This window comes from Kitasatospora sp. YST-16 (assembly GCF_026802215.1).
Classification (GTDB): domain Bacteria; phylum Actinomycetota; class Actinomycetes; order Streptomycetales; family Streptomycetaceae; genus Kitasatospora; species Kitasatospora cineracea.
Genome location: NZ_CP113837.1, coordinates 6,316,500 through 6,372,670, shown reverse-complemented (window position 1 = coordinate 6,372,670; position 56,171 = coordinate 6,316,500). Strand labels below are relative to the sequence as shown.

48 protein-coding genes and 1 pseudogene (2 of these 49 cut by a window edge) are annotated in these 56,171 nt (G+C 75.3%); 17 read left to right on the top strand and 32 right to left on the bottom strand.

Annotated elements, in window-relative coordinates; genetic code table 11:
- The 3 genes from OU787_RS28745 to OU787_RS28735 form a co-directional block, all read left to right on the top strand.
- Positions 1–2,072 carry the 3' portion of a bifunctional glycosyltransferase/CDP-glycerol:glycerophosphate glycerophosphotransferase gene (locus tag OU787_RS28745; protein ID WP_268661102.1) on the top strand. The gene continues 109 nt to the left of window position 1, outside the view, so 2,072 of the gene's 2,181 nt are visible here — the last part of the coding sequence; its start codon lies beyond the left edge, outside the window; the stop codon is at positions 2,070–2,072.
- A gap of 243 nt (positions 2,073–2,315) precedes the next feature.
- Positions 2,316–2,987, top strand: coding sequence for a lysophospholipid acyltransferase family protein (locus OU787_RS28740; RefSeq protein ID WP_030462684.1), 672 nt, complete (start codon positions 2,316–2,318; stop codon positions 2,985–2,987).
- Between the two features lie 122 nt (positions 2,988–3,109).
- A complete protein-coding gene (locus OU787_RS28735) occupies positions 3,110–3,772 on the top strand; it encodes an NADPH-dependent F420 reductase (protein ID WP_268661101.1) in 663 nt (220 codons plus the stop codon).
- Positions 3,773–3,815: 43 nt separating this feature from the next.
- On the opposite strand, the gene OU787_RS28730 is transcribed toward OU787_RS28735, so the two are convergent.
- The gene (locus tag OU787_RS28730; RefSeq protein ID WP_268661100.1) at positions 3,816–4,862 is read right to left on the bottom strand and encodes a nuclear transport factor 2 family protein; all 1,047 of its coding nucleotides are present in this window, start codon (positions 4,860–4,862) and stop codon (positions 3,816–3,818) included.
- Positions 4,863–5,005: 143 nt separating this feature from the next.
- Here OU787_RS28730 and sigJ point away from each other — a divergent pair, with 143 nt between their 5' ends.
- Complete coding sequence (gene sigJ / locus OU787_RS28725) at positions 5,006–5,899, top strand: RNA polymerase sigma factor SigJ (RefSeq protein ID WP_107066645.1); 894 nt, start codon at positions 5,006–5,008, stop codon at positions 5,897–5,899.
- Positions 5,900–5,909: 10 nt separating this feature from the next.
- Here the strand turns inward: sigJ and OU787_RS28720 are convergent, their stop codons facing one another.
- The 6 genes from OU787_RS28720 to OU787_RS28695 all read right to left on the bottom strand — a co-directional run bounded on the left by OU787_RS28720 (position 5,910) and on the right by OU787_RS28695 (position 14,019).
- A complete protein-coding gene (locus tag OU787_RS28720) occupies positions 5,910–7,730 on the bottom strand; it encodes an ABC transporter ATP-binding protein (protein ID WP_268661099.1) in 1,821 nt (606 codons plus the stop codon).
- A 238-nt stretch (positions 7,731–7,968) separates the two neighbouring features.
- The gene (locus OU787_RS28715; RefSeq protein ID WP_268661098.1) at positions 7,969–9,564 is read right to left on the bottom strand and encodes a glycerol-3-phosphate dehydrogenase/oxidase; all 1,596 of its coding nucleotides are present in this window, start codon (positions 9,562–9,564) and stop codon (positions 7,969–7,971) included.
- A gap of 158 nt (positions 9,565–9,722) precedes the next feature.
- Positions 9,723–11,240: a glycerol kinase GlpK gene (gene glpK / locus OU787_RS28710; protein ID WP_268661097.1), complete on the bottom strand. Its 1,518-nt coding sequence runs from the start codon at positions 11,238–11,240 to the stop codon at positions 9,723–9,725.
- A 61-nt stretch (positions 11,241–11,301) separates the two neighbouring features.
- Entirely contained in the window at positions 11,302–12,021 is a 720-nt protein-coding gene (locus OU787_RS28705; RefSeq protein WP_030462156.1) for an MIP/aquaporin family protein, read from the bottom strand.
- 314 nt (positions 12,022–12,335) lie between these two features.
- Positions 12,336–13,100 (bottom strand): IclR family transcriptional regulator, encoded by a 765-nt coding sequence (locus OU787_RS28700; RefSeq protein ID WP_030462157.1) that lies wholly within the window; start codon positions 13,098–13,100, stop codon positions 12,336–12,338.
- Between the two features lie 145 nt (positions 13,101–13,245).
- Positions 13,246–14,019 carry an SDR family NAD(P)-dependent oxidoreductase gene (locus tag OU787_RS28695; protein ID WP_030462158.1) on the bottom strand — a complete coding sequence of 258 codons (774 nt, stop codon included), beginning with the start codon at positions 14,017–14,019 and terminating at the stop codon, positions 13,246–13,248.
- A gap of 498 nt (positions 14,020–14,517) precedes the next feature.
- Between OU787_RS28695 and OU787_RS28690 the strand changes: the two genes are divergently transcribed.
- Positions 14,518–16,578, top strand: coding sequence for a discoidin domain-containing protein (locus OU787_RS28690; RefSeq protein ID WP_268661096.1), 2,061 nt, complete (start codon positions 14,518–14,520; stop codon positions 16,576–16,578).
- 58 nt (positions 16,579–16,636) lie between these two features.
- Here the strand turns inward: OU787_RS28690 and OU787_RS28685 are convergent, their stop codons facing one another.
- The 7 genes from OU787_RS28685 to OU787_RS28655 all read right to left on the bottom strand — a co-directional run bounded on the left by OU787_RS28685 (position 16,637) and on the right by OU787_RS28655 (position 25,643).
- Positions 16,637–17,770 carry an FAD-dependent monooxygenase gene (locus OU787_RS28685; protein ID WP_268661095.1) on the bottom strand — a complete coding sequence of 378 codons (1,134 nt, stop codon included), beginning with the start codon at positions 17,768–17,770 and terminating at the stop codon, positions 16,637–16,639.
- 71 nt (positions 17,771–17,841) lie between these two features.
- A complete protein-coding gene (locus tag OU787_RS28680; protein ID WP_030462161.1) occupies positions 17,842–18,405 on the bottom strand; it encodes a GTP-binding protein in 564 nt (187 codons plus the stop codon).
- A gap of 1 nt (position 18,406) precedes the next feature.
- Entirely contained in the window at positions 18,407–18,763 is a 357-nt protein-coding gene (locus tag OU787_RS28675) for a DUF742 domain-containing protein (RefSeq protein ID WP_035956428.1), read from the bottom strand.
- 59 nt (positions 18,764–18,822) lie between these two features.
- On the bottom strand, positions 18,823–21,864 hold the full coding sequence (locus OU787_RS28670; RefSeq protein WP_268661094.1) for a nitrate- and nitrite sensing domain-containing protein: 3,042 nt from the start codon (positions 21,862–21,864) through the stop codon (positions 18,823–18,825).
- 334 nt (positions 21,865–22,198) lie between these two features.
- Positions 22,199–23,089: an SDR family oxidoreductase gene (locus OU787_RS28665; RefSeq protein WP_030462165.1), complete on the bottom strand. Its 891-nt coding sequence runs from the start codon at positions 23,087–23,089 to the stop codon at positions 22,199–22,201.
- Positions 23,086–24,096 (bottom strand): alpha/beta fold hydrolase, encoded by a 1,011-nt coding sequence (locus OU787_RS28660; RefSeq protein WP_268661093.1) that lies wholly within the window; start codon positions 24,094–24,096, stop codon positions 23,086–23,088. Before OU787_RS28660 ends, OU787_RS28665 begins: the two co-directional genes overlap by 4 nt.
- Complete coding sequence (locus tag OU787_RS28655) at positions 24,093–25,643, bottom strand: flavin-containing monooxygenase (RefSeq protein WP_035956421.1); 1,551 nt, start codon at positions 25,641–25,643, stop codon at positions 24,093–24,095. Before OU787_RS28655 ends, OU787_RS28660 begins: the two co-directional genes overlap by 4 nt.
- Positions 25,644–25,957: 314 nt before the next feature.
- Between OU787_RS28655 and OU787_RS28650 the strand changes: the two genes are divergently transcribed.
- Together OU787_RS28650 and OU787_RS28645 are read left to right on the top strand one after the other, a co-directional pair.
- Positions 25,958–26,719, top strand: coding sequence for a MerR family transcriptional regulator (locus tag OU787_RS28650; protein ID WP_051817321.1), 762 nt, complete (start codon positions 25,958–25,960; stop codon positions 26,717–26,719).
- A gap of 103 nt (positions 26,720–26,822) precedes the next feature.
- Positions 26,823–27,623 (top strand): inositol monophosphatase family protein, encoded by an 801-nt coding sequence (locus OU787_RS28645; RefSeq protein ID WP_268661943.1) that lies wholly within the window; start codon positions 26,823–26,825, stop codon positions 27,621–27,623.
- Positions 27,624–27,656: 33 nt separating this feature from the next.
- On the opposite strand, the gene OU787_RS28640 is transcribed toward OU787_RS28645, so the two are convergent.
- The 3 genes from OU787_RS28640 to OU787_RS28630 are packed head-to-tail and all read right to left on the bottom strand — an operon-like array spanning position 27,657 to position 31,328.
- Complete coding sequence (locus OU787_RS28640; protein ID WP_268661092.1) at positions 27,657–28,379, bottom strand: hypothetical protein; 723 nt, start codon at positions 28,377–28,379, stop codon at positions 27,657–27,659.
- Positions 28,380–28,410: 31 nt separating this feature from the next.
- Entirely contained in the window at positions 28,411–29,901 is a 1,491-nt protein-coding gene (locus OU787_RS28635; protein WP_268661942.1) for a pyridoxal phosphate-dependent decarboxylase family protein, read from the bottom strand.
- A 50-nt stretch (positions 29,902–29,951) separates the two neighbouring features.
- Positions 29,952–31,328, bottom strand: coding sequence for a diaminobutyrate--2-oxoglutarate transaminase family protein (locus tag OU787_RS28630; protein WP_268661091.1), 1,377 nt, complete (start codon positions 31,326–31,328; stop codon positions 29,952–29,954).
- A 259-nt stretch (positions 31,329–31,587) separates the two neighbouring features.
- Between OU787_RS28630 and OU787_RS28625 the strand changes: the two genes are divergently transcribed.
- Positions 31,588–32,214 (top strand): class I SAM-dependent methyltransferase, encoded by a 627-nt coding sequence (locus OU787_RS28625; protein WP_030462173.1) that lies wholly within the window; start codon positions 31,588–31,590, stop codon positions 32,212–32,214.
- Positions 32,215–32,266: 52 nt separating this feature from the next.
- Here OU787_RS28625 and OU787_RS28620 read toward each other — a convergent pair whose 3' ends face one another.
- Both OU787_RS28620 and OU787_RS28615 read right to left on the bottom strand, forming a co-directional pair.
- On the bottom strand, positions 32,267–32,971 hold the full coding sequence (locus tag OU787_RS28620; protein ID WP_030462174.1) for a response regulator: 705 nt from the start codon (positions 32,969–32,971) through the stop codon (positions 32,267–32,269).
- Positions 32,968–34,638: a sensor histidine kinase gene (locus tag OU787_RS28615; protein ID WP_268661090.1), complete on the bottom strand. Its 1,671-nt coding sequence runs from the start codon at positions 34,636–34,638 to the stop codon at positions 32,968–32,970. Before OU787_RS28615 ends, OU787_RS28620 begins: the two co-directional genes overlap by 4 nt.
- Before the next feature lie 235 nt (positions 34,639–34,873).
- Between OU787_RS28615 and OU787_RS28610 the strand changes: the two genes are divergently transcribed.
- Entirely contained in the window at positions 34,874–36,265 is a 1,392-nt protein-coding gene (locus tag OU787_RS28610; protein ID WP_268661089.1) for a cation:dicarboxylate symporter family transporter, read from the top strand.
- Between the two features lie 34 nt (positions 36,266–36,299).
- Here OU787_RS28610 and OU787_RS28605 read toward each other — a convergent pair whose 3' ends face one another.
- The 4 genes from OU787_RS28605 to OU787_RS28590 all read right to left on the bottom strand — a co-directional run bounded on the left by OU787_RS28605 (position 36,300) and on the right by OU787_RS28590 (position 39,708).
- Positions 36,300–36,725 (bottom strand): hypothetical protein, encoded by a 426-nt coding sequence (locus OU787_RS28605; protein ID WP_268661088.1) that lies wholly within the window; start codon positions 36,723–36,725, stop codon positions 36,300–36,302.
- 100 nt (positions 36,726–36,825) lie between these two features.
- Positions 36,826–37,794 carry a hypothetical protein gene (locus OU787_RS28600; RefSeq protein WP_268661087.1) on the bottom strand — a complete coding sequence of 323 codons (969 nt, stop codon included), beginning with the start codon at positions 37,792–37,794 and terminating at the stop codon, positions 36,826–36,828.
- Between the two features lie 58 nt (positions 37,795–37,852).
- Entirely contained in the window at positions 37,853–38,557 is a 705-nt protein-coding gene (locus tag OU787_RS28595) for a response regulator (protein ID WP_268661086.1), read from the bottom strand.
- A complete protein-coding gene (locus tag OU787_RS28590) occupies positions 38,554–39,708 on the bottom strand; it encodes a sensor histidine kinase (protein ID WP_268661085.1) in 1,155 nt (384 codons plus the stop codon). The genes OU787_RS28595 and OU787_RS28590 overlap by 4 nt, the downstream gene beginning before the upstream one ends.
- Positions 39,709–39,911: 203 nt before the next feature.
- On the opposite strand from OU787_RS28590, the pseudogene OU787_RS34920 reads away from it, so the two are divergent.
- Positions 39,912–40,520: pseudogene (locus OU787_RS34920) on the top strand (DUF2306 domain-containing protein); the annotation flags it as partial.
- 308 nt (positions 40,521–40,828) lie between these two features.
- Here the strand turns inward: OU787_RS34920 and OU787_RS28585 are convergent.
- Both OU787_RS28585 and OU787_RS28580 read right to left on the bottom strand, forming a co-directional pair.
- Positions 40,829–41,686, bottom strand: a complete 858-nt coding sequence (locus OU787_RS28585) for an alpha/beta fold hydrolase (protein ID WP_268661084.1) — start codon at positions 41,684–41,686, stop codon at positions 40,829–40,831.
- Positions 41,687–41,896: 210 nt separating this feature from the next.
- Positions 41,897–43,063, bottom strand: a complete 1,167-nt coding sequence (locus tag OU787_RS28580; RefSeq protein ID WP_268661083.1) for an MFS transporter — start codon at positions 43,061–43,063, stop codon at positions 41,897–41,899.
- A gap of 215 nt (positions 43,064–43,278) precedes the next feature.
- Between OU787_RS28580 and OU787_RS28575 the strand changes: the two genes are divergently transcribed.
- On the top strand, positions 43,279–43,668 hold the full coding sequence (locus OU787_RS28575) for a hypothetical protein (protein WP_268661082.1): 390 nt from the start codon (positions 43,279–43,281) through the stop codon (positions 43,666–43,668).
- Between the two features lie 28 nt (positions 43,669–43,696).
- Here the strand turns inward: OU787_RS28575 and OU787_RS28570 are convergent, their stop codons facing one another.
- The 6 genes from OU787_RS28570 to OU787_RS28545 are packed head-to-tail and all read right to left on the bottom strand — an operon-like array spanning position 43,697 to position 48,521.
- Positions 43,697–44,290: a GTP-binding protein gene (locus OU787_RS28570; RefSeq protein ID WP_030462184.1), complete on the bottom strand. Its 594-nt coding sequence runs from the start codon at positions 44,288–44,290 to the stop codon at positions 43,697–43,699.
- A complete protein-coding gene (locus OU787_RS28565; protein ID WP_227480715.1) occupies positions 44,271–44,696 on the bottom strand; it encodes a DUF742 domain-containing protein in 426 nt (141 codons plus the stop codon). Before OU787_RS28565 ends, OU787_RS28570 begins: the two co-directional genes overlap by 20 nt.
- A 59-nt stretch (positions 44,697–44,755) precedes the next feature.
- The gene (locus OU787_RS28560; RefSeq protein ID WP_030462186.1) at positions 44,756–45,157 is read right to left on the bottom strand and encodes a roadblock/LC7 domain-containing protein; all 402 of its coding nucleotides are present in this window, start codon (positions 45,155–45,157) and stop codon (positions 44,756–44,758) included.
- Positions 45,154–45,303 (bottom strand): hypothetical protein, encoded by a 150-nt coding sequence (locus OU787_RS28555; RefSeq protein ID WP_268661081.1) that lies wholly within the window; start codon positions 45,301–45,303, stop codon positions 45,154–45,156. Before OU787_RS28555 ends, OU787_RS28560 begins: the two co-directional genes overlap by 4 nt.
- Positions 45,300–47,687 (bottom strand): sensor histidine kinase, encoded by a 2,388-nt coding sequence (locus tag OU787_RS28550; RefSeq protein WP_268661080.1) that lies wholly within the window; start codon positions 47,685–47,687, stop codon positions 45,300–45,302. The genes OU787_RS28555 and OU787_RS28550 overlap by 4 nt, the downstream gene beginning before the upstream one ends.
- A gap of 51 nt (positions 47,688–47,738) precedes the next feature.
- On the bottom strand, positions 47,739–48,521 hold the full coding sequence (locus OU787_RS28545) for an MHYT domain-containing protein (protein WP_030463169.1): 783 nt from the start codon (positions 48,519–48,521) through the stop codon (positions 47,739–47,741).
- Positions 48,522–49,069: 548 nt separating this feature from the next.
- Here OU787_RS28545 and OU787_RS28540 point away from each other — a divergent pair.
- A complete protein-coding gene (locus tag OU787_RS28540) occupies positions 49,070–49,642 on the top strand; it encodes an LppU/SCO3897 family protein (RefSeq protein WP_268661079.1) in 573 nt (190 codons plus the stop codon).
- 11 nt (positions 49,643–49,653) lie between these two features.
- Here the strand turns inward: OU787_RS28540 and OU787_RS28535 are convergent, their stop codons facing one another.
- The gene (locus tag OU787_RS28535) at positions 49,654–51,036 is read right to left on the bottom strand and encodes a cytochrome P450 (protein ID WP_268661078.1); all 1,383 of its coding nucleotides are present in this window, start codon (positions 51,034–51,036) and stop codon (positions 49,654–49,656) included.
- A gap of 291 nt (positions 51,037–51,327) precedes the next feature.
- On the opposite strand from OU787_RS28535, the gene modA reads away from it, so the two are divergent.
- The 5 genes from modA to OU787_RS28510 all read left to right on the top strand — a co-directional run.
- Positions 51,328–52,122: a molybdate ABC transporter substrate-binding protein gene (gene modA / locus OU787_RS28530; RefSeq protein ID WP_030463166.1), complete on the top strand. Its 795-nt coding sequence runs from the start codon at positions 51,328–51,330 to the stop codon at positions 52,120–52,122.
- Positions 52,119–52,967 (top strand): ABC transporter permease, encoded by an 849-nt coding sequence (locus OU787_RS28525; protein WP_268661077.1) that lies wholly within the window; start codon positions 52,119–52,121, stop codon positions 52,965–52,967. Before modA ends, OU787_RS28525 begins: the two co-directional genes overlap by 4 nt.
- Complete coding sequence (locus tag OU787_RS28520; RefSeq protein ID WP_030463164.1) at positions 52,964–54,049, top strand: ABC transporter ATP-binding protein; 1,086 nt, start codon at positions 52,964–52,966, stop codon at positions 54,047–54,049. Before OU787_RS28525 ends, OU787_RS28520 begins: the two co-directional genes overlap by 4 nt.
- A gap of 188 nt (positions 54,050–54,237) precedes the next feature.
- Positions 54,238–55,929 carry a hypothetical protein gene (locus OU787_RS28515; protein ID WP_268661076.1) on the top strand — a complete coding sequence of 564 codons (1,692 nt, stop codon included), beginning with the start codon at positions 54,238–54,240 and terminating at the stop codon, positions 55,927–55,929.
- A protein-coding gene (locus OU787_RS28510; protein WP_268661075.1) for a TerD family protein crosses the window boundary here: on the top strand, positions 55,839–56,171 show its 5' end (the start). The gene runs 855 nt beyond the window's last position; only the first 333 of its 1,188 coding nucleotides appear in the window; the start codon lies at positions 55,839–55,841; its stop codon lies off the right edge, out of view. The genes OU787_RS28515 and OU787_RS28510 overlap by 91 nt, the downstream gene beginning before the upstream one ends.

Genomic DNA, 56,171 nt, shown 5'->3' with positions numbered 1-56,171 from the left:
TGATCGCGGTGGACGACCGCTCCCCCGACAACTGCGGCGCCCTGCTGGACGCGCACGCCGCCGCCGACCCGCGAATGCGGGTGCTGCACCTGGCCGAGAACCGGGGTCTCGGCGGCGCCCGCGCGGCCGGCCTGGCCGAGGCCACCGGCACCTACGTCTGGTTCGTCGACAGCGACGACTGGCTGCCCGAGGGCAGCATCGACGCGGTGCTCGGCGAACTGCGCGCCGAGACGGCCCGCGAGGTGCCCGCCGACGTGCTGCTCACCGACTTCACCCACGTCTACCCCGACGGCGGCCGGGAGCCGAACCCCTGGCGCCGGGTGCTGGCCGGCTCCCCGCTGGTGTCCGGCTGCACCGCCGCCGAGCACCCCGCGCTGTTCAACGCGGTGCTCGCGGTGTGGAACAAGGTGATGCGCCGCCAGTACCTGCTCGGCCTGGACGTGGAGTTCGGCCGCGGCTACTACGAGGACATCTCGGTCACCTACCCGCTGCTGCTCGCCGCCGACCGGCTGCTCTACCTCGACCGCCCCTGCTACAACTACCGGCGCGGGCGCCCCGGCGCGATCACCGCCACCTCCTCCGCCAAGCACGCCGACGCCTTCGCCCAGTACGACGCGATCTTCGCCTTCCTGGACCGCGACGACCGGGCGAACGCCCTGCGCACCCTGGTCTTCGACCGCACCGTCAAGCAGGCCCTGACCGTCTACGACACCCCCGGCCTGGTCCCGGCCGAGCTGCGCGCGGAGTTCTTCGCCCGGATCACCGGCCACTTCGCCAAGCACCGCCCGGCCGGCTACCGCTACCCGCCCGGCGTGCGCGGCGTCCAGTACCGGCTGGCCGCCCGCGGCTCCCGGCGGGCCTACGCCGAGCTGCGCCGCGGCGGCCGGCTGCCGAACGCGGTCAAGCGCGGGACGAGGGCGGTGGCGCCCGGGGTGAAGAAGGCGGTCCGCAGCGGCGCCCGGTTCACCGCGTACAACGCCTTCAAGCGGCTGCCGGTCGACGAGAACCTGGCCGTGTACGCGGCGTACTGGCACCGCGGGTACGCCTGCAACCCGGCGGCGATCTACGCCAAGGCCCGGGAGCTGGCCCCGCAGGTGCACGGCGTGTGGGTGGTGGAGAACGCCGAGCGGGCCGCCACGCTGCCCGCCGGGGTGCCGTACGTGATCGTCAACACGCCCGCGTACCTGAAGGCGATGGCCACCGCCAAGTACTTCGTCAACAACGTCAACTTCCCGCACACCATGACCAAGCGGACCGGCACCGTGCACGTGCAGACCCAGCACGGCACCCCGCTGAAGGCGATGGGCATGGACCTGGTGGACCGGCCGCTGGCCGCGGACGGGATGGACTTCGAGCGGCTGCGCGAGGTGGTCGGGCGCTGGGACTACCTGGTCTCGCCGAACCCGCACACCAGCAAGCACTTCGCCCGGGCCTTCCCCGGCACCTACCAGGTCCTGGACACCGGCTACCCGCGCAACGACCGGCTGGCGCTGGCCACCCCCGAGCAGTGCGTCGACGCCCGCCGCGCGGTGGGCGTCGCCGACGGGCAGCGCACCGTGCTGTACGCGCCGACCCACCGCGAGTCCCGCGGCGGCTACCTGCCGCTGCTCGACCTGCCCGCGCTGGCCGAACGGCTCGGCCCCGGCTGGACGGTGCTGGTGCGCACCCACTACTTCCACGAGGGCGGCGCGGGCGACCTGACCGCCGCCCCCGGCTCGGCGACCCTGCTGGACGTCTCCGACCACCCCGTCGTCGAGGACCTCTACCTGGCCGCGGACGTCCTGGTCACCGACTACTCCTCGATGATGTTCGACTACGCGGTGCTGGACCGCCCGATCGCGGTGTACGCCCCCGACTGGGAGGAGTACCAGGAGGTCCGCGGCGTGTACTTCGACCTGATGGAGGAGCCGCCCGGCGCGGTCGCCACCGAGCAGGACGCGCTCACCGAGGCGCTGCTGGCCGGCGACCCGGAGCCGGAGGCCCGGCGGCGCTTCCGCGAGCGGTTCTGCCCGTGGGACGACGGCCGGGCCGCCGAGCGGGTGGTCAGCCGGATCTTCCCGGTCCGGGCCTGAGCCCGGACCACCCCCGCCGTCCCACTCCTTGGGACGGCGGGGGTCCACGGGCCGGGCGTGACAAGGATCGCAGCACCGCGGCGGTCGCCGGTGTGGACGGACCGCGGGGTGCATGTCGTAGTCTGCGGTCCGTTACCCAGTGGTTTGGTTCTCGTCCGAGCCGCGTGCCTCGCCCCGCGGCGAGACCCCGGCCGGGGGCGTCCCCCGGCCTGCTCCGTTTGTCCGGCCAGGGAGGGCCACACCGTGATCGACCTCGTCACCAAGCTCGTGCTCAAGCCGCTCGCCAAGGCCCTGTACCGGCCGACGATCGAGGGCCTGGAGAACGTGCCGCGCAAGGGCGGGGTGGTCCTGGCCAGCAACCACCTGTCGTTCGTGGACAGCGTGGTGATCCCGCTGGCCGCGCCGCGCCAGGTGTTCTTCCTCGCCAAGGCCGAGTACTTCACCGGCACCGGCGTCAAGGGCGCGGTCTCCCGGTTCTTCTTCACCCACGTGATCAACGCCGTCCCGGTGGAGCGCGGCAGCGTCCGGGCCGCCACCGCCTCGCTGGACGAGGGCCTGGAGATCCTCAACTCCGGCCGGGCGTTCGGCATCTACCCGGAGGGCACCCGCTCGCTGGACGGCCGGCTGTACCGCGGCAAGACCGGCGTGGCCTGGCTGGCGCTGACCGCCGGCGTCCCGGTGGTGCCGGTGGCACTGGAGGGCCCGCAGCACATCCTGCCGGTCGGCAAGCGGATCCCCCGGCTGCGGAAGATCACCGTGAAGTTCGGCGAGCCGCTGCACTTCGACGAGCTGCACGGCCAGGCCCGCTCGGCCAAGGCCCGCCGTCAGGTCACCGACGAGGTGATGGCCGCCATCCAGGCGCTCTCCGGCCAGGAGCCGGCCGAGCAGTACAACGAGTCCCCCAAGGCGGCCTGACGACCCGTCAGGAATGTTCGCCCGCGCCGGGAACAACGGCGCGGCCGCGCCGGTTCGGCTTCCTCGTGGGCGTCCCCTCCCGGCGCCCGCGACACGGACCCGACAGGCACGGAGCGCATCCCATGAAGATCGGCATCATCGGCGCGGGCAACATCGGCGGCAACCTGGCCCGGCGCCTCACCTCCCTCGGCCACCAGGTCGCGGTGGCCAACTCGCGCGGCCCCGAGACGCTGGCCGACCTGGCCGCCGAGACCGGCGCGACGCCCGTCCCGGTCGGCGAGGCCGCCGCGGGCGCGGAGCTGGTCGTGGTGACCATCCCGCTGAAGAACGTCCCCGCCCTCCCGGAGGACCTGCTCGCGGGCGCGGCCGAGGGCTTCGTCCTGCTCGACACCAACAACTACTACCCGCGCGAGCGGGACGGCCGGATCGACGCCATCGAGGACGGCGGGCTGACCGAGAGCCGCTGGGTCGAGCAGCAGCTCGGCCACCCCGTGGTCAAGGCGTTCAACGGCACCTACGCCCAGGACATCCTGGACGCGCCCCGCCCGGCCGGCGACCCCGAGCGGATCGCCCTGCCGGTGGCGGGCGACGACCCGGCCGCCAAGCAGCGGGTGCGCGAGCTGATCGACGCCCTGGGCTTCGACACCGTCGACTCCGGCGGCATCGACGACTCCTGGCGCCAGCAGCCCGAGACCCCGGTCTACGGCCTGCGGGCCGGCGTCGCGGGCGTCACCGAGGCGCTCGCCGCCGCCTCCCCGGAGCGCCCGGCGAACTTCCGCGGCTGACCACCGGCCGCCGGCCCGGGATGCCCGGGCCGGCGGCCGCCGCTCAGTGGCCGACCGCCTCGCGCAGCAGCAGGACGGTGCCGCGGGCCAGCCGCGGCGGGGCGTTCAGCACCAGCAGCTGGTTGACGGCGCTGGGCTGCCCGTGCGCGGCCTCGGTGCGGGCGCTCTCCAGCGGGAGGGCGTGCTGCTCGATCCGGCGCAGCGCGGCGGGCAGGTCGGGGACGAGCTTCTGGGCGCCGACCACCCAGATCGCGTGGGCCGCGCCGCCGCCGTTGGCGGGCAGTTGGCTGCCGGAGCCGGAGGCGAGCACCAGGGCGCCGGTCTCGACCACGGCGGCGACGCTGCCGAGCACGACGTCGGGGGTGGCGAGCAGGCGGCGCAGCTCGTCGGCCTCCCGGTCCCGGTCCATGGCGAGCAGCCGGGGCTTGACCGCGCCGGGGCGGGCGTTGACGTCCTCCTCGATGCCGGAGCGCCGGAGCGTCTCGCTGGCGGTGGTGAGCACGCTCGCACCGGCCGGGAGGAGTTCCCCGATCCGCTCGCGGGCGGCCGCGGCGCCGTCCAGGAGTTCGACGGTGAAGCCGTGCCCGGACAGCGCGGCCGCGGCCCGCTGGAGCCGGTCCTCGGCGGCGGGGGCGGCCGGGTCGGGGCGGGCGCTGCCGGGGGCGGTCCCGCCGAGCGGGGTGGTGTCCAAGTACCGGATCTCGTAGACCCGTTCGGTGAACCGCCAGCCTTCCGGGGTGCGCCGGTAGCGGTCGTGGTAGATGGCGTAGTTGAGGCCCTGCAGGCCGTCGCGCAGCCGGACCACCTCGTGCATGTGGGCCCGGCCGGTGGCGGTGTCGCCGTCGATCCGGACCGCGCCGGGGTGGGTGTTCTGCACGAAGAACTCCCACTGCTCCTGGAGCTTCTCGCCGCCGGTGCGGATCTGCTCGGGACCGGTCAGCTCGACCGGGACGTCGGGCATCCGCAGCACCCCGTCGGGGGTGAACAGGGCGGCCAGCCGGGCCCGGTCGCGCATCATCGCCGCGTCGGTGAACTCGGCCTGCAGGGCCAGGATCTCGACCCGGTCCGCGACCTGCTGGAAGGTGTCCATCGCTCTCTCCGTCCGTTCGTTTCCTTCTGCCGGTACGACGAAACGGCGGCCCGGAGTGTGAGGTGCGGGCCGGATGTCACGTTCCGGGGCGCTGTCCGGTCCTCCTGGGGGAAGCGGACGGCCCGAGCAGGAGGAGCGGAGACGTGGAGGACACCGTGGAGGACCGGCGGGACGGGGCGCTGCGCGCGGTGGCGGCCGAGCGGCGGCGGCTGACCGACCTGGCGTACCGGCTGCTGGGCTCGCTGGCCGACGCCGAGGACGTGGTGCAGGAGGCGTACGCCCGCTGGTACGCGCTGCCGCCGCAGCGCCGGGCGGAGGTGGTGGCGCCCGGCGGGTGGCTGACCACGGTGGCCGGGCGGATCTGCCTGGACCTGCTGGGTTCGGCCCGGGTCCGCCGGGAGCGGTACGTGGGCGCGTGGCTGCCGGAGCCGCTGCCGGGGGACGGCGCGGCCGGGGACCCGGCGGAGCTGGTCACGCTGGACGAGTCGGTGCGGATGGCGTTCCTGGTGGTGCTGGAGTCGATGACCCCGGCGGAGCGGGTCGCCTTCGTGCTGCACGACGTGTTCCGGTACCCGTTCCCGGAGGTGGCGGCGGTGGTCGGCCGGTCGGCGGCGGCCTGCCGGCAGTTGGCGGCCTCGGGGCGGCGCCGGGTCCGGGCGGCCGGGCCGCCGGTCGAGCCGGCCGGGGAGCGGGCGCTGCTGGTGCGGGAGTTCAAGCGGGCCTGGGAGGCGGGGGACGTCCGTTCGCTGGTGCGGCTGCTGGACCCGGACGCCACCGTGGTGGCGGACGGCGGCGGGCTGGTGCAGGCCCGGCTGGAGCCGCTGTCGGGCGGCGGGGCGATCGCCCTGGCGGTGGCGGCGTTCGCCCGGGCGCAGCCGCGGATCGAACTGCGGGAGGGCCTGGTGAACGGGGAGGCCGGGCTGGTGGCCCGGCTGGACGGGGCGGTGGTGGCGGTGTTCGCGTTCCGCACCGCCGGGGGCCGGATCACCCACGTGTGGGGGGTGCGCAACCCGGAGAAGCTGCGGCCCTGGGTCTGATCCCTCCCGCTCAGGCCGCGGCGGCCGGCACCGCGGCGGGCACCGGGGGCGCCTCGCGGCGGAGCAGTGCGGCGTAGCGGCCGTCGCGGGCCACCAGCTCGTCGTGGGTGCCGAGTTCGGCGATCTCGCCGCGGTCGAGGACGGCGATCCGGTCGGCGTCGCGGACGGTGGAGAGCCGGTGCGCGATGGTGAGGGTGGTGCGGCCGGCGGCGAGGGTGTCCAGGGCCTGCTGGACGGCGTGCTCGGTCTGGTTGTCGAGGGCGCTGGTGGCCTCGTCGAGGATCAGGATCGGCGGGTTGCGCAGCACGGTGCGGGCGATCGCCAGGCGCTGCTTCTCGCCGCCGGAGAAGCGGTAGCCGCGTTCGCCGACCATGGTGTCGTAGCCGTCGGGGAGGGCGGCGATCATGTCGTGGATCTGGGCGGCCCGGGCGGCGGCGACGAGTTCGGCGTCGGTGGCGTCGGGCTTGGCGAAACGCAGGTTGTCGGCGACCGAGGCGTGGAACAGGTAGGTCTCCTGGGAGACCATGCCGACCGCGCGGGCCAGCGTCTCGAAGGACAGTTCGCGCACGTCCACGCCGTCGATCAGGATCCGGCCGCCGGTGGTGTCGTACAGCCGCGGCACCAGGTAGGAGAGGGTGGACTTGCCGGAGCCGGTCTCGCCGACCACGGCGAGCGAGCCGCCGGCCGGGACGGTCAGGTCGATGCCGGTCAGGGTGGGGCGGTCCTGGTCGGGGCGGTAGTGGAACTCGACGTTCTCGAAGCGCACGTCGCCGCGGATCCCGGCCAGGTGGACGGGGTGCTCGGGTTCGGCGATCTCCACCGGCAGGTCGAGGTACTCGAAGATCCGCTGGAACAGGGCGAGCGAGGTCTGCACGTCCACGCCGGTGGACAGCAGGCTGACGGCGGGCCGGAACAGGCCCTGCTGGAGCGAGACGAAGGCGACCAGGGTGCCGAGCGAGACGATCGGCGCGCCGGCGGCGGAGGCCAGGCCGGCCGCCCAGTAGATCAGCGCGGGCATCGCGGCCATCACGATCCCGATGGTGGACATCCGCCAGCGCCCGGCCATGCTGGAGCGCACTTCCAGGTCGGCCAATCCGTCCGAGCGGTCGGCGAACTCGCGGGTCAGCGAGTCGGAGCGGCCCATGGTGCGGCCGAGCAGGATGCCGCTGACCGACAGCGACTCCTGGACGGCGGAGGAGAGTTCGGCGAGCTGCCGCTGCCGCTCGCCGGTGATCTTCTTGCGTTCGCGGCCGACCCGGCGGCTGATCCAGACGAACACCGGGAGCAGCAGCAGCGAGACGATGGTCAGCCGCCAGTCGAGCGCGACCATCGCGGCCACGCTGGCGACCACCGCGGTCAGGTTGGACACCAGCGAGGTGGCGGTGCCGGTGACGGTGGCCTGCATGCCGCCGATGTCGTTGGCGATCCGGGACTGCACCTCGCCGGTGCGGGTGCGGGTGAAGAACGCCAGCGACATCCGCTGCAGGTGCCGGTAGACGGCGGTGCGCAGGTCGTGCATGACGCGCTGGCCGACGGTGGTGGAGATCAGCGTCTGCAGCACGTTCAGCACGCTGGTGACCACGGCGGCGGCGATCATGCCGAGCGCGAGCAGGCTGAGCAGCCCGGTGCGCCCCTGCGGTATCGCGGTGTCCAGGACGGCGCGCAGCAGGAACGGCGTCACCACCGACACCACGGCGGAGGCCGCGACCAGCAGCCCGACCACGCCGAGCCGGCCGGCGTAGGGCCGGAACAGGCGGAGGATCCGCCGCACCTGGTCGGGCTGCTTGGCCTCGCCCTTGGGCGGAGTCCAGTCGATCCGGTCCGGTCGCACGGGGGCCTCCTCGGGGGTCGGCGGAGCTGGCGGGCCCGATCTTAGCGAGCCTTGCTCACCATTAGCAAACCTAAGCTTCTCCGCATTCCCGCCGCCGCCCTCCGCCTTCCCCCTCGCTCTCCCTTTCCTCTGCCCTGCCTTTCCCCTGCTCCGTCTTCCCGCCGCCGGCCGCGAGGCCCTGGCGGCCCCGCCCGGGGAGTCCCCGCCGCTCCCCGGGAGGGCCCGCCGGCCCCGGCCGCTACGCCTTGCCGCGCCCGGCCAGGAAGGCCGCCACCCGCTCGCGCACCTCCGGGGTGTCCAGGCCGCGCACCGTCATGGTGGTGCGGCGCCGCAGCACGTCGTCCACCGTGTACGCCCACTCGCTGTCGGCCGCGTAGGCGACCTGCGCCCACACGTCCGGGCCGTCGGGGTGCACCGGCTCGCCCAGGGCGGGGTCCTCGGCGATCAGGCGGGCCAGGTCGAAGGAGAGCGTGCCGTAGTGCGAGGCCAGGTGGCGGGCGATCAGCGGGTCCATCCGGGAGCCGGGCTCGCGGTCGATCAGCAGGCGGTGCGCGACGGCGTTGGGGGCGCCGATGCCGGGGAGCGGGACGGTGGCCGGGATCGGCGAGACGTCCTCGGCCAGGCCCACGCCCGGGGCGTGCTTGAGCTTCTCCAGCACGACCCGGCCGATGTGCCGGTAGGTCGTCCACTTGCCGCCCGCCACCGAGAGCATGCCGCCGCGGCCCTCGGTGACGACGGTCTCGCGCTTGGCGGCGGCGGTGTCGCCGGGGCCGCCGGGCAGCACCCGCAGGCCGGCGAAGGAGTAGGTGATGTCCTCGCGCCGCAGGTGCTCGTCGCGGATGGCGTGCCCGGCCTCGGAGAGGATCTGGTCGACGTCGGCCTCGGTGGCGCGGACGTCCAGCGGGTCGCCGGTGTACTCCTCGTCGGTGGTGCCGAGCAGGACGTGGTCCTCCCACGGGATGGCGAAGGAGACGCGGTACTTGTCGATCGGGATGGTCAGCGCGGCCCGCCACGGGCTGCGGCGCTTGACCACCACGTGGGCGCCCTTGGAGAGCCGGATCGACGGGGCGGAGCCGGCGTCCTCCAGCTTGCGCAGGTGGTCGACCCACGGGCCGGTGGCGTTCAGCACCAGCCGGGCGTCCACGCCGAACTCGGCGCCGTCCAGGCGGTCCTTGAGCTCGGCGCCGGTGACCCGGCCGCGGGTGAAGCGCAGGCCGGTGACCTCGGCGTGGTTGAGCACCACGGCGCCGGCCTCGACGGCGGCGCGCACCGTCATGACGGCCATCCGGGCGTCGTTCATCTGGTGGTCGCCGTAGACGGCCACCGAGCGCAGGTTCTCGGTGCGCAGCGCCGGGACCTGCTGGGCGGCGTGCGCGGCGGTGGAGACCCGGCCCATGCCGTCGCGGAACGCGGACAGTGCGGAGTAGAGGAAGACGCCCGCGCCGAGTTTGGGGGCGGAGTGCGGGCCGCCCTTGTAGACGGGGACGAAGAAGGTCAGCGGGTTGACCAGGTGCGGGGCCACGTCGGTGGCCAGTGCCCGGCGCTCCTTGTGGTTCTCGGCGACGAGCTTGACGGCGCCGGTCTGCAGGTAGCGCAGGCCGCCGTGGACGAGCTTGGAGGAGGCGGAGGAGGTGGCGCCCGCGAAGTCCCCGGCGTCGACCATGGCGACCTTCAGCCCGGCCTGGGCGGCGGTCCACGCGGTGGCGGTGCCGAGGATGCCGCCGCCGATCACCAGCAGGTCGTAGCGGGCCCGGCCGAGCAGCTCACGGGTGGCGGCGCGGGAGACGGTGTGTCCGGGGGTGCGCTCGGCACCGAGGGTCGGGATGGTTGCCATGGTGTGTGTACGGCGCCCTGGTCGGTGGCGCCGTGTCTCCTTCCGGTGTGCGGTGCGGCCCCTGCTGGAGGGCCGGGCGGGCCCGGTGCGGCGGGCCCGGGGGCGGAACGGGACCGGCCGGCCGGGCTGTCCTCGCCCGGCCGGCTGGTGGTGGTGCGTCAGCTGTTGTCCTCGTCCTCCTCGACCCAACCCATGGTGCGTTCCACGGCCTTGAGCCACTTCTTGTACTCGGCGTCGCGGGTGTCGGCGTCCATCCGGGGCGTCCACTCGGCGGCGCGGTGCCAGTTGGCGCGCAGCGTGTCGAGGTCGTCCCAGAAGCCGACCGCCAGACCGGCGGCGTAGGCGGCGCCCAGCGCGGTGGTCTCCGCGACGTACGGCCGCTCCACGGGCGCGTCCAGGACGTCCGCGATGTTCTGCATCAGCAGGTTGTTGGACGTCATGCCGCCGTCCACCTTCAGGGCGGTCAACGTCACCCCGGAGTCCTTCTGCATCGCGTCCACCACCTCGCGGGTCTGCCACGCGGTGGCCTCCAGCACCGCCCGCGCCAGATGCCCCTTGGTCACATACCGGGTCAGACCCGCGATCACACCCCGCGCGTCCGAGCGCCAGTACGGCGCGAACAGCCCCGAGAACGCCGGCACGAAATACGCACCGCCGTTGTCCTCGACCGTACTGGCCAGCGTCTCGATCTCCGCCGCGGTCGAGATGATCCCCAACTGGTCGCGCAACCACTGCACCAGCGACCCGGTCACCGCGATCGAACCCTCCAACGCATAGACCGGCTTCTGCTCCCCGATCCGGTAGCCGACCGTGGTCAACAGCCCGTGATACGAGTTGACGATCTTCTCACCCGTGTTCAGCAGCAGGAACGTCCCCGTCCCGTACGTCGACTTCGCCTCGCCCTCGTCGAAGCAGGTCTGCCCGAACAGCGCCGCCTGCTGGTCCCCCAGCGCCGAAGCCACCGGCACCCCCGCCAGATCGCCCACCGCCTCGCCGTACACCTCCGCCGAGGACCGGATCTCCGGCAGCACCGCCAGCGGCACCCCCATCGACTCCGCGATCTTCTCGTCCCACTGCAACGTGTGCAGGTTCATCAGCATCGTCCGCGACGCGTTCGTCACATCGGTGACGTGCTTGCCGCCGTCGACGCCGCCCGTCAGGTTCCAGATCACCCAGGTGTCCATCGTCCCGAACAGGATGTCCCCCGCCTCGGCCCGCTCCCGCAACCCCTCCACGTTGTCCAGCAGCCACCGGATCTTCGGCCCCGCGAAATACGACGCCAACGGCAGACCCGTCTCCCGCCGGAACCGGTCCTGACCCACGTTGCGCCCCAACTCCCGGCACAACGCCTCCGTCCGCGTGTCCTGCCACACCAACGCGTTGTGCACCGGCACACCCGTGCGCCGGTCCCACAGCACCGTCGTCTCACGCTGATTGGTGATCCCCACCGCCCGGATGTCCTCCCGGGACAGCCCCGCCTTCTCCAGCGCACCGCGCACCACCGACCGCACCCGGGTCCAGATCTCGGCGGCGTCGTGCTCCACCCAGCCCGGCTGCGGGAAGATCTGCGCGTGCTCCTGCTGGTCCACGGACACGATCCGGCCGTCCGCACCGAACACGATGCACCGGCTCGAAGTGGTGCCCTGATCGATCGCGGCAATGTAATTGGCAGTCATACGGGGATCCTCGGCTCTGGGTGAGGGATGCGGGTGGGGGCGCGCGGGGTGGAGCGCGGGGTCAGAACGCGACGTGGTAGAGGCCACCGGCCAGCAGGCCGCCGATGGCCGGGCCGGCCACCGGGATCCAGGCGTACGACCAGTCGGAGCCGCCCTTGTGCGGGATCGGCAGCAGGGAGTGGACGATGCGCGGGCCCAGGTCGCGGACGGGGTTGATGGCGTAGCCGGTCGGGCCGCCGAGCGAGAGGCCGATGCCGACCACGGTGAGGGCGACGATCAGGATGCCCGTGCCGGACAGGCCGAGGCCCTTGGTCAGGCCCTGGGTGAGGATGCCGAGGCAGAGCACCATGGTGCCGATGATCTCGGTGAGCAGGTTCTGCAGCGGGTTCCGGATCTCCGGCCCGGTGGAGAAGATGCCGAGGGTCGGTTCCTCGTTGGCCTGGAACTGGCCGAGGTAGGTGAGCCACACCAGGACCGCGCCGATGATCGCGCCGAGCAGCTGGGAGGCGAGGTAGAGCGGGACCTTGCCCCACTCGCCGCTGTCCACGGCGATGGCCAGGGTGACCGCGGGGTTGAGGTGGGCCCCGGACTTCGGCGCCGACATGTAGGCGGCGATGAGCACCGCGAAGCCCCAGCCGAAGGTGATCGCCAGCCAACCGGCGTTCAGCGCCTTGGACTTCTTGAGGGTGACGGCGGCGCAGACGCCGCCGCCGAGCAGTACCAGTGCGGCGGTGCCGAGTGTTTCGCCGACGAAGATGTCGCCGTTGGAGAACGCGGACACGAAGACTCCCTTGTCCTGATGGCCCGGAGGAGGGGGGTGGGGGCAGGTGGACGGTCGATCGCCGTGCGGGTGAGAGCGCAGTGGAACCAGTTCGAACGTCCGCCGTTCGACAATGCCGACCGACATGCGGAAGCTTCTCCCCCTGGCGTTGCCCACGTCAAGGCAGGGTTACTCAGCTGTGACTCACCGGACCCCGGCCCGGCCGGAAAGCGGACCGGAAAGCGGCCCGGCCGGCGGCCCGGAAAGCGAAGGGGCGCGGGCGGGCGAGATCGCCCACCCGCGCCCCGGCGCGTGCGGAAGTCCGAACGGGAGGATCAGAAGCGGCCGGCCCCCAGGTCACGGGAGATCGCCCGGGCCGCGCTGCGCACCGACGCCACCAGCGAGGGCCTGGGGAAACCGTCCTGGCAGACCGTCTCCACCGCCCCCGACACGCACACCGCGCCCACCGGGTTGCGCCGCCGGTCCTGGATCAGCGCCGCCACCGACGCCACCCCCTCCCAGGTCTCCTCCACCGCGTCCGCCCACCCCCGCTCGCGGATCAGCGCGCACTCCGCGTCCACCTCCGCGGCCCCCGTCAGCGTCCGCGCCGTGTACGCCTCGAACGGGCCCTCGCCCAACTCGCCCCGCGCCACCGGGTCGTACGCCAGCAGCACCTTCCCCAGCGCGGTGGCGTGCAGCGGCTGCATCGAGCCCACCTCCAGCACCTGCCGCGAGTCGTCCGGCCGGAACACGTGGTGCACCACCAGCACCCCCCGCTGGTGCAGCACGCCCAGGTACACCGTCTCCCCCGCGGCCCGCGCCAGGTCGTCCGCCCACACCAGCGCCCGCGCCCGCAGCTCGTGCACGTCCAGGTACGACTGCCCCAGCCGCAGCAGTTCCGCGCCCAGCTGGTACTTCCCGCTCTCCGGGTCCTGCTCGACGAAGCCCTCGGCCTGCAGCGTCCGCAGGATCCCGTGCGCCGTCCCCTTCGCCAACCCCAGCGAGGTCGACACCTCCGACAACCCCAACCGGCGCTCCCCGCCCGCCAGCAGACGCAGGATCGCCGCCGCCCGCGACAGCGACTGGATCGGGCCGGGCATCGGCAACCTCCGCAACTGGTGGTCGATATTGTCGACCGTGACGCTTACGCCACCACTCTGCCACACCGGCGTTGCCCGACCGGCACCCTCCGCCCCGGCCGGGAGGGTGCCGGAGGGCGCTGCTCCGGGTGCGGCCGGGCGGCCGTCAGGGCTTGCGGTAGTCGCGGCCCGCCGTGTTGGAGATCTTGCCGAGGCCGCCGGGGGGCAGCAGGCGGGCGGCGGTGACGGCGGCCCGGTAGCGCTTGCTGGGGACGCAGAGCGGGCGGTTGCGGGCGAGGTCGCGCAGCGAGTCGTCGACGACCCGGTCGGCGGTGAGCCAGCCCCAGCCGGGGATGGAGGAGGTGCCCATGCCGGCCCGCTGGTGGAACTCGGTGCGGGTGAAGCCGGGGCACAGCGCCTGCAGCCGCACGCCGCTGCCGGCCAGGTCGCGGGCGATGCCGAGGGTGAAGTTGACCACCCAGGCCTTGGTCGCGCCGTAGGTGCCGCGCGGCAGGAACGCGGCCACCGAGGCGACGTTGACGACGCCGCCGAAGCCGCGCTCGCGCATCCCGGGGACGGCGGCGGTGGTGAGCCGCAGCACGGCCTCGATGTGCACCTTGAGCATGTCGAGCTCGTCCTGCACGGGGACGTCCAGGTAGGTGCCGCGGTGGCCGAACCCGGCGTTGTTGATCAGCAGGTCGACGGGGCGGTCGCCGTCGCGCAGCCGCTGCTCGACGGCCTCGATGCCGGCCTCGGTGGCGAGGTCGGCGGCCAGCGTCTCGACCCGGACGCCGTGGCGGGCGGTGAGTTCGGCGGCGGAGGCGGCGAGGCGTTCGGTGTCGCGGGCGACCAGCACCAGGTCGCGGCCGTCGCGGGCCAGGCGGTTGGCGTAGGCGGCGCCGATGCCGGCGGTGGCGCCGGTGATGAGAGCGGTGGTCATGGCCCCGACCGTACCGGTCGGTAGGCGGGTGCCGCACCGACCGGCCGGACGGTGGACCGCTTCGGCCCTTCGGGCGACCCGCGGGGCGTCGGCGGCGCGCCCCGCACCGGCGTTCGTCCGATCACCCTACGGTTTCGGGCAGCGCCGCCGTCCCACGCGGCGCCCTTCCCTCCCAGGAGAACTGATGTCCGTTCGGCTCCATGCCCGCTCCATAGAAGTCGCACCGCCGGCCCGCACCCGCCGCCCCGCGCGGCACTGACGGACCGGCACCGCCTCCGCACCTCCGGGCCCGCCCCTCCCACGGGGCCGGGCCCGACGCGCGTCCGGGGCCCGGACGTTGACGACTCGTCGACGTGTCTCCCCTCCGGCCGACCGTACTGACCGGTCAGTAAATCCGGTCCGATGCCTTGACGCCCCGTCAGGCGCTCGGGATTCTCGGGGGACCGCACCCGGAGCACCGCTCCCCCGCCGCCGCCTCCCCCGAGCCGAGAGGTGACCATGACCGGGAACCACCGCGCCAGGAACGTCCTCGCCCGCCTGCTGCCGCTGCTGCTGCTCGCCGCCGCCCTCGCCGCCGGCGCCGTGCCCGGCCCCACCGCCCGGGCCGCCGACGGGTGGTGGAACCCCACCGCCCGGCCGGTGCCGGACTCGCAGATCGACGTGACCGGGGAGCCCCTGCACGGCACCGCCCCCGACGGCAGCGTCCGCGGCTTCGTCGACGCGCACAACCACCTGATGTCCGCCGAGGGCTTCGGCGGCCGGGTGATCTGCGGCTCCGCCTTCTCCGAACAGGGCGTCGCGGACGCCCTCAAGGACTGCCCGGAGCACTACCCGGACGGTTCGCTCGCCCTGTTCGAGAACGTCACCGGCGGCGCCGACGGCCACCACGACCCGGTCGGCTGGCCGACCTTCGCCGACTGGCCCGCCCACGACTCGCTCAGCCACCAGCAGGACTACTACGCCTGGCTGGAGCGGGCCTGGCGCGGCGGCGAGCGGATCCTGGTCAACGACCTGGTGACCAACGGGCTGCTCTGCTCGATCTACCCGTACAAGGACCGCCCCTGCGACGAGATGGAAGCCATCCGCACCGAGGCGAAGAAGTCCTACCAGCTCCAGGACTACGTGGACCGGATGTACGGCGGCCCCGGCAAGGGCTGGTTCCGCATCGTCACCGACTCCGACCAGGCCCGCCGGGTGGTCGCCCAGGGCAAGCTGGCGGTGGTGCTCGGCGTGGAGACCTCCGAGCCGTTCGGCTGCAAGCAGGTGCTGGACGTGCCGCAGTGCGACCGGGCGGCGATCGACCGCGGCCTGGACGAGCTGTACGCGCTGGGCGTGCGCAGCATGTTCCTGTGCCACAAGTTCGACAACGCGCTGTGCGGGGTGCGCTTCGACGAGGGCACCACCGGGGTGGCCGTCAACGCCGGGCAGTTCCTGTCCACCGGCACCTTCTGGGCCACCGAGCCGTGCACCGGCCCGCAGCACGACAACCCGATCGGCCTGCCCACCGCGCAGGCCCAGGGCCTGCTGCCGGCCGGGGTGAGCCTGCCCGCCTACGCGGCCGCCGCGCAGTGCAACACCCGCGGCCTGACCGACCTGGGCGCGTACGCGATCGACGGCATGGTCAAGCGGCACATGATGCTGGAAGTCGACCACATGAGCGTCAAGGCGGCCCGCAGCGCCTTCGAGATCCTGGAGTCCAAGGGCTACCCGGGCGTGCTGTCCAGCCACAGCTGGATGGACCTGGACTGGACCGAACGGCTGTACAAGCTGGGCGGGTTCGCGGCCCAGTACCCGCACGACGCGAACGCCTTCGTGGCCGAGGCGAACCGCACCAAGGCGCTGCGCGAGCAGTACGGCGTGGGCTACGGCTACGGCAGCGACCTGAACGGCGTCGGTGGCTGGCCGGGGCCGGTCGGCACCGGTGCGCCCAACGCCGTGACGTACCCGTTCCGTTCGGCGGACGGCGGCTCGCTGCTGGACCGGCAGGTCACCGGCAGCCGGACCTGGGACGTCAACACCGACGGCCTGGCGCACGCCGGGCTGCTGCCGGACTGGATCGAGCAGATCCGGCTCTCCGGCGGGCAGGGCGTGGTGGACGACCTGATGAAGGGCGCGCAGTCCTACCTGACCACCTGGCGGGCCACCGAAGTGCACGACGCGGGGCGGGAGTTGGCGACGGGGGCGGCCGCCTCGGCGAGCTCCTCGGAGTGGAACCCGTTCGTCTCGTACCAGCCGGGCCGGGCGGTGGACGGCGACCGGGGCAGCCGCTGGGCCAGCGACTGGAGCGACGACCAGTGGTTCGCCGTCGACCTGGGCACCGCCCGGGTGGTGGACCGGGTGACCCTGGACTGGGAGCGGGCCTACGCCCGGTCGTACCGGATCGAGGTGTCCGCGAACGGCACCGACTGGCGCACCGTGTGGTCGACCTCGGCCGGTGACGGCGGGCTGGACACCGCCGCGTTCACCCCGACCTCGGCCCGGTGGGTGCGCTTCCACGGCACCGCCCGGGCCACCCAGTGGGGCTACTCGCTGAACGAGGTGTCGGTGCACGGCGCCTGACCGGGGAACGCTGCGGGGCCCGGCAACTGCCGGGCCCCGCAGCACATGTGACGGTGCGTCAGTACGGCTTGACCAGCACGTGGGCGGCGCCCGGGATGCCGACCTTGAGCAGCTCGTCCTCCTCGGGGGTGGTCGCCGTGCCGGTCTCCTGCTTGAGGACGGCCCGGGACAGCGACTGGACGAACATCGCGCGCGGGCGGCGGCGGGCCTCCCAGGCGGCCAGCGCGGCCGGGACGTCCGCGGCGGCGTCCAGCTCCTGGGCCAGCACCAGGGCGTCCTCGACGGCCATCGCGGCGCCCTGCGCCAGGTGCGGGGTGGAGGCGTGCGCGGCGTCGCCGGCCAGCACCACCCGGCCGACGTGCCAGGGCTCCTCGACGGTGACCTGGGAGATCCGCGAGTACACCACCGCGGCCGGGTCGGTGACGTGGGTGAGCGCCTCGGCGACCGGGCCGGCGAAGCCGGCCAGCCGCTCGGCGAGCTGCTCGTGGGCCCGCTCCGGGTCCGGGCGGAAGTCCTCGGCCTCGGCGAACACCGCGCCCAGGTACATGAGTTCGTCGGTGATCGGGGTGAGCAGCGCCTTGGCGGCCTGGTTGCCGGTGCTCATCACCACGCCCTGCACCTCGTCCTGCCGGGGCACGGTGACCCGCCAGTTGGCGAAGCCGGTGTACTCGGGGCGGTAGCGGTCGCCGTACAGGCGGGTGCGCAGCGGCGAGCCGATGCCGTCGAAGCCGACCACCAGGTCCCAGCGGCCGGTCGAGCCGTCGGACAGCGTGACGTCCACGCCCGCGCCGTCGTCGGCGAGTTCGGCGATGGTGGTGCCGAAGCGGACGGTCGCGCCGGCCTCGGCGGCGGCCCGGCCGAGCACCTCGGCCAGCGCCGGGCGGGGGATGCCGTTGTTGGCGGGGGCGCCGTCCATCCGGGGCTGCGGGATCTTCGCCAGCGGGTTGCCGGCCGGGTCGCAGATGGTCAGCACCTCCCACTCGAAGCCGACCTCCAGGCACTGCTCCAGCACGCCGAGTTCGCGCATCACGTGCAGCGCGTTGGAGGGCTGGATGATGCCGACGCCGAGCGCGTCGAGCTGCTCGCGGAGCTCGGCCACCTCGACGGTGTGGCCGCGCCGGGCCAGGGCGACCGCGAGGCTGAGGCCGCCGATGCCGCCGCCGTGGACGAGGACGCGCAGGGGTGTTGCCATGGTCTCTCCGTGGGTTCGGGGGACGGCCCGGGCGGGGGCGCGGGCCGTGCGGGTGCGGCGGGGCCGCCGGGTCAGCCGACCGGCAGCGCCATCAGGTGGTCGACCAGGGCCAGCAGGGCGTCCCGGCCGAACGAGCGCTCGCGGACGTCGCCGACCAGCATCGGCACGTGCGGGTCGAGGTCGAGGGCGGCCCGGATCTCGGCGTCGGAGCGGGTGTTGACGCCGTGGAAGCAGTTGATCGCCACCACGAACGGGATGCCGCGGCTCTCGAAGAAGTCGATCGAGGCGAAGCTGGTCTCCAGCCGGCGGGTGTCGGCGATGACGACGCCGCCGAGCGCCCCGTTGACCAGGTCGTTCCACATGAACCAGAACCGCTCCTGGCCGGGCGTGCCGAACAGGTACACCACCAGCTCGGGGCTGACGGTGATCCGGCCGAAGTCCAGGGCGACGGTGGTGGTGGTCTTCTGGTCGACGCCGGACAGGTCGTCCACGCCGACGCTGGCGGTGGTCAGGTACTCCTCGGTGCGCAGCGGCGCGACCTCGCTGACCGCGCCGACCAGGGTGGTCTTGCCGACGCCGAAGCCGCCGGCGATCAGGATCTTGACCGCGGCTGCGGCGGCCGGGGTGCTGGTCATCTCAAAGCCTCCTCAGGCCCTCACGTACGGCGGCCAGCAGGCCGCGGTCGGCGCCGCCCGCGGCCCGGGCCACCGAGATCGGGGCCCGGGCCGTCAGGAGGCCCTGCGCGACGAGGTCGCCGAGCAGGATCTTGGTGACCGAGACCGGCAGGTCGAGGTCGGCGGCGACCTCGGCCACCGCGGCCGGGGTCCGGCACCGGTCGATGATGATCCGGTGCTCGGGCTGCAGCCGGGCGGGCCTGACCGGCGCGCCGTAGGCGTCGACCGGGGCCGGCACGCTGGTGAGCAGGGTGATCAGGGTGAAGTCGTCGCGCTCGGGCGCGGTGCGGCCGCGGGTGATCGTGTACGGCCGCACCATGCTGTCGGCGCCGTCGTCCCCGTCCTCGTACCCGTACTCGTCGTCCCAGGGCAGGGCGTTCACGCGCGTTGCCCGCTGCGGACCCCGAACGCGTCGAAGTCGCCGCGCTGCGGGGTGCTGAGCTTCTGGCCGACCTGCTGGACCAGGTTGTGCATGGCCAGCGACATCACCTCGGCGTCGACGTCCTGCGAGGCGATCACGGCCAGGTGGGTGCCCGAGCCGGCCGCGATGACGAACAGCCAGAGGTCGGCGAGTTCGACGATCACCTGGTGCACCGGGCCGCCCGCGAACAGCTGGCCCACGCCGCGGGCCAGGCTCTGCTGGCCGGTGGCGACGGCCGCGAGGCGCTCGGCGTCGGAGCGGTCGATGCTGCGGGAGTGGCCGACCACGAGGCCGTCGTCGGAGAGCAGCACGGCGTTCTTGGTGCCGGCCACCGAGTCCACCAGGCCGTCCAGCAGCCAGTCGAGATCCTGGTGGGTGGCGGTAGTGCGCGTCATGACCGGTCTTCTCCCGTCGGGGTGTGGTTGTTGTTCCAGCCGTCGGCCGGGCCCGTCCGTCCCTCGGTGCCGCCGGCGGTGTCGGCGCCCGGGGCGGCCTGGCCGCCGCGCGCCTCGCGGGAGCGCCGCTGGAACGCCCCGATCGCTGCTCCGGCCCGTCGGGGGCCGGTCGGAACAGCGGGTTCTCGTCCCAACGGGGCGGCGCGGGCGCTTCCTTGGGGGCCGCGGGGTCGATCCGCAGCTCGTCGGCCAGGCTGGCCTGGCGGATCCGGCGCGGCAGCGGGGGTTCGCCGCCGGGCGGCGGGTACGCCGACGCAGGGAGGGGGCGGGGGCTTCCCGGTGCCCGGCGGGCGGCGGCCACGCACCGGCCGCGGCGGGCTCGGGGTGGTGCCCGGCGGGCAGCGCGTACGGGGTGGGCGCGGGCTGCAGCGGCAGGATCGCGTCGGGGAACGGCTGCTCGTGGCCGGTCGCCGGGTACGGCTCGTAACCGGCCGCCGGGTGCTCCCCGTGCGGTGCGCCCAGCTGCTCGTACTGCGGGTACGGCTCCTCGGCGGGGTACGGGGCGGCGGGGGCGTACGGGTCCACGGCGGGTGCCTCCTCGACCGCCGACGGCAGGCTGTAGGACACCGAGACCGGTTCGGACCCGGCGGTGAGGGCGGTGACGCCGGCCAGGGCCTGGCCGCGGTTGCGGGTCGGCAGGCCGCCGGACGGCTGGGCGGGGACGATGGTGGGCCGGGCGTTCGGGTCGGGGACGATCAGTTCCTCGGGGACGAGCACCACGACCCGGGTGCCGCCGAACGCGGACTGGCGGAACTCGACCCGCAGGCCGTGCTGTTCGGCGAGCCGGGAGACGACGTAGAAGCCGAGCCGGATGTCGTTGCCGCGGGCGAGCACGTCGGCGCGCGGCGGGCGGGCCATCATCGCGTTGGCGCCCTCGATCTGGTCCTCCTCCATGCCCAGGCCGCGGTCCTCGACCTCGATGGCCACGCCCCGGCTGACCCGGCCGGCCCGGACCTCGACCGGGTTCGGCGGGCGGGAGAAGGTCAGCGCGTTCTCGATCAGCTCGGCGAGCACGTGGGCGACCGGGCCGACGGCCCGCTCGGAGATCCACGGGCTGCCCTCCAGGTCGATGCTGACCCGCTGGTAGTCCTGCACCTCGCCCTGGGCGGAGCGCATCACGTCCAGCAGCGGGACGGGCTTGCGCCAGCGCCGGTGCGGGGCGCCGCCGGCCAGGATGACCAGGTTCTCCTCGTAGCGGCGCAGGCGCGCGGTGAGGTGGTCGAGGTCGAACAGGCCCTCCAGGAACTCCGGGTCCTCGTGGCGGCGTTCGAGCTCGTCCAGCTTCTTGAGTTGCTGGCCGATCAGCTGCTGGGTGCGGCGGGCGATCCGCTGGAGCAGCCGCTCGTAGGCGCGGTGCTGGTCGGCCTGGGCGACGGCGGACTGCACCGCGCTGGCCCGGGCCAGGTTGAACGCCTCGGCCAGCTTGGCGAGTTCGTCGCCGGTGCGGCCCCACGGGTCGGGGGCGACGGCCCGGGCGTGCTCCTCCGGGTCGACCTGTTCGCCGTTGCCGAGCCGTTCGACGACGGCGGGCAGCGTGGTCTGGAGGTCCTCGGCCTGCTCCTGGAGCCGGCCGATCCGGCGGCGCAGGGTGCGGGTGATCCGCCAGGAGGTGACGGCGACCACGATGACGGCGATCAGGCCGATGACGGTGGTCAGGACCAGCCGGACGGCGAGCGAGATGATGCTGCTCTTGCCGTGGTCGACCACGTAGGCGGTGCGGTACTCGAGCAGGTCGACGAGCTGCGGGTTGAGCGCGTCGACGGCCTGCCGCCAGGCGCTCTGGTCGCCGGTGAGGGCGATCCGGCCGTTGCGGTCGGCGGCGGCGGGCCTGAGCAGCTGCTGCTCGACGTCGCCCTTGGCCTTCCAGGCGGAACTGCCGGTGATCTGCTTCCACTTGGCGGCCTGGTCGGCGGCCAGGTAGGGCGCGACCTTGGTGCCGAACTGGAAGTCCTGTTCGGCGACGGCCTGCCGCAGCTGCTGGTAGTCCTCGGCGCTCAGGCTGCCGGTGGGCCAGCCGCGGGCCAGCAGGGCGTCCGAGCGGGAGATCATCTCCTTGCCCCAGAACAGGTCGACCAGCGGCGCGGAGATGGTGGTCATCTGCCCGTTGTCGACGTGGCTGAGCGCGGCGAACAGCTTGAGGTCGACCGCGATCAGGTCGGTGTAGTAGCCGTAGACCGCGGCCTGCTGCTGCTCGCTGCCGCTGTCGACCAGGGCGCGCTGGGCGGGCAGTTGGTTGATGGACTGCCGGGCCAGTCCGACGGCTTCCTTGACTTCGTCCGGGGCGTCGGAGGCGGCCACGTCGGACGCCTTCTGGAAGTCGCGGATGGCCTGGTCGGTCTTGGCGCGCTGGCTGCGCAGCGCGTCGGTGACCCCGCTGTGGGTGGCGAGGACGTCGGCGCTCAGGCGCCGCTCCTCCTGGAGGTTGTAGTAGACGATGTTGGACGGCTGCCCGGCCTCCTGCGCGAGCAGGCCCTGGGCCGCCTGGCGCTGGAAGTCCAACAGGAGCTGTCCGCTGGTGACGGCCCACAGGGCGGCCAGCGCCACACTGGGGACGATCGCCAGGACGAGCAGGGTCGCGCGGAGCGAGAGCCGACCCGTTCTGATCCGCCGAGAAGCGCGCGTGCGCAGGGCATTCTCCTTGGGGACGACACCAGTCGTTCACAACTGGTCGAATCTGACAGGACTCTGACGGACGGATACTAGTCACACGGTATAAGGACATGAAAAACCGCTGCCCAGTCCCGGTCCCCCGGCGGCCCCGGACGGCGCCCGGGAACGCCGGACGACGCCCGGAAACGCCGGACGACGGCCGGGAACGCCGGACGGACCGCCGGCTCCCCTCCAGGGCCGACGGTCCGTCCGGTCTCGCAGCGCCGGGTCAGGCCGGCCGGCCCTCCCGGGCCGCCTGGTCCGCCTGCCCGCCCGCGCCGACCGGGCCCAGCCGGGTCGCGGCGGTGGCCTTCAACTCGGGCGCCAGCCGGGCCACGTCGCGGGAGCCGACCAGCGCGATCAGGCCGGGCAGGAAGCCGCGGACCGGCTGCATGCCGCGCAGCCAGGCCTGCGCGTAGACGTGCGCGGAGCGGCGGGCCAGCCCGGCCACCAGGCGGTCGACGGCGGGGCCGATCGGGTAGGTCTTGTTGGCGGGCCAGGGCAGCTTGGCCCGCATCTGCCGCAGCACGGCGTCCTGGTCGGCGCCCCGGACCATGTCGGTGTCGGTCCAGCTCAGGTAGCCGACGCCGACCTTGACGCCCTGGTGGGCGACCTCGGCGCGCAGCGCGTGCGCGAAGGACTCGACGCCCGCCTTGGAGGCGCAGTACGCGGACATCAGCGGGGCCGGGGTCAGCGCGGCCAGCGAGGCGATCTGCAGCAGGTAGCCGCGGCTCTCGGCGAGCGCGGGCAGGAAGGCCCGGGCGGTGGCGACCGAGCCGAGCAGGTTGACCTCGACCACCCGGGTCCAGGCCCGGTGGTCGCTGTCCTGCATCGGGCCGCCGAGCGCGATGCCCGCGTTGGCGACCACGGCGTCGATCCGCCCGTACCGGTCCTTGATCCGGTTCGCGGTCTCGGTGAGCGCGTCCAGGTCGGTGACGTCGGCCTCCCAGGCGGAGGCGTGCTCGCCGCACTGGGCGGCGACCGCCTTCAGCTCGGCGGGCTCCAGGCCGACCAGCGCGACCTTGGCGCCGCGTTCGGAGAGCTTGCGGGCCATCAGCGCGCCGAGGCCGCGGGCGGCTCCGGTGATGACGACGACCTGCGAGGACAGCGGCGGGGTCATGCGGTCTCCTCCAGCGGTTCGGCGACGGCCCGCGGTTCGGCGGCGGTCGGGGGCTCTGCGGCGGTCGGGGGCTCTTCGGCGACCGACGGTTCGGCCGCTGACGGTTCGGCGGCCAGGGCGGCGACCCGGCGGATCTCGGCGGCGACCTCGGCGGGCCGTTCGACCGGGCTCATGTGGCCGGTGCCGGGCAGTTCCAGCAGGCCGCGCGGGTCGGCCAGGGCGGCGGCGATCCGGCGGGCGTGCACCGGCGGGGTGAGCTTGTCGTGGCTGCCCGCGATCACCGCGGTGGGGGCGGCGAGCCGGGCCAGGCCGTCGTGCACGTCGAGGGTGTCGAGCACGGTCGCCCAGCGGAAGCGGACCTGCGCCGGGCAGGCGTGCACCACCTGCGCGCACGCCTCGACCCGGTCGGCGGGGGTGGCCGGGCCCATGGTGGCGTACTTGAGGGCGGCCCGGGTGAGGCCGGTGACCGGGCCGAGCGGGAGCCGGGAGCGCAGGATCTGCCGGTGCAGGAAGCGGCGCAGGCCCCTGGCCCGGACGGCGGGCGGCAGCACGGTCAGTTCGGCGATCAGCTCGCCGGGGCCGGTGTTGACCAGCACGTTGGCGGCGGTGCGCCCGGCGACGGCGGGGCGCCCGCCGGCCGCCATGATGGTCATGCCGCCCATGCTGTGGCCGACCAGCACGGCGCGCCGCCCGTCGGGGACGGTCGCGGTGAGCACCGCCTCCAGGTCCTCGGCGAGCTTGGCGGTGGCGTACCCGTCGGCGCCCGCGGGGGCGGGGCTGCGGCCGTGGCCGCGCTGGTCGTAGGCGACGACCCGGAAGTCGGCGGCCAGCCGGTTGACCACCGGCGCCCAGAACGCGGTGGAGCAGGTCCAGCCGTGGGCGAGCACGACCAGCGGCGCGCCGTCGGGCCCGTACTCCTCGACGTTGAGCTCGGCGCCGTCGGCGGAGCGGACGGTGCGCACGGCCGCCGGGTCGGGCAGCACGCAGTCGGCGGGGATGCGGCTCATGCGGACACGACCTCCACGGGCTCGGGGGCGGTTCGTTTGATCAGCTCGTACTCGGCGAGGTCGACGTGCCGGGTGGCGCGGCGGAAGGCGCTGGTGGAGCCGGGCCACAGCACGGTGTTCTTCCCGCTCTCCTCCAGGTACCAGCTGCGGCAGCCGCCGGTGGTCCACACGGTGCGGCCCATCTTGTGCTGGAGCTCCAGGTTCCACTGGCGCTGGGCGCGCTCGGTGGGCTGCATGGCGGCGGCGCCGAGCGAGTCGAGGGTGGTGAGCGCGTCGATGAGGTAGTTCAGCTGGGACTCGATCATCAGGATCATCGAGCTGTTGCCGAGCCCGGTGTTCGGGCCGATCAGGAAGAACAGGTTCGGGAAGCCGCGCACGGTCGAGCCGCGCAGCGCCTCCATGCCGTCCTTCCAGCTCTCGGCCAGCGAGGTGCCGCCGATGCCGAAGACCCGCTCGGCGATCGGCAGGTCGGTGACGTGGAAGCCGGTGCCGAAGACGATCGCGTCGACCTCGTGCTCGCTGCCGTCCGCGCCGACCAGGGTCGAGCCGCGCAGCTCGCGCAGGCCGCCGGGGACCACCTCGGTGTTGGGGGCGGCGAGCGCCGGGTAGTAGGTGTTGCTGAGCAGGATCCGCTTGCAGCCGATCCGGTAGTCGGGGGTGAGGGTGGCGCGCAGCGCCGGGTCGGCGACGGCCTTGTGCAGGTGCCGCAGCGCGACCTGCTGGACCAGCTTCAGCAGCTGCGGGCGGCGGACGAACGCGTCGACCTGCAGCTCGCGCATGGCGAACAGCCCGGCCCGACGCAGCAGTCCGGTCGGCGGGAGCTTGGCGTGCAGCCACTTCTCCGCGCCGCTCACCTCGCGGTCGGCGCGCGGCAGGACCCAGGCGGGGGTGCGCTGGAAGACCGTCAGGCGGCCGACGGCCGGCTGGATCGCCGGGATGATCTGGGCGGCGGAGGCGCCGGTGCCGACCACGGCGACGCGCTTGCCCGCCAGGTCGTAGTCGTGGTCCCAGCGGGAGGAGTGGAAGACCTTGCCGGGGAAGGCGTCCAGGCCGGGCAGGTCGGGGATCTGCGGGTCGGCGAGCGGTCCGGCGGCGGAGACCACGGCGTCGGCGGTCCAGCTGCCGGCCGCGGTGGTGACCCGCCAGCGGGTGTGCTCCTCCTCCCAGCGCAGCTCGGTGACCTCGGCGCCGAAGCGCAGGTGCGGGCGCAGGCCGAAGGTGTCGGCGATCCGCTCCAGGTAGGCGCGGATGTCGGGCTGGCCGGAGAACACCCGGGGCCACTCGGGGTTGGGCGCGAACGAGAACGAGTACAGGTGCGAGGGCACGTCGCAGGCGCAGCCCGGGTAGGAGTTGTCGCGCCAGGTGCCGCCGACCGAGTCCGCGCGCTCCAGGATCACGAAGTCGGTGATGCCGGCCCGGCGCAGGCGGACGCCGGCGCCGAGACCGCCGAAGCCGGAGCCGATGACGGCGGCCCGGACGTGCGGGACGGCCCGCTCCGACCCGGGGTCGGTACCGGGCGCGGGGGGCTTCTTGCTGCGGGCTGCCATGGGCGGGCCTCCTGGCGAGGGTGGGGGCACTGGCTGGGGGCGGGTGGCACCAGACGCTGCCAGTAATCACTGGCGCGTTTGGCAGAGTAGCCCTTGTTGACACCGAGTGGAATAGCGCGGGACGTCGCTGTTTCCGTGCCGCCCGGCGGCAGGGGTTGTCCGGCGATTCGCGTCGGATCAGCGCGCGGCGGTGGGCGCCCGGCTGGGAGTGCCGGCCCGACGCCCTCGTACTGGATGTACTCGGGTGTTGGGCCGGTGCTTCCAGGCGGGATGCCCGGCGTCGCGCGCCCGACGGGAATCGCCGGACAACCCCTATGCTGACCGGCGTGGCGGAGATCGAACAGGACCACGAGCGGCCCCGCGCCTACCGCGTCGCCGAGCTCGCCGAGGCGGCCGGCGTCAGCGTGCGCACCGTACGCTTCTACCGCGAGCGACGGCTGCTCCAGCCGCCCCGCAAGGAGGGCCGGATCGCCTGGTACGGCGAGGAGCACCTGGCCCGGCTGCGGCTGATCGCCGAACTGCTGGAGCGCGGCCACGCGCTGGGCGGCATCGCCGAGCTGATCGGCGCCGGCGAGGACGGCCGGGACGTCGCCGAACTGATCGGGCTGCAGGCCGCGCTGGTGGCCCCCTGGTCGGACGAGACGCCCGTGCACCTGGGCTGGGACGAGCTGCGCGCGGCGTTCGGCGACCAGCTCACCGAGGCCAACACCGCCGAGTCCGTCGCCCAGGGCTACATCACCGTCCGCCCCGACGGCATCACCCACGTCAGCCGCCGCCTGATGGACGCCACCGTCGCGCTGGTCGACGAGGGCGTGCCGCTGGCCGCCGTGCTGGCCGTCAGCCGGCGGGCCGCCGAGTACGCGGACGCGATGGCCGACCTGTTCGTCGCCCTGATCCGCGACCAGCTGCTCGGCGCGCTCACCCGGGTCCAGGACCTCACCCCCGCCGAGGCGGCCCGGCTCACCGAGCTGATCCAGCGCGTCCGCCCGCTCGCCCGGGCCGTCAACGACGCCCAGTTCGGCCTCGCCATGGACCGCCGGGTGCGCGCCGAGTACGACGGCCTGACCGGCCCGTGAGCCGTCCCGGCGCCCCGTCGCCGTCCCGCACGTCACCTGCGCACCGTCCGCACCACCACGGCATGGGAGAGTGGGAGGCGGTGAAGGGAGCACGGGCGTGTTGATGGAGAAGGTCACCGAGATCCTCGTGGAGGCATCGGCAGAGGCGGTCGAGCCGAGGTTCCGGGCCCTGGCCGAGGGCGAGGTGATGGAGAAGGCCCCCGGTGAGATCGTCACCGTCGCCGACCGGGAGGCCGAGCGGATCATCGCCCGGCGCCTGCGCGAGCTGCTCCCGGTGCCCGTGGTCGGCGAGGAGGCCGTCGCCGCCGACCCGGACCTGGCCCTCGCCCTGGCGACCGAACCCGCAGCCTGGCTGGTCGACCCGGTCGACGGCACCCGCAACTTCGTCGCCGGCAGCCCCTCCTACGCGGTGATGGCCTCCCTGGTCCGCCGGGGCGAGACCGTCGCCGCCTGGATCTGGCAGCCCTGCACCCGCACCGCGTACACCGCCGAACTCGGCTCCGGCGCCTGGCGCGACGGTGAGCGGCTCGCCCTGGGGAGGGCCACCACCGCCCCCGAGAAGTGGACCGGCATCCTCAAGACCCGCTACTTCGCCCCGCCCACCGGTCACCGCCTGCTCGCCAACACCCTCGCCCTCGGCCCCCTCGACCCCGGCCGCGGCGCCGCCGGCATCGAGTACCCCCTGGTCGCCACCGGCGAGCACGACTTCCTGCTCTACTGGCGCACCCTCCCCTGGGACCACGCCCCCGGCTCCCTCCTGGTCACCGAGGCGGGCGGCCGCAGCGCCCGCTTCGACGGCACCCCCTACCGCCCCCAGGCCCCCGGCGGCCCCAACGGCCTCCTGGTCGCCACCGACCCCGACCAGTGGGAGACCCTCCGGGGGATCCTGCTGGAGGGCGTCTGAGCCGCCCGGAGCCGGAGCCGCGGGGACGGTCCGTCAGGAAGCCGTCGGCTGCGGGCTCATCGCCCGCTCGTACATCTTCTCCTCGGCCCGCTTGAGCAGGTCGGCGGCCTTCTTCCGGGACGCCTCCTCGGCCTTGTCGAGCGCGCCCGGGTAGTCCGCGGACATCCCCGCGCCCGCACCGTAGTCGACCTCGACCGTCAGGCTCAGGTTCCCGTCGCAGACGCCCGACTTGAGGGTCAGCTGGTCGACCGGCCCGGGGATGGTGTCGGTGAGCGGGTGCCGGACCGACAGCCGGTAGGCCTCCTGGCCGAGCCCTCCGGGGTCGGTCGGCTCGTACGTCCGGGTCTCGTCCGGCTTGGGGCCGCCGATCGGGGACTTGGCGATGCCCTCCTCGACCTCCAGCCAGTGGCAGCCGTGGGCCTCCTTGAAGATCGTCGCGTCGACGGTGACCCGCCAGTCCTCCGTGTCCGGGCCGGCGTCGTAGCTGCAACTGAGCGTCGTGGACGGGTCGCTCGGGATGCCCTCGCTGGTCACCGGTATGGAGTCCCGCAGTTTCCCGGGCAGGCCGGGGTCGCCCACCGCCGCGCAGAGGTCGGGGAGCAGGCGGTACCAGCCGACCTGTTTCGCCTTGCCGCCGCCACTGCCGCTGCTGTCACCACCACTGCTGCCGCCGCCGGTGCAGGCGGTGAGGAACACGAGGCCGGCCGCCAGGAGGGCGGCCGGTCCGGTACGGGAGGTCAGGCTCCGACTCGTCACGGCGCCAGGCTAGTGCGGCGGCCGCGCGCGTTCACCGGTTTTGCGGTCCTTGCCCCCCGTCGCGCGTACTCGCCCCGGCTTCGACCACCGCCCGCAGCAGGGCGGCCAGTTGCTCCTGCGTGGTGTGCGGGTTGAGCAGGGTGAGTTTGAGCCGGACCCGGCCCGGGCCGTGGCCGGGGAGTTCGGTGCGGCCGACGACGGCGCGGCCGGTGCGGAGCAGGTGGCGGCGGAGTTCGGCGTTGACCCGGTCGCTGTCGGCGGGGTCGGGGACGGCGTAGCGGAAGACCACGGTGGTCAGGACGGGGTCGCAGTGGAGTTCCAACTCGGGTGCGGCGCGGACGAGTTGCGCTGCCTGCCGGGCGGCGAGGTGGCAGCGGTCGACCAGGGCGCCGAGGCCGTCGCGGCCCAGGACCCGCAGGGTGACGGCGAGTTTGAAGGCGTCGGGGCGGCGGGTGGTGCGCAGGGACTGGCCGAGCAGGCTGGGGTAGCCGGCGGCTTCGTCGTCGGCGGGGTTGAGGTAGACCGCGCGGCGGGCGAGCGAGGCGTAGGTGCGGGCTTCGCGGGCCAGGAAGACGCCGGTGGCGGCGGGTTGCCAGCCGAGTTTGTGCCAGTCGAGGGAGACCGAGTCGGCCCGGTCGAGGCCGGCGAGCAGCGGGGCGAGCCGTTCGGAGAGCAGCGCCCCGCCGCCGTAGGCCGCGTCGACGTGCAGCCAGGCGCCGTGGCGGGCGGCGAGGTCGGCGATCTCGGGGAGCGGGTCGATCGCGCCGGTGTCGGTGGTGCCGGCGGTGGCGACCACCGCGATGGGGGTGGCGCCCTCCCAGCCCGCTTCGACGAAGGCGTCGGCCAGCGCGCCGGCGTCCATCCGCAGGTCGCGGTCGACGGGGACGGTGCGGACGGCGCGTTCGCCGAGGCCGAGCAGGGCGGCGGCGCGCTGGACGGAGAAGTGGGCGACTTCGGAGGCCAGGATCCGGGGGCGGACGCCCGTCGGCAGGCCGTTCAGTTCGACGTCCGGGCCGAGGCGCTGGTCGCGGGCCAGCATCAGGCCCATCAGGTTGGACTCGGTGCCGCCGGTGGTGAGGACGCCGGCCGCCCGGGCGGGGTCGAAGCCGACCAACTCGGCCATCTCGGCGAGCAGTTCGCTCTCCAGGGCGGTGGCGGCGGGGGCCTGGTCCCAGGAGTCCTGGGACGGGTTGAGGGCGCTGACCGCGAGGTCGGCGGCGACCGCGACGGCCAGCGGCGGGCAGTGCAGGTGCGCGGCGCACGCCGGGTCGGCCGGGTCGGCCGCGCCGTGCGCCAGCAGTTCGGCCAGGGCGCCGAGCGCGGCCGGCCCGTGCGCGCCGGCGAGTGCTTCCCGTACCTGCGCGGCGAGTTGCTCCGGCGTCCCGGCCGGGATCGGCCCGCCGCGCCGGGCCGCGCCGGCCGCGAGCCCGGCCAGCACTTCGGCGACCAGCGGCCGCAGGGCCTCCGCTCCGGCGGCTCCGCCGGAGAGTGCGGCCGCTGCTTCCGGGTGCTGCCCGTCCATCGCCCCGCCCCTGGTGGATATCTGATCTGTCGTCACGTCCGTTTCCCTGCTCACTGGTTGCTGTTCACCGGCTGTCGTGCGGCGGACTCGACGGCGTCGCAGAGGCGGTCGAGGACGGCTTCGGCCTGCTCGTCGGTGATGGTGAGCGGGGGGAGCAGGCGCAGGACGGCGTCGTGGCGGCCGCCGAGTTCGACGATCAGGCCGCGGGCGAGGCAGGCTTCGCGGACCCGGACCGCGAAGGCGTGGTCGGCGGGGTGGGCGCCGCAGCTGTCGGGTTCGCCTTCGGGGTCGACGAGTTCGACGCCGAGCATCAAGCCGCGGCCGCGGACGTCGCCGATCTGCGGGAGGCGGTCGCGGGCGCCGTCGAGGCGGGCGGCGATCCGGGCGCCGACCGTCTCGGCGCGGGCGACCAGCCCGTTGGCGGCGATGTGGCGGAGGGTGGCGGCGCCGGCGGCCATGGCGAGGGTGTTGCCGCGGAAGGTGCCGGTGTGGGCGCCGGGCTGCCAGCCGTCGTACTCGTCGCGGTAGACCACGACGGCGAGCGGGAGGCTGCCGCCGATGGCCTTGGAGAGGACCATCGCGTCGGGTTCGATGCCGCTGTGCTCGACGGCCCACATCCGTCCGGTGCGGCCGACGCCGGTCTGCACCTCGTCGAGGATCAGCGGGATGCCGCGTTCGGCCGTGATCCGGCGCATCTCGCGCAGCCAGTGGTCGGGGGCGGGGACGACGCCGCCCTCGCCCTGGACGGCCTCCAGGATCATCGCGGCGGGCGGCAGCACGCCCCCGGAGGGGTCGTCGAGCAGGCGTTCGGTGTAGGCGGCGGCGAGCTGCGCGCCGCGGTCGCCGCCGACGCCGAACGGGCAGCGGTAGGCGTACGGGTAGGGCAGCCGGGTGACTTCGCCGCCGCTGGGCAGCGGGGCCTTGACGGCGGTGTTGCCGGTGACGGCGAGGGCGCCGGCGGTCATGCCGTGGTAGGCGCCGGTGAAGGCGAGGGCGCCGCGGCGGCCGGTGGCGGTCTGCATGAGCTTGAGGGCGGCCTCGACGGCGTCGGTGCCGGCCGGGCCGCAGAAGTGGATCCGGGACCTGGCGGCGAACTTCTCCGGGAGGCTCTCCAGCAGGGCGGTGGTGAAGTCGTCCTTCTCGGCGGTGGCGAGGTCGAGCAGGTGCAGGGGGGCGCCGCTGTCGAGGGTGCGGCGGATCGCGTCGAGCACCACGGGGTGGTTGTGGCCGAGCGCGAGGGTGCCGGCGCCGGAGAGGCAGTCGAGGTAGCGGCGGCCGTCGGCGCCCTCGACCGTCATGCCGTTCGCGCGCACCGGGACGATCGGGAAGGACCGGGCGTAGGTGCGGGCGGCCGATTCGCGGATGCGCTGGCGGCGCAGGATCGCGTCGCCGGCCGGTGCGGCGGGGGTGCCGACGGTGAGGGTCACAGCAGGAGCTCCCTTGCGAAGTTAGGTAAGCCTAACTTTATCTCCGGGCGGTTCGGGGCGGACGCCACCGGGCCCGTTGATCACCCGTCCGGGTGAGCCCGCCGCCCCCGGATCACCCGTCCGGCCCCGGCACTCCCCCGCCCGGCCCCCTTCGGCCCCGCCCGGCGTCCCCGCCTCCCCCAACGAGCCGGACCGCCGCCGGTCACGGCCGCCGCCCGGCCCGCCCGGCCCGGACACCCGCCCAAGTACCCTCCCCTCCATGGACACTTCGCCGACCCCGCGGTCCGCCGCCGCCCACTCCCGCGAACTGGCCGAGACCCGCGCCTTCTTCGCCGAACGCGCCGCCCGCTGGGACGGCAAGTACCCGGACGACAGCCCGCGCTACGCCGCCGCGATCGCCGACACCGGCCTGGCCCCGGGGCAGTTCGTGATCGACGCGGGCTGCGGCACCGGCCGGGCGCTGCCGCTGCTGCGGGCCGCCGTCGGCCCGGCCGGCACCGTGCTGGGCGTCGACCTGACGCCCGAGATGCTCGAACGGGCCGCCGCCCACCGGGACGCGGCCGCGCTGCTGCTGGCCGACTGCACCCGGCTGCCGCTGCCCGACGCGGTCGCCGACCTGGTGTTCGGCGCGGGCCTGGTCTCGCACCTGCCCGGCCCGGCCGCCGGACTGCGCGAACTCGCCCGGGTCACCCGCCCCGGCGGCCGGCTCGCGCTCTTCCACCCGCTCGGCCGGGCCGCGCTGGCCGCCCGCAAGGGCCGCCCGCTCACCCCCGACGACCTGCGCGCCCGCGAGCACCTCTTCCCGCTGCTGGCCGCCAACGGCTGGGCCCCGCTCTCCTACACCGACGAGCCGGACCGCTACCTGGTGCTCGCCGAGCGCAGCTGACCCCGGTCGCCCAGGCCGCCGTCCCGACCACCCAGGCCACCGCCCCGCCGGCTCAGTCGCCGCTCCACCGGTAGCCCAGCTCGGGGCGGCCGACCTGGCCGTAGCGCGGCTCGCGGGTGGCGTGGCCGGTGCCGACCAGGTGCTCCAGGTAGCGGCGGGCGGTGATCCGGGAGACGCCGGTGGCCTCGCCGGCCGCGCCCGCCGAGAGGCCGTCGGGGGCGGCGCGCAGCGCGGCGGCCAGGGTGTCGAGGGTGTCGGCGGACAGGCCCTTGGGGAGGCTGCTGCGGTCGCTGCCGCGCAGCAGGGCGAGCGCCCGGTCCACCTCGTCCTGGCCGAGCGCCTGCCCGGGGCGGTCCAGGTTGGCCCGGTAGCGGGCGTACTGGCGCAGCCGGTCGCCGAGCGCGGCGGCGCCGAACGGCTTGAGCAGGTACTGGACGACGCCCGCGCTGACGGCCTGCCGGACCATGGCGAGGTCGCGGGCGGAGGTGACGGCGATGACGTCGGCGCCGTGCCCGGCGGCCCGCAGTGCGGCGCACAGGTGCAGGCCGTGGCCGTCGGGCAGGTAGAGGTCGAGCAGCACCAGGTCGACGGGGGCGCCCGCGGTGCGGGTGCGTTCGAGGGCGCGGACCGCCTCGGCCCGGGAGTGGGCGACGGCGGCGACGGTGAAGCCGGGGGTGCGGGCGACGTAGCGGGCGTGCGCGTCGGCGGCGACCGGGTCGTCCTCGACCACCAGGACGCGGATCGGCTCTCCGGTCACCGGGCGCCCACCTCCGCGCGCTGCAGCGGCAGCCGGACGGTGAGCACCGCGCCGCGCCCGACCGCTCCCCCGACGCCGTCCCCGTCGCCGTCGCCTTCTCCGCCGCCGTCGCCGCCGAGCCGGACCTCGCCGCCGTTGCGGCGGGCGGTCTGGGCGACCAGGGCGAGGCCGAGGCCGCGGCCGTGCTGCTTGGTGGTCCAGCCGCGCCGGAAGACGTCCTCGGCGGCGGCCGGGTCGACGCCGGGGCCGGTGTCGGCGACCCGCAGCAGCAGGTGGCCGTCGTCGGTGCGGGCGGTGACGTGGACCTCGGGGGCGGCGTGGGCGGCGTTCTCGATGGCGGCGTCCATGGCGTTGTCGATCAGGTTGCCGAGCAGGGTGACCAGGTCGCGCGGGGTGAGCCGGTCGGGCAGCACGCCGTCGTCGATCCGGCTGTCCGCGGTGAGGTGGAGGTCGACGCCGCGTTCGGCGGCCTGGGCGGCCTTGCCGAGCAGCAGGGCGGCGAGCACGGGTTCGCCGACGGCGCCGACCACCTGGTCGGTGAGCCGCTGGGCGAGGGCGAGTTCGGCGGTGGCGAACTCCACCGCCTCCTGGTGGCGGCCGAGTTCGATCAGCGAGACCACCGCGTGCAGCCGGTTGGCGGCCTCGTGGGCCTGCGCGTCGAGGGCCGCGGCGATGCCCTTGACGTTGTCCAACTCGCCGGTGAGGCCCTGGAGTTCGGTGTGGTCGCGGAGGGTGACCACGGTGCCGAGGCCGGGCCCGACCGGGGAGGTGTTGAGCAGCACGACGTGCTCGGCGGTCAGGTGCACCTCGTCCCGGACCGGTGCGGCGCCCTCCAGCGCGCGGGTGAGCGACTCCGGCAGGCCGAGCTGACGCACCGTCAGGCCGTCGACCTCGCCGGCCGGTTGGAGGAGCCGGCGGGCGGCGTCGTTGCACAGCAGCACCCGGTGCTCGCGGTCGAGCAGCAGCAGGCCCTCGCGGACCGAGTGCAGCGTCGCCTGGTGGTAGTCGTACAGGTGGGCGAGCTGTTCGGCGTCCATGCCGTGGGTGTGCCGGCGCAGCCGGGCGGCGAGCAGGTAGCTGGCGGCGGCGCCGAGGGCGAGCGCGCTGCCGGCCACGCCGATCAGGGCGAGCAGCGGGGTGCGCAGCCGGGCGGTGATGTTGTCGACGGTGATGCCGGCGCTGACCAGGGCGACCACCCGGTGCTGCCCGTCCAGGACGGGGGTGACCACCCGGACGGACGGGCCGAGGGTGCCGGTGTACGTCTCGTGCTGGGTGCGGCCGGCCCGGGCCTGGTCGGTGTGGCCGAGGAAGGGGCGGCCGATCCGGGCCGGGTCGGGGTGGGTCCAGCGGGTGCCGTCGGGGTCCATCACGGTGATGAAGTCGACGCCGGTGTCGGCCCGGACCTGCTCGGCGTACGGCTGCAGGACGGTGCTGTGGTCGGGCCGGGCGGCGGCCTCCCGGACGGTGGGAGTGTCGGCGACGGCGAGGGCGACGGCGGTGGCCTGCCGGAGCGCGGCGTCCTCGGCGCGCTGGGCGGTGAACAGGTAGGCCAGGACGGCGCCGCCCGCGACCACGGCCGCGACGATCACGACCTGCACGGCGAGCAGCCGGCCGGCCAGGCTGCGCCGGCGGCGGGGTGGCGGCGGCGGGCTGCTGGTCGGGTGCATGCCGACCAGTGTGCACTCCGGGGGGCGGTGCGCCGAAGGCCGGGGAGCGGCGCGGGCCCGGCGGGCCCTGTGTGGACCGGGCGCGGCGGGCGGGCGGGCACCGCGTGAACGCTATGAACGCAAGCGTGCCCCGGTCGCGGCGCGGCCGGATAGTCGTGCGCGGCCCGCCACCCACGGGCCCGGCGCCCTTCCCCCCGGGGGCGCCCACCGAGCCTACGGCGAAGGAGCCGCACGCATGCAGCCGACCCAGCACGAGACGCCGCCCCGGGCGGCCCGGGCCGACCGCACCCACTACCTGTACCTGGCGGTGATCGCCGCGGTGGTCGCGGGCGTGGTGGTCGGGTTGGCCGCGCCCGGGTTCGCGGTGGAGCTGAAGCCGGTGGGCACCGGGTTCGTCAACCTGATCAAGATGATGATCTCCCCGGTGATCTTCTGCACCATCGTGCTGGGCGTCGGCTCGGTGACCAAGGCGGCGAAGGTCGGCCGGGTCGGCGGCCTGGCGCTCGGCTACTTCCTGCTGACCTCGACGGTCGCGCTGGGCATCGGCCTGCTGGTGGGCAACCTGCTGGAGCCCGGCAGCGGGCTGCACCTGACCGCGGCGCTGGCCAAGTCGGGCCACGCGCAGGCCGCGGCGGGCGCGGAGTCCACCACCGAGTTCCTGCTCGGGATCATCCCGACCACCCTGGTGTCGGCGCTGACCGCGGGCCAGGTGCTGCAGACCCTGCTGGTGGCGCTGCTGGTCGGCTTCGCGCTGCAGGCGATGGGCGCGGCCGGGGCGCCGGTGCTGCGCGGCGTGGAGCACCTGCAGAAGCTGGTGTTCAAGGTGATGTCGATGATCATGTGGGTGGCGCCGGTCGGCGCGTTCGGCGCGATGGCGGCGGTGGTCGGGGCGACCGGCACGGCCGCGCTGAAGAGCCTCGCGGTGATCATGGTCGGCTTCTACGTCACCTGCGTGCTGTTCGTGGTCGTGGTGCTGGGCCTGCTGCTGCGGCTGGCCGCCGGGGTGAACGTGTTCGCCCTGCTGCGCTACCTCGGCCGGGAGTTCCTGCTGATCCTGTCCACCTCCTCCTCGGAGAGCGCGCTGCCCCGGCTGATCGCCAAGATGGAGCACCTCGGGGTGAGCCGCCCGGTGGTCGGCATCACGGTGCCCACCGGCTACAGCTTCAACCTGGACGGCACCGCGATCTACCTCACCATGGCGTCGATCTTCGTCTCCGAGGCGATGGACAAGCCGATGTCGCTGGGCGAGCAGCTCTCGCTGCTGCTGTTCATGGTGCTCGCCTCCAAGGGCGCGGCGGGCGTGACCGGCGCGGGCCTGGCCACCCTGGCCGGCGGCCTGCAGTCGCACAAGCCGGCCCTGGTCGACGGCGTCGGCCTGATCGTCGGCATCGACCGCTTCATGTCCGAGGCCCGCGCGCTCACCAACTTCGCGGGCAACGCGGTCGCCACCGTCCTGATCGGCCACTGGACGGGCGAGCTCGACCGCACCCGGCTGACCGCCGTCCTCTCCGGCGCGCTCCCCTACGACGAGAGCGCCACCGCCGAGCCCGGCGCCACCGACCTGCCCGCCCAGCCCGGCGCCCCGACCGCGGAGCAGCCCGCCGGGAGCGCCGGGACCGCCAAGTAGCCTGCCGGGAGCGCCGAGCGGCCCGTCGGGAGCGTCACCGGTTCCTGAGCCACTCGAAGTACGGCGGGCCGAACGGCCAGCGCGGCATCGGCTCGCAGTCCGGCTCCACCCCCGCAGGGACGTCCGCCAGGCCGCCCATGCCGTACGCGTACAGCGCGCCGAGCCCGTACCCGGCCAGCAGCAGCACCGGCCACAGCCACCAGGCGCTGCCGGTCCGGCGGGCCAGCGGGGCGGCGAGCAGCAGCATCAGGGCCACGCAGATGCCCGTCAGCACCGTCTTGGTGAGCAGCCGGCCCGGCAGCGCCTCGTGGTCCTGCACCAGGCACCAGTGCCAGGCGTCGTCCGAGGTGCCGCTCCCGTAGAGCGCCGCCCAGATGCCGGCGCACACCGTCAGCGGCACCCAGGCGCAGCCGTTCGCCGGGGTGCGCCAGCCCCGCCAGGACCGTATCCCCGTACCCATCGGACCTCCGCTCGTGTGGTGATCAACAACCTCCACGCGGGCGGGGGTTCGGCGGTTCCGGGAGCGGATGCGGGTGCGGGTGCCGGCTGGGCGGGCCGGGTCAGGCGGGTTCGGGGGTGGTGCCGGAGAGGGCCCAGGCGAGGCCGGTGGCGGGGTCCTCGAGGGCGAGGTGGAGGTGGCGGAGGTCGTCGGCGGGTTCGGTCCAGGCGAGGCAGTGCAGGCGGGCGACCAGGGCTTCGGCGCGGGGGCGGGAGGGGGTGGCGGCGCCGTCCATCGCGGTGAGCAGCTGCCAGACGGCGAGCCTCCCCTGGGCGGTGCCGCGGTCGGGGCGGGCGGAGGCGAGGTGGACCAGGGCGGGGTAGAGGGCGGCGAACGGGAGCCGGCCGCCGGTGACCTCGGGGCCGCCGGCCAGTTGGGCGGCGGCGTCGGCGGCGCGGCCGCGGACGCAGACGGCGGTGGTCCAGTCGGCCAGTGCGGCGAGCGCGGCGGTGGCCGGGAGGCCGGTCAACCGGCTGCCGGGGTTGGGGAGTTCGAGGACGGCGAGCCCTTCGCGGGTGGGCGGGGCGAGGTGCAGGGCGCGCCGGGCGCCGCCGCCGGGCAGGTACTCGCGGACCCGGGTGTCGCGCTCCCAGCCGCCCTCCTCCCAGGGCTGCAGCCGGTACGGCACCCCGGTCGGGTCGAGGGCGTCGGCGCCGGGGTCCTCGCCGAGCAGGGCGCGGGTGTGGGCGGCGAGCCGGCGGATCGGGGGCGGCAGCGGGAGGGCGTCCAGGACGGCCCGGGGGTGGCGGGTGGCGAGCACTTCCCAGAGCGGTCCGGCGTCGTGGTCGGCGGCGGTCGCGGGGGCGCCGGGCCCGCCGTCCGGGTCGAACAGCCGGGCGGCGAGGGCGGCGGGCGCGCCGTACGCGAGCAGGTGGCCGAGCGGGCCGGAGAGCGGGTCGCCGAGGGCCCTGGCGAGCCGGAAGCGTTCCAGCAGTTCGTCCCACCGGCCCTGTTCGGCGAGCCGCCGCCCGGAGGGGCCCCACCCGTAGCGCTCCGGCCGCCCGGCCCCCGGCCCGTTCTCCACGATCATCCGGTCAATGTACGACCGTACCGGCGCGTTCCCCTGACACCCCGTCAGTGGCGGAGTGTCACGGAAGGCCGGGTCCGGCCGGCCGGTACGGCTGCGGGTCCATCAGCCCGTGCCGGTACGCGGCGGCCACCGCCTGCGAGCGGTCGCGCGCGCCGAGCTTGCCGAGGATCCGTTTGACGTGCGTCTTCACGGTGGACTCGGCGAGGTGCAGGAGCGCGGCGATCTCCTCGTTGGGGTGCCCGTCGGCGGCCAGCCGCAGCACCTCCCGCTCACGGGCGGTGAGCGCCGCCAGCGGGCCGCCGGCGTCCGGCGGCGGCTGCGGGGCGGGGGCGGCCAGCAGGTGGCCGAGCAGGTCCCGGGTGACGGCCGGGTCGAGGACGGCCTCGCCCGCGGCGACGGCGTGCACCGCGTCGATCAGCCGCTCCGGCGAGGCCCGCTTGAGCAGGAACCCGGCCGCCCCGGCCCGCAGCGCGCCCCACACGTACTCGTCGTGCCGGAAGGTGGTCAGCACCAGCACCCGCACGCCCGTCCCGGCCAGCCGCCGGGTCGCCTCGATGCCGTCGCAGCCGGGCATCCGGACGTCCATCAGGACCACGTCGGGCCGCAGGGCGCGGGCGAGTTCGACGGCCCGCAGCCCGTCCTCGGCCCGGGCGACCACCTCGATCCGGTCGGCGGTCCCCAGCACCACGGCGAGTCCGGCGCACAGCAGCGGGTCGTCGTCGGCGATCAGCACCCGGACCGGGCCGGCGGCCGGGGCGCTCACCGCCGCGGCCCGGCGGGGAGGGTGACCCGGACCAGGAAGCCGCCGTCCGGGCCCGGCCCGTGCTCGGCGCTGCCGTGCAGGCGGGCGGCGCGCTCGGCGATGCCGGTCAGGCCGCGGCCGGGGCTGTGGCCGGGCGGCGGGCCGGAGCCGTCGTCGGCGACCTCCACCACGGTGGCGCCGTCCTGCCGCACCACCCGGACGGCGGCGCGCCCGGCGCCGGAGTGCCGCAGCGCGTTGGTCAGCGCCTCCTGGACCACCCGGTAGGCGCAGCGGTCCTGTTCGGCGGGCAGCGGCGGGGTGTCGCGGTGCAGGTCGACGGCCAGCCCGGCCCGGCCCATCCGCTCTGCCAGGTAAGGGAGTTGGTCGAGGCCCGGCTCGACGGACGGTGCGCCGTCCGGGAGTTGGGGCGGGGCGCCGCGCAACAGGCCCAGCACGCGGTCGAGTTCGCCGAGCGCGTCGTTGCCGGTCCGCTCGACCTCCAGCAGCAGTTCGCGGCTGCGGTCGGGGGTGCGGTCGAGCAGCCGCCGGGCGGCGCCGGCCTGCACCAGCATCAGGTTCAGCGAGTGGCCGAGCAGGTCGTGCACCTCGCGGGCGATCCTGGTCCGCTCCTCGGCGAGCAACTCGGCCCGGGCCCGCCGCCGTTCGACCGCCTGCGCGGCCAGCCGGCGCGCTTCCGTCCAGCCGTACGTCCACACCGCCAGCCACAGCGCGAGGAGGCCCACCGGCATCACCACCTCGACGTCCTGCCCGGCGAAGTACCCCGCCACTCCCGCCACCACCAGCGGCGGCCCCCACCCGGCCCGGCCGCGGCCCCCGTACCGGCCCGCGGCGTACGCGCCCAGCAGGTTGGCGTACGGCGAGACCGGGCTCGGCGAGACCAGCTGCGCCTCGGCGGTCAGCGCCAGCGTCGCCACCAGGTAGGCGGCCATCGGGGCGCGGCGGCGCAGGGCCACCGGGAGGGCCAGCAGGACGGTCAGGGCCAGCGCGACCGGCATCCGGCCGCCGATCCGGGCCGCCGCCCCGAGCCGTTCGACCAGCATCGCCGCGCCCAGCACGACGGCGGGCGCGGCGTCCGCGAGCGGGGCCGGGAGCCGGTCCAGCCAGCGGGCGAGCACGGGGAGTCCGAGCCGGTCGGCGACGGTGAGCAGCATCGTGCGGTGTCCTCGGTGCTGGTGGGCGGGTACCGGGCCGAACCCCCGGCGGCCGGGCAGAACCTACCCGAACCCGGCCCGCCCCCGACCCCGGCGTCCACCGCTCTCGGGGACGGAGCAGGGTCGCTACCCCCGCTGGGGTACGCCGGCCGCCCCCGCCGGGGGGACGCCGCGGGCCGCGGCCGCTCCGTAGCGTCCCCGGCATGACACCCCACCGCCCCGCCCCGGCCGAACCGGCACCGGCCGCCCCGACCGAACTGCCCACGTCCGCCGGACCGTTCGACCCCGCCGAGATACCCCCGCCGACCGAACCGCCCGCGCCCGCCGGACGGCCGCGCGCCCTGCACCGGGCCGGCCGGACCGCCGTCGCCGTCCTCGCGCTGCTCGTCGCCGCCGTCTCCGCCCGCTACTTCACCCTCGACCCCGACACCTTCCTCGCCGACCAGCGCACCGTCTACCTCGCCCACCTCGCCCCGCTGCTGCTGCACATCGGCGGCGGCGTCACCGCGCTCGTCGCCGGCCTGCCCCAGTTCCTCCCCGGCCTGCGCGCCCGCCGCCCCGCCGTGCACCGCTGGACCGGCCGCCTCTACGTCCTGGCCGCCGCCGCGACCGGCCTCGGCGGCCTGCTGATCGCCCCGCACGGCCTCCACCCGCCCCTCGCCCCGCTCGGCTTCACCGCCCTCGCCCTGCTCACCCTCACCACCACCGCCCTCGGCCTGCACCACGCCCGCCACGGCCGCGTCCCCGCCCACCGCCGCTGGATGCTCCGCTCCTACGCCCTGATGTTCACCGCCGTCACCTTCCGCCTCTGGCTCCTCCTGCTCACCCCCACCCCCTCTCCCCCGCCACCGTCTACACCTCCGGCGCCTGGGCCTCCTGGCTCCTCAACCTGGCCGCCGCCGAACGCCTGCTGCGCCGCCGCCCCAGGGAAGTTGAACGCGTCCAGTTCAGCTGACGGGGTGTCTCTGCCCCCACGCGCGGGCCCGGAACGGGAGACTCCCGGTGGCAGGCGGACGCGACCGGCAGGGCGGGGTGGGGCTGTTCTTCTCCGGCGACCCCGACACCGGGCACGCCCGTGTGCTGACGCGCGCGGTGCCGGGGCCGTAGCCGCCCGCCCCGGTCAGGGCCGGTCGAGGGCGAGCATGGCCGCGGCGACCTCGGGGGCGGCCGGGGGCGGGAGGGCGGTCGCGGCGTCGTCCAGGACCAGGAGGCGGGCGCCGGGGATCTCGCGGGCCAGGGCCTCGCCGTTGCCGAGCGGGAAGAAGCGGTCGCGGCGGCCGTGGACGACCAGGGCGGGAAGGTCGAGCGCGGGGAGGCGTTCGCGCCAGCGGGGGGTGCAGTCGAGGCGGGCGAAGACCATGCCCAGCTGGTTGGCCAGGTGGACGGGGGCGGCCGCGCCGGCGGGGGTGCGGTCCCAGATCCGGGCGGCGGTGGCGCGGGCGGCGGCGGGGTCGTCGCCGCGGATCTCCGCGCCGTTTGCCGCGAACTCCGCGACCGCCGCGCGGTCGGTCCAGTCCGGCTGCGGACGGGCGAACAGCCGCTTCACGGTCGGGCCGTGGTGGTCGGGCAGGTCGCCGTCGACCGGGCCGGGGGCGACCGGGCGGGTGCCGACCAGGGTCAGCGCCGAGAACGCGCCGGGGTGCTCCAGCGCGGCCACCTGCGCGACCATCCCGCCGACCCCGACACCCGCCAGGTGCACCCGGCTCCCGCCGAGCGTCCCGGCCAGGGCGGCCGCGTCGGCAGCGAGGGTGCGCAGCGTGTAGGCGGGCGCCGCCGGATCGGCCGTCGCCGACTCCCCGCTGTCCCGCAGGTCGTAGCGCAGCACCCGGCGTCCGCCCGCCGCCAGGCGCTCGCACAGCGCGTCGGGCCAGGAGAGCATCGTCGGCGCCCCCACCAGCAGCACCGGCGGCGCGCCGCCGCCGCCGTCGCCGAACACCTCGACGCCGAGCCGCGTCCCGTTCACCTCGACGGTACTCATCGGGCCACCTCGGCGAAGTCGCGGGCCGGGCGGGACGCCCCGACGGCGCACCGGTCCCGGTTCGGGCTGTCAGTGATGATGCGGTTCATACCAGGTCGGACGGGGCCCGCCGCCGCAACTCATCGCCCGCGCGGCGAGGAGTTCCGACGGCGGGCCCCGCACCCAGCAGGTGACGACCGCCACCGGCACGCCCCTTCACGCCGGAAAGAACTACGCCCGCCGCCGCACCGCGAGGGCGGCCAGGGGCGGGGTCGCGGTCAGGAGCAGGCAGGTGGTGAGGGGGAGGTGGCCGAGGAGGGTGCCGGTGAGGGCGGTGGCGGTGGAACTTCCGGCGTTGAAGGAGGAGTTGACCCAGGCTCCGGCGCGGGTGCGCTCGGTGGGGGCGGCGAGTTCGTCGGTGAGGAGGTAGGCGGTGGTGAGGGTCGGGGCGACGGCGAGGCCGGCCAGGGCGGCGACGGCGGTCAGGGCCGGGAGGGCGGGGGCGAGGGCGGTGAGGGCGAGGGCGGCGGTGAGGGCCGCGGTCAGGACGGTGAGGCGGGTGGCGGCGGGGGCGCGCCAGTCGGCGGCGCCGAGGAGGAGCCCGCCGGTCGCACTGCCCGCGGCGAGGGCCGCCTCGACCCAGGCGACGTCGGCGGGGTTGCCGTGGCGTCCGGCGAAGACCACCGCGAGCAGCGAGAACGCGGCCAGGCCCGCCCCGGCGCCCGCGGCGGCGGCGAGCGGCTGGCGGGCCCGGCCGAGCAGGTGCCGGGTGCCGGTGCGGGCCCGCGGGGCGGCCGTCCCGGTGGCGGTCACCGGGCGGGCGACGGCGGCCAGGGCGAGCGTCCCGCCGAGGGCGAGGGCGGCGCTGAGCAGGATTCCGGCGGCCGGGCGGGCCGCGGCGGCGAGCAGGCCGGCCAGCAACGGGCCGGTGACGTACAGGAGTTCCTCGGCGACGGTGTCCAGGCTGTAGGCCCGGCGGCGCAGTTCGGGGTCGGCGGCCAGGACGCTCCACTGGGCCCGGGTGACCGGTCCGAGCGGCGGGGCGAGGGTGCCCGCGGCGGCGGCGAGGGCCAGCAGCACCGGGTAGGGGGTGCCGGGGCGCCAGGTGGCGGCGGCCAGGGCGAGCAGGACGGCCGCGTACCCGGCGGCCATCGGGGGCAGGGTGCGGCGCGGACCGTACCGGTCGACCAGTCCGGCGCGGGTCGGGAAGAGCAGCACGCTGACCGCCGAGAACAGGGCCGTCAGCCAGCCGGCCCGCGGGTAGGAGCCGGTGCCGGCGGCGGTGGCGAGCAGCAGGGAGAGCGGGAGGGTGCCGTAGGAGAGGCGGCCGAGCAGGGCGGCCGGGAGCAGCCGGGCGGCGCCGGGGGCGCGCAGCACGGCGAGGTAGGACGCGGACACGGTGGGGTGGTTCCTCAACGGGAGTGGCGCGCGCGGCGCGCCGGTGGACGGGGACGCCGGAGCGACCGCGGCGCCGGGTGCGGCGGGCGGTCGCGGTGCGGGGTCCTAGTCGCGGGTGGGGAACACGCCGGTCATGCTACTCAACTCGGAGCCGGGCGGGCGGGCAGACAGCGGGCGGCGGGCGGGTGCGGCGGGGTTGCTGGCATCCTTCCGCCATGAGCCCCGACACCGAGCACTGGCAGCGCTGGATCGAGCCGCTGCTGGCCTTCCTCGCCGCCGACCCGTCCGACCAGTCGGCGTGGGCCCGCGCGCACCGGGTGCGGACGGCCGCGGTCGCCGAGGAGGCCGGGTTCGGGTTCCGGCTCGCGGCGGGGATGGCGGACCGGGGGGCCTTCGAACCCGCGGCCCTGCGGGACATGGCGGAGATCGGACGGCGCTGCGACGAGGCGGCCCGCGGCGGCCCCGGCCACTGGGCGGACGCGCTGGCGGCCGATCCCGGCTGGGACGAGGTCCGGGTCCTGGCCCGTCGGGTCCTGGTCGGACGCCTCGGCACCTGGGACCGGCCGCTGCCGCGGCGGGTGCTCCCGCCGGAGGTGCACGGCTGAGGCCCGCCCGGGGCGGGCGGTGGGTGCGTCAGCTGCGGGCCTGGGCCAGGACCCGGGCCGCGTGCACCTTCCCGGCGTGTTCGACCAGGCTGATCAGGACGTCCTTGCCGGAGGCCCGGGCGCGGGCGTCGCAGGGCACCACGGGGGTGGCGGGGTCGAGGTCGAGGGCCCGGGAGACGTCCTCGGGGCGGAAGGCGCGGCTGCCCTCGAAGTGGTTGACGGCGACCACGAAGGGGATGCCGCGGTGCTCGAAGAAGTCGACGGCGGGGAAGCAGTCGGTGAGGCGGCGGGTGTCGGCGAGGACGACCGCGCCGAGGGCGCCCTGGGCGAGTTCGTCCCAGAGGAACCAGAACCGGTCCTGGCCGGGGGTGCCGAACAGGTAGACGGACAGGCCGTCGCGGATGGTGATCCGGCCGAAGTCCATGGCGACGGTGGTGGTGGTCTTGCGTTCCACCCCGCCGAGGTCGTCGACGTGGGTGCCGGCGGCGGTCAACTGCTCCTCGGTGCGCAGGGGTTTGATCTCGCTGACGGCCCCGACCAGGGTGGTCTTGCCGACGCCGAAGCCGCCGGCGACCAGGATCTTCAGGGCCAGGTCGGCGCTGTCAGAGGGCGCGGAGCCCATGGATGACCTCCTGGAGGATGTGTTCGTGCGGGAGCAGCGCCGGCGGGACGGGGCGGCTGACCCGGATGTGTTCGGCGTCGAGGAGGTCGCCGAGCAGGACCCGGACCACGCCGAGCGGCAGGTCGAGGTCGGCGGCGATCTCGGCGACGGACAGCGCGTTACCCCGGCAGATCTCCAGGATGGCGGTCTGCTCGGGGCCGACCGGCAGCACGGTCGGGTCGGGGACGTCGGTGACGACCAGCGCGATCAGGTCGAAGGGCTGTCCGGGGCGGGTGCGGCCCTTGGTGAGCGCGTAGGGGCGGACCATCGGCCCGGCGTCCTCGTCGTACCACTGGACGGGGCGGTCGGGCGGCGGCGGGTAGCCGAACGGGGTGCCGGGCAGGTACTCCCGGGGCGGGTAGGCCATCGGCCAACTCCCCTCCTTCTCCTGGGCTTTCGGGCCGGACGGTGGGCGCGCGGCCTCGGTCAGTAGCCGCGCGGGGCGGCGTGCAGGTGTTCGCCGACCCGGCGGACCAGGCGGGCCATCTCGTAGGCGACCAGGCCGAGATCGGCGTCGGGTTCGGCGAAGACGGCCAGGCAGGAGCCCTGTCCGGCGGCGGCGACGAACAGGTAGCCGCGTTCCAGTTCGACCATGGTCTGGCGGACCTCGCCCGCCTCGAAGTGGCGCCCGGCGCCCTTGGCCAGGCTGTGGAAGCCGGAGGCGACGGCGGCCAGGTGTTCGGCGTCCTCGCGGCCGAGGCCGGTGGAGTTGCCCATCGGCAGCCCGTCGGCGGAGAGCATGACGGCGAACCTGACCCGGGCCGTCCGGGTGGTCAACTCGTCGAGGAGCCAGTTGAGTTCGCCGCTCTGGCGGGTGGTGCCGATCATCGGTAGCGCTCTCCTCTGTCGAAGTCGCCGCGGTCGGTGGCGGGGTGGTCGGTGGCGGGGCGGTCGAAGTCGCCGACGCCGGCGGCGGGGTGGTCGGTGGCCGGGTGGGCGTGGCCGCGCTGCCAGCCGCGCTGGAAGGCGGTCATCGCGGTGCGGGCCTGTTCGGGGTCGCGGTCGGCGGGTCCGGCGGGGCGCAGCCCGGGGCGGGGCGGCTGCGGGGTGTCGCGCGGCTGCGGGGCGAGGCTGGCCTGCCGCACCCGGCGCGGGAGTTCGTCGTCCTGCCCGGCGGGGACGGCCAGCGAGGGCAGCGCCTGCACGGGCGGGTGCGGCTGCACCGCGGCGGCGGGCGGGCGCGGCGGCGGGGCGAGCGGGGCCCGGGCCGGGGCCGGGGTGCGGCGAGCGCCTGGGACGGCGGCCGCACCGTCGGCGGGAGTTCCGGCACGGTGGCCGGCTCCCGTTCGTCCGGCCGGGGTTCGGCCTCGCGCAGGTCGAGCAGGTCGAGCGGCAGCAGCACGATCGCGGTGGTGCCGCCGTACGCGGAGGGGCGCAGCGAGACCTTGACGCCGTGCCGTTTGGCGAGCCGGCTGACCACGAACAGGCCGAGCCGGTCGCTGTCGAAGAGGTCGACCTGGTCGCTGGCGTCGATCCGCCGGTTGGCGTCGGAGAGCGCTTCGGGGCCCATGCCGAGGCCGCGGTCCTCGATCTCCAGGGCGTAGCCGTTGCCGACCTGCTCGCCGCGGATCTGGACCTTGGTGTGCGGGGGCGAGAACCCGGTGGCGTTCTCGACGAGTTCGGCGACCAGGTGGGTGAGGTCGGCGACGGCGGGGCCGGTGACGGCGGCGTACGGGAGGCGGTGGACGTCGACCCGGGCGTACTCCTCGACCTCGGCGACGGCGGCCCGGACCACGTCGGTGAGCGGGACGGGCTTGCGCCAGGCGCGGCCGGGGGCGGCGCCGGAGAGGATGATCAGGCCCTCGGCGTGGCGGCGCATCCGGGTGGTGAGGTGGTCGAGCTTGAACAGGTCGTCGAGTTCGGCCGGGTCCTCGGTGCGGCGCTCCATGGCGTCCAGCAGGGTGAGTTGGCGGTGCACCAGGACCTGGCTGCGGCGGGCCAGGTTGACGAAGACGCCGGAGACGCCGGAGAGCACCTCGGCGCGTTCGACGGCGGCGGTGACGGCGGCCCGCTGGACGCTGTCGAGGGCGTGGTGGACCTGGCCGATCTCGTCGCCGCCGTGCTCGCGCGGCGGCACCTCGGCGTCCACGTCGACCTCCTCGCCGGACCTCAACCGCCGCATGGTGTCCGGGAGTTTGCGGCCGGCCAGTTCGAGGGCGGAGTTGCGCAGGGCGTGCAGTTCGGCGACCAGGCCGCGGCCGATCCGGACCGAGACCAGCAGCGAGCCGAGGACGGCGAACAGGCCGAGCAGCACGGTGGCGCCGGAGGTGGTGAACAGGCCCAGCGCGTACGGGTCGGACCGTTCGGCGGCGGTGGTGCCGGCCTGCCGTTCGAGGTCGGCCAGGGCGTGCGCGGTGGCGTCGGCGGCGGCGGCCCAGCGGGTGCCGGGGATGGCGGCGAGCGCGCCGCGCGGGTCGGCGGCGTCCAGCAGCGTCTCCTCGTAGCGGCGCAGTTCCTGGTACTCCGGCCCGCCGGTGACGGCGGCCAGCGCGGTGCGGTCGGCGGGGCGCAGGTCGGGGGCGGCGGTCTGCTCGAACTGGGCGCGGGCGTAGCCGGCCCCGACGATCTGCCGGTACTGGGCCTCGGTGAGCTGTCCGCTGCGCTGGGCGGCGCGCACCAGGGCGTCCTCGCGGGCGAGTTGCTCCCGGGAGCGGGCGAACTCGAGCAGCACCCGGGCGTCGGCGGCGACCCGGTGGTCCTGCAGCGCGGTGAGCGAGCCGGTGGCGGCGAGGGCCTCGTCGACGGCGGCGGTGTAGACGGTGTAGGCGTCGCTCCACGGGACGCTGCGGTCGAGCAGCCGGGTGCGCAGCGCGGGGAGGGCGGCGACGGCGCGGCCGAGGGTGTCGAGGCGGCCGGCCGCCTCGGGGCCGAGCCCCTCGGCGTCGGCGCGGTTGTAGCCGGGGGCCAGGGTGAGCGGGGCGGCGGCCCGGTCGGTGTCCTGGGCGGTGCTGCGCAGCGCGGCCTCCTGGTCGGGGCCGGGGGCGGCCAGGAGCTGTCCGGCGGCGGCCCGTTCGGCCTGCAGGGCGGCGACGGTGCGGTCCAGCGGGGTGCGCAGGGTGGTGTCGACGTTCTTGATCCGCAGCAGGTCCCAGACGTCGCCCGCGGTGGTGACGGTGGCGAACGCCCACAGCGCCATCACGGAGACCACCGGGACCATCAGCACGGCGACGATCCGGGCCCGGACGGTGCGCGGCCGCAGGCCGGGCCGGGCGGGCGCCGGGGCGGTGAGCGGGGTCTCGTCGGCGGGCGGCCCGGCGTGGGCGCCGCGCCGGGGCGCGCCGGGCCGGGTGCGGGCGGGGCCGCGCGGGGTGCTGGGGGCGGGCGGTCCGCTGCGGGAGGTGCCTCGGCTTGCGCGCATGGGTGTGGGGCGGCCTTTCACGGGGTCGTCGGGGCGGGCGGGCGGCGGGGCTCAGGCGGCGCGGCCGAGGTCCTCGACGGCGAGTTCGCCGGCCTCGCGGTAGGCGGCGCGTTCCTGCGCGGTCGGGGAGAGCGCGACGAAGGCGGAGGTGAGGAAGAGGAAGGAGCCGAGCCCGACGGCGAGCGGGAAGACGAACTGCATCGGGGTGGCGCCGCCGAGCCCGGTGCGGGCGGGCTCCATGTGGATGTGCACGGCGGCCATGCCGGTGTAGTGCATGCAGCTGACGGCGACGCCCATGACGAGCGCGGCGGCGGCCGCCGCGTACACGTTGCGGATGGTGACGGCGGCCCACAGCGCGGCGGTGGCGGCGCCGACGGCGATCAGCACGGACAGCGCCACCGTGCCGGCCTGGTAGCGCAGTTCGCCGTGGATCCGGACGGCGGACATCCCCAGGTAGTGCATGGCGGCGACGCCGACGCCGGTGGTGAGGCCGCCGAGCAGCAGGCTGCGGCCGCGGTGGCGGCCGTAGCCGACCACGAACACGCCGAGGCCGACCACGGCGATCGCCACCAGCAGGCTGAGGATGGTCAGCGGGACGTCGTAGCGCAGGTCGGTGCCGTCGACGCTGAAGCCGAACATGGCGACGAAGTGCATCGTCCAGATCCCGGAGCCGATCGCGGCGGCCGCGGTGAGCAGCCAGTTGCGGCGGGAGGCGCCGGTGGCGGACAGCGCGCGCAGGGTGCAGCGCAGGCCGAGGGCGGCGCCGACGCAGGCCATCGCGTAGGAGAGCAGCGGCGTCAGCCAGCCGAAACTGAAATGGTCCATCGATCCCATCGGGTGCCTCCTGCGAGGGGTGCGGGTGCCGCTCGCCGAGCTCTTGCGGTCCAGGAATCGTGGACGCTACCCAGAGTTGATGAATGGTCACCGGAAGATGTGAAAAGCACCACGCGTGGTGGGGGTTGTGTGCTCGAATGGTCCGGCGGCGTATGCCTCCCACCGCCCTCCCGCGCTCCGCGCGCCCCGGTGCGCGCCCTTGCATCACGCCCTCGCCGCCGCCCTCCGGGGCCTCCCGGCGCGCGCCGGATCGAACGCGCGCGCGGAACCGGTGTGCGGGTTGTCCTTCGGAGCCGCTACTCTCCGGCGAACCGTCGCGCGGCGCAGCGGAGTTCCGCTGCCGCCCGGAGCCGACGGTTCCCCCTTTCCGCTTCCCCGCGCGCCGTCCGCGCGCCCTGCCGGAGGAACTCCGTGTCCGTACCCGTTCCGCCCCCGTCCGCCGCCCCGTCCGCGCCGCCCGCGGGCGCCGAGCCCGGCCCGGGGGAGCGCCCGCCGGGCCCGGCTTCCACCCGGGCCCGTTCTGCCGCTTCTGCGGTTCGATGCCCGCCGTGGAGGCCACGGTCCGCGGCCACCAGGGATTCCTGGTGATGATGAGGTTCCTGCGCCTGCCCGGCCCGTTCTGCCGGGACTGCGGGACGGCGACCGTCCGGCGGATGACCGCGAACAGCCTGTGGCAGGGCTGGTGGGGCGTCGCGTCCATGGTGATCAACCCGGTCACCATGCTGATGAACCTGGTCACCTGGCTCAAGCTCCGGAAGCTCCCGGCCCCCGTCCCGGGCGCCCCGGGCACGCCCATGCCCACCGGCCGTCCGCTGTACCTGCGGCCGCAGGTCCTCGGCCTGCTGGTGCCGCTGGCGGTCGTCGGCGCGATCGTCTACGGCGTCCAGCAGGACCCGGAGTACGCCGCCGTCGGCGACTGCGTCCACAACAGCGGGACCACCTCCTCCCCGGACGTCTCGGTCGTCGACTGCGGCAGTTCCGACGCCGACTTCCGGGTGGTGGGCCGGTTCTCCACCTCCACCACCAGCGCCTGCAAGGCGGTCCCCGAGGCCGAGGTCGGCTACTGGGTGGAGAAGGGCAGCACCTCGTACACCCTGTGCCTGGCCCGCCTCACCCACTGACGCCCCCCGGACTACTGGCCGCGCGGGGTCAGGGAGACCCGGACCGGGCCGTGCAGTTCCAGGGTGATGCCCTGGCCGAGCGGGACGTCGCGGTCGACGGCGGCGACCTCGAAGTCGCGCAGCAGGACGGCCAGCGAGAGGACCGACTCCAGCATCGAGAAGTGCTGGCCGATGCAGGCCCGCGGGCCGCCGCCGAACGGGAACCAGGCGTAGCGGTGCCGGGCGGCCTCGCGTTCGGGGGTGAAGCGGTCGGGGTCGAAGCGCTCCGGGTCCTCCCAGTGCGCGGGGTGGCGGTGCGTCACGTAGGGGGCGACCAGCACGTCCGCGCCGGCCGGGATCTCGACGCCGCCCACCGTGGTGGCCGCGACGGCCCGCCGGCCGATCGAGGGGGCGGCCGGGAAGAGCCGCATGGTCTCCTTCAGCACCCGGGTCAGGTACGGGAGTCCGGCGTAGTCGGCGGCGGTGGGGCGGCGGCCGTCCGCGAGCAGGCCGGCGGCCTCGCGGTGGGCCAGGGCCTGCTGCTCGGGGTGCTTGCCGAGCAGGTGCAGGGCGAAGGTGAGCGAGGTGGCGGTGGTCTCGTGGCCGGCCAGCAGGAAGATCAGCACCTGTTCGCGCAGTTCGGTGGCGTCCAGCCGTTCGCCGTCCTCGCCGCGGGCGGCGGCGAGCAGCCCGAGCAGGTCGTCCGCCCCGCCGTCCCCGTCCCCGTCGCCGCTGCGGCCCTCGGTGGCGCGGCGGGCGATGATGCCGTCGCACACCTCGTACAGCGCGCGTTCGGCGGCGAGCGCCTTGCGGTGTCCGGGCAGCGGCCACTCGCGGGGCAGCCGCAGCGGGGAGAAGCCGCGGTCGCGGACGAAGCCGTTCAGGACCGGGAAGGCGTGGTGGACGGTCTCGACCGCCTCCTCGACGTCCTGGCCGAACAGGATCCGGGCGACGGTGCGCAGCGCGAAGCGGTTCATCTCCTCGCCGAGGTCGACGGTGCAACCGGGTTCGGCGGCCCAGCGGGCGGCCAGCGCGGCGGTCTCGGTGCCGATCGCGTCGGCGTACTGGTCGACCCGGCGGCGGGTGAACAGCGGCTGGACCAGGCGGCGCTGGCGCAGGTAGTCGGCGTCCTGGGCGGTGAGCAGGCCGTTGCCGAAGCTCTCCCGGATCTCGCCGTAGAAGACGTTGTCCTTGCGGAAGTTGGCGGCCTCGGTGGCCAGCACCTGCTGGGCGCCCTCGGGGGAGAAGACCATCCAGAGCTCGGCCCGCAACCCGGGCGGCCCGGCCTGCACCCGGACCACGTCGCCGTGGTCGCGGTGGGCGGCGAGGTAGGTGCCGAGCGCGTCGCGCCTGAGGTCGAGCAGCGAGCCGATCAGCGGCAGCCCGGGCGGGCCGGGCACGCGGGTGGCGGTCATGGGATCCCCTCCGTCGGCGGGCGAACCCCCGTTCGGCGGCGGTTCGCTGAAACCGCGTCAGTATCCCCCGGCCCGGCGGACCGACGCGAGGGCGCACGCCCCCGGGCCAGGTCCGCCCCCGCCGGGGCCTTGAGGCATTGCACATGCAACCCTTAAGTTCGTCTTAAGGTCGCTTGTGCGATGAGACAGCAGCATTGGACCCCGCAGCTGCGGCACTATGATCACCTGATCGCACCCCACCCTCGCCCGCCACGAACCGCCACCGCCCACCACGACCAGGGGAAACCATCCATGCGCAGCGTCAGACGACTCCTCGCCGCCTCCGCCGTCCTCGCCCTCGCGGCCGGCCTGACGGCGTGCAGCAGCTCCGGCAGCGGCTCCGCCTCGAACAGCTCCGCGCCCGTCCGCCCCGAGGTCAAGGGCAGCGTGACGGTGTTCGCGGCGGCCTCGCTGAAGGAGTCCTTCACCGAGCTGGGCAAGCGCTTCGAGGCGGCCTACCCGGGCACCACCGTGACCTTCAACTTCGGCGGCTCCTCCGCGCTGGCCCAGAGCATCGTCTCCGGCGCCCCGGTGGACGTGTTCGCCGCGGCCAGCCCGGCCACCATGAAGACCGTCACCGACGCCAAGCTGACCGGCGGCGACCCGGCGGTGTTCGTCCGCAACACCCTGGAGATCGCGGTCGCCAAGGGCAACCCGAAGAAGATCACCGGCCTGAAGGACCTCACCGGCGTCAAGACCGCGCTGTGCGCCAAGGAGGTGCCGTGCGGCGCCGCCGCCGTCACCGCGCTGAACGCGGCCGGCGTGCAGCTCACCCCCGCCACCTACGAGCAGGACGTCAAGGGCGCCCTGACCAAGGTCGAACTGGGCGAGGTCGACGCGTCGCTGGTGTACCGGACCGACGTCAAGGCCGACTCTGCCAAGATCGAGGGCGTGAACTTCCCCGAGGCCGAGAAGGCCGTCAACGACTACCCGATCGCCGCCCTGGCCAAGGCGCCCAACAGCAACGGCGCGGCCGCGTTCCTCGGCTACGTCGGCTCCGCGGACGCCCGCCGGGTGCTCACCGAGGCCGGCTTCCAGACGCCGTGACCCGGGCGAGCACCCCCCGCACCACTCCCGCACCACACCCCCGGGGCCGGCGGCGGCCCCGGGGGTCCGGGCGGGTCCCCGCCGCGCTGCTGCTGCCCGCGCTGCTCGGCCTGGCCTTCCTGGTGCTGCCGCTGCTCGGCCTGCTGGTGCGGGCCCCGTGGAGTGCGCTGCCCGACCTGCTGACCGGCACCGAGGTGTGGCAGGCGCTCCGGCTCTCGCTGCTCTCGGCCACCCTGGCCACCGGCGTCGCCCTGGTGCTGGGCGTGCCGCTGGCCTGGCTGCTGGCCCGCACCGAGTTCCCCGGACGGCGCCTGGTGCGCGCCCTGGTGACGCTGCCGCTGGTGCTGCCCCCGGTGGTCGGCGGCGTGGCGCTGCTGCTGGTGCTCGGCCGCAACGGCATCCTGGGCCGATGGCTGGACGCCTGGACCGGCATCACCCTGCCGTTCACCACCACCGGGGTGGTGATCGCCGAGGCGTTCGTCGCCATGCCGTTCCTGGTGATCAGCGTGGAGGGCGCGCTGCGCGCCGCCGACCCGCGCTACGAGGAGGCCGCGGCCACCCTGGGCGCCTCCCGGCTGACCGCGTTCCGCCGGGTCACCCTGCCGCTGGTCGCCCCGGGCATCGGGGCGGGCGCGGTGCTGGCCTGGGCCCGGGCGCTGGGCGAGTTCGGCGCGACCATCACCTTCGCCGGGAACTTCCCCGGCCGGACCCAGACCATGCCGCTGGCCGTCTACCTGGCCATGGAGTCCGACCCGGAGGCGGCGATCGCGCTCAGCCTGATCCTGCTCACCGTGTCCATCGCGGTCCTCGCCGGACTGCGCGACCGCTGGATGTCCACCCCGTGACGAACCCCGCTGCGCAGCAGCCCGCCACCCCCGCCCTGGACGCCGAACTCCGCGTCTCCCGCGGCACGTTCGCCCTGGACGTGCCGTTGGCCGCCGAGCCCGGCGAGGTGCTCGCCCTGCTCGGCCCGAACGGCGCCGGCAAGTCGACGGCGCTGCGCGCGCTGGCCGGACTGCTGCCGCTCACCGACGGGCACCTGCGCCTGGACGGCACCGCGCTGGACTGCCCCGCGGACGGCGTGTTCCGGCCCGCCGAGCAGCGGCCGATCGGCGTGGTCTTCCAGGACTACCTGCTCTTCCCGCACCTGTCCGCGCTCGACAACGTCGCCTTCGGCCTGCGCGCCCGCGGCCTGCGCCGGGCCGCCGCCCGGGCCGGGGCCCTGCCCTGGCTGGAGCGGATGGGCCTGGCCGAGCACGCCGGGCACCGCCCCGCGAAGCTCTCCGGCGGCCAGGCCCAGCGCGTCGCCCTGGCCCGCGCCCTGGCCGTCCGGCCCCGGCTGCTGCTGCTGGACGAGCCGCTGGCCGCACTGGACGCCCGCACCCGGCTCGACGTGCGGGCCGAACTCCGGCGCCACCTCGCCGAGTTCGAGGCCGTCGCGGTGCTGGTCACGCACGACCCGCTGGACGCCATGGTGCTCGCCGACCGCCTCGTCGTCATCGAGTCCGGCCGGGTGGTGCAGACCGGCCGCCCGGCCGAGGTCGCCCGCCACCCGCGCACCGACTACATCGCCCGGCTGGTCGGCCTCAACCTCTACCAGGGCACCGCCGACGGCCGCCGGGTCACCCTCCCCGAGGGCCCGGTGCTGGCCACCGACGAGGACCTGACCGGCCCCGCGTTCGTCGCCTTCCCGCCCGACGCGGTCACCCTGCACCGCCACCGCCCCGAGACCAGCGCCCGCAACCTCTTCCCCTGCACCGTCGCCGGCCTCGACCTGCACGGCGACCGCTTCCGCGTCGACCTCACCGGCCCCCTCCCGCTCGCCGCCGACCTCACCCCCACCGCCGCCGCCGACCTCGACCTCACCCCCGGCACCCGCGTCTGGGCCGCCGTCAAGGCCACCCAGACCCACGCCTACCCGGCCTGAGACGGCCGGCCGGCGGCCGACAGCCGGGCCGCGGTTAATTCGCTGGTGCGCGCAGATGCATCGGCCCTAGGGTGGCGGTCGCGGGCGGCTCCGCGGCGTGCTTCCTTCTCCCTTTTCCGAAAAGAACCAGCGCGCCCCCTCTCCGCCCGCTTCTTCGTCTTCCGCCTCCCCCTGGGGGTTCCTTCCGCATGCCCCGAGCCCTCCCGGTGACGTTCGACGTCCGCGTCGACCTCGACCTCGGCTCCTTCCTGCTCCGCCGCCGCACCGCCGTCGCGGTCGACCCGGCCGACCTGCTGCCCGCCGCCGACCCGTGGAGCCTGCGCGGGCTGACCGCGCTGGACGCCGACCTGGCGAACCGCGGCTACCTGCCGACCGTCGAACTGCGCGCCGCGCTGGCCCGGTTGGCGCCGCTGCGGCTGGCCGAGCTGGGCGGTGCGCTGCTCGCCCGGATCGACCACCTGCTGGGCACCGACCGCGAGCACACCCCGCTGTTCCGCCGCTTCCCGGACGCGGTGCCGGAGGTCGCGCAGCTGCACCACAGCCGCCGGATGCGGGCGTTCCTGCGCAGCCAGCCGCACCAGCCGTGCGCCCGCTGCGGGCGGCGCGGCGCCGAGGTCGGCATCGGGCTGCTCGCCCCGTGCGCGCACCTGCTCTGCCCGGACTGCCTGGACGCGCAGGACGGCCCGCCGCACTGCCCGTCCTGCGGGACGGCGCTGGCCGTCCACCCGTTCCTGTTCGGCGGCAAGCGCAAGACGGTGCGCGAGCAGGCCCCGCCGCGCAAGGGGGACAAGGAGCCGCGGGAGCCGCGCGGCTCGGTGCTGCGCCCGCTGCGGCTGCTGAACGAGGACGAGACCACGGCCGCGCTGGCCGAGTTGACGGGCCTGCTGACCCGCCGGACGGCGCTGAACCCGCAGGACCGCGACGACCTGGCCACCCTGCTGGCGCACGCCCCGGCGGACCTGGCGGCGCTGCTGCCCGCCGAGATCCCGGTCCGCGAGACCAAGGCGCTGGCGCTGGCCGAACTGCTGCGCCGCGAGGGCGCATCGGCGCTGCCGGTGCTGGCCGAGCGGCTCACCACCGCCACCGACGTGCTGCGCCTGCTGTGGGCGCACTCCGGCGCCGAACCGGACCTGCTGCCGGCCACCGCCCGCCGGCTGCGGCTGCGCAACCTGCCCCGGCCGCTGCGCCGCGGCCTGCTGGGCGTGCTGGACGCGCTGCCCGCCGCCTCGCTGGCCGAGGACCTCCGCCGCCACCGCGAACCCTGGCTGCGGGTCGGCGAGTTGCTGCACCCCTTCGAGCACGCCCGTCAATTCCCCTCTGCCGCGGCGGCGTTCGCGCTGCTGCGCGGCACCGACCTGGACGCCGCCACCGCTGCCCCCGGCCTCGCCGAGCCGCCCGCACCGCTGCGGGTGGAGCGGGTGCGCGGCCGCCGCCGGCTGGCGCACACCGGTTTCGCCGCCCGGGTGGAGTCCCTGCTCGCGGTCGGCGACGCCCCGGCGCGCTGGCCGAACTCGCGCACCGGCCGGGCGAGTTGGTGCGCCGCCTGCACCACCTGCTGCGGGTGCACGAGATCATGGAGCCCGGCGCGCCGCCGCCCGCCGCACTGTCGGCGGCGCTGGCCCGGGCGCTGCCCGCGGTCGGCCCGGGCCCGCTGCTCGGCGCGTACGGCCGGCTGCGCGGGCCGCGCACCGCGGGCGAGCGGCGGCTCTACTTCCCGCGCGGGCTGGTCTCGCTGGCGTACGGCCGGGAGGACCACGGCACCGTCGTCCCGGCCCGCTCCAGCGCCCCGGTGGTCGCCGCGATCGAGGCGGAGCTGCTCCGGCGGTCCGCCGCGACGCTGCCCGAGCCGCCCGAAGTCGCTTTGCTGGACGAGGCGTTGACGGGCCTGGCGGTGCCGTTCGCGGAGCGTTCGGCGTCCCGCGCGCTGGTGTCGGTGCCGCGCGGCAGCACGCTGCCGCTGCCGCCGGGCGACCGGCTGCGGCTGTTCCTGCACTGGGTGCAGCCGGACCAGCAGCGCGTCGACCTGGACCTGTCGGTGGCCCTGTACGACGCCGGCTGGAACTCCCGGGGCCGGTGCGACTACACGCAGTTGACGTTCGGTCGGCGCGCCGCCGTGCACTCC

What these genes read in the sequence shown, in the direction of transcription:
- glpK (WP_268661097.1), bottom strand. Translation starts at nt 11,240, where the DNA reads ATGACTGCCAATTACATTGCCGCGATCGATCAGGGCACCACTTCGAGC.
- OU787_RS28655 (WP_035956421.1), bottom strand. Translation starts at nt 25,643, where the DNA reads ATGGCAGCCCGCAGCAAGAAGCCCCCCGCGCCCGGTACCGACCCCGGG.
- OU787_RS28550 (WP_268661080.1), bottom strand. Translation starts at nt 47,687, where the DNA reads ATGCGCGCAAGCCGAGGCACCTCCCGCAGCGGACCGCCCGCCCCCAGC.
- OU787_RS28660 (WP_268661093.1), bottom strand. Translation starts at nt 24,096, where the DNA reads ATGAGCCGCATCCCCGCCGACTGCGTGCTGCCCGACCCGGCGGCCGTG.
- OU787_RS28535 (WP_268661078.1), bottom strand. Translation starts at nt 51,036, where the DNA reads ATGACCGCCACCCGCGTGCCCGGCCCGCCCGGGCTGCCGCTGATCGGC.
- OU787_RS28515 (WP_268661076.1), top strand. Translation starts at nt 54,238, where the DNA reads ATGCCCCGAGCCCTCCCGGTGACGTTCGACGTCCGCGTCGACCTCGAC.
- OU787_RS28560 (WP_030462186.1), bottom strand. Translation starts at nt 45,157, where the DNA reads ATGATCGGCACCACCCGCCAGAGCGGCGAACTCAACTGGCTCCTCGAC.
- OU787_RS28600 (WP_268661087.1), bottom strand. Translation starts at nt 37,794, where the DNA reads ATGATCGTGGAGAACGGGCCGGGGGCCGGGCGGCCGGAGCGCTACGGG.
- OU787_RS28665 (WP_030462165.1), bottom strand. Translation starts at nt 23,089, where the DNA reads ATGACCCCGCCGCTGTCCTCGCAGGTCGTCGTCATCACCGGAGCCGCC.
- OU787_RS28565 (WP_227480715.1), bottom strand. Translation starts at nt 44,696, where the DNA reads ATGGCCTACCCGCCCCGGGAGTACCTGCCCGGCACCCCGTTCGGCTAC.
- OU787_RS28685 (WP_268661095.1), bottom strand. Translation starts at nt 17,770, where the DNA reads ATGGCAACACCCCTGCGCGTCCTCGTCCACGGCGGCGGCATCGGCGGC.
- OU787_RS28680 (WP_030462161.1), bottom strand. Translation starts at nt 18,405, where the DNA reads ATGACCAGCACCCCGGCCGCCGCAGCCGCGGTCAAGATCCTGATCGCC.
- OU787_RS28585 (WP_268661084.1), bottom strand. Translation starts at nt 41,686, where the DNA reads ATGAGTACCGTCGAGGTGAACGGGACGCGGCTCGGCGTCGAGGTGTTC.
- OU787_RS28555 (WP_268661081.1), bottom strand. Translation starts at nt 45,303, where the DNA reads ATGACCGCCTTCCAGCGCGGCTGGCAGCGCGGCCACGCCCACCCGGCC.
- OU787_RS28570 (WP_030462184.1), bottom strand. Translation starts at nt 44,290, where the DNA reads ATGGGCTCCGCGCCCTCTGACAGCGCCGACCTGGCCCTGAAGATCCTG.
- OU787_RS28645 (WP_268661943.1), top strand. Translation starts at nt 26,823, where the DNA reads ATGGAGAAGGTCACCGAGATCCTCGTGGAGGCATCGGCAGAGGCGGTC.
- OU787_RS28590 (WP_268661085.1), bottom strand. Translation starts at nt 39,708, where the DNA reads ATGCTGCTCACCGTCGCCGACCGGCTCGGACTCCCCGTGCTCGCCCGC.
- OU787_RS28545 (WP_030463169.1), bottom strand. Translation starts at nt 48,521, where the DNA reads ATGGGATCGATGGACCATTTCAGTTTCGGCTGGCTGACGCCGCTGCTC.
- modA (WP_030463166.1), top strand. Translation starts at nt 51,328, where the DNA reads ATGCGCAGCGTCAGACGACTCCTCGCCGCCTCCGCCGTCCTCGCCCTC.
- OU787_RS28650 (WP_051817321.1), top strand. Translation starts at nt 25,958, where the DNA reads ATGCTGACCGGCGTGGCGGAGATCGAACAGGACCACGAGCGGCCCCGC.
- OU787_RS28635 (WP_268661942.1), bottom strand. Translation starts at nt 29,901, where the DNA reads ATGGACGGGCAGCACCCGGAAGCAGCGGCCGCACTCTCCGGCGGAGCC.
- OU787_RS28605 (WP_268661088.1), bottom strand. Translation starts at nt 36,725, where the DNA reads ATGGGTACGGGGATACGGTCCTGGCGGGGCTGGCGCACCCCGGCGAAC.
- OU787_RS28625 (WP_030462173.1), top strand. Translation starts at nt 31,588, where the DNA reads ATGGACACTTCGCCGACCCCGCGGTCCGCCGCCGCCCACTCCCGCGAA.
- OU787_RS28675 (WP_035956428.1), bottom strand. Translation starts at nt 18,763, where the DNA reads ATGGTGCGGCCGTACACGATCACCCGCGGCCGCACCGCGCCCGAGCGC.
- OU787_RS28700 (WP_030462157.1), bottom strand. Translation starts at nt 13,100, where the DNA reads ATGCCCGGCCCGATCCAGTCGCTGTCGCGGGCGGCGGCGATCCTGCGT.
- OU787_RS28575 (WP_268661082.1), top strand. Translation starts at nt 43,279, where the DNA reads ATGAGCCCCGACACCGAGCACTGGCAGCGCTGGATCGAGCCGCTGCTG.
- OU787_RS28690 (WP_268661096.1), top strand. Translation starts at nt 14,518, where the DNA reads ATGACCGGGAACCACCGCGCCAGGAACGTCCTCGCCCGCCTGCTGCCG.
- OU787_RS28735 (WP_268661101.1), top strand. Translation starts at nt 3,110, where the DNA reads ATGAAGATCGGCATCATCGGCGCGGGCAACATCGGCGGCAACCTGGCC.
- OU787_RS28615 (WP_268661090.1), bottom strand. Translation starts at nt 34,638, where the DNA reads ATGCACCCGACCAGCAGCCCGCCGCCGCCACCCCGCCGCCGGCGCAGC.
- OU787_RS28695 (WP_030462158.1), bottom strand. Translation starts at nt 14,019, where the DNA reads ATGACCACCGCTCTCATCACCGGCGCCACCGCCGGCATCGGCGCCGCC.
- OU787_RS28730 (WP_268661100.1), bottom strand. Translation starts at nt 4,862, where the DNA reads ATGGACACCTTCCAGCAGGTCGCGGACCGGGTCGAGATCCTGGCCCTG.
- OU787_RS28715 (WP_268661098.1), bottom strand. Translation starts at nt 9,564, where the DNA reads ATGGCAACCATCCCGACCCTCGGTGCCGAGCGCACCCCCGGACACACC.
- OU787_RS28610 (WP_268661089.1), top strand. Translation starts at nt 34,874, where the DNA reads ATGCAGCCGACCCAGCACGAGACGCCGCCCCGGGCGGCCCGGGCCGAC.